At 71.6% G+C, this 56,616-nt stretch carries 50 protein-coding genes, 3 tRNA genes and 1 pseudogene (1 of these 54 only partly in view); 32 read left to right on the top strand and 22 right to left on the bottom strand.

Annotated elements, in window-relative coordinates; all coding sequences use genetic code 11:
* From ACIRL2_RS25325 to ACIRL2_RS25315, 3 genes are all read left to right on the top strand, one after another.
* Positions 1-639: the 3' portion of a sensor histidine kinase gene (locus ACIRL2_RS25325; RefSeq protein WP_395867556.1), read on the top strand. 546 nt of this gene lie to the left of the window's left edge; only the last 639 of its 1,185 coding nucleotides appear in the window; the start codon falls outside the window, past its left edge; the stop codon is at positions 637-639.
* Positions 640-644: 5 nt separating this feature from the next.
* Positions 645-1,301, top strand: coding sequence for a response regulator (locus ACIRL2_RS25320; RefSeq protein ID WP_395867553.1), 657 nt, complete (start codon positions 645-647; stop codon positions 1,299-1,301).
* 1,083 nt (positions 1,302-2,384) lie between these two features.
* A complete protein-coding gene (locus tag ACIRL2_RS25315) occupies positions 2,385-3,086 on the top strand; it encodes a transglycosylase family protein (protein WP_395867551.1) in 702 nt (233 codons plus the stop codon).
* A 305-nt stretch (positions 3,087-3,391) separates the two neighbouring features.
* On the opposite strand, the gene ACIRL2_RS25310 is transcribed toward ACIRL2_RS25315, so the two are convergent.
* Positions 3,392-3,568 (bottom strand): hypothetical protein, encoded by a 177-nt coding sequence (locus tag ACIRL2_RS25310; RefSeq protein ID WP_395867549.1) that lies wholly within the window; start codon positions 3,566-3,568, stop codon positions 3,392-3,394.
* 137 nt (positions 3,569-3,705) lie between these two features.
* Here ACIRL2_RS25310 and ACIRL2_RS25305 point away from each other — a divergent pair, with 137 nt between their 5' ends.
* Both ACIRL2_RS25305 and ACIRL2_RS25300 read left to right on the top strand, forming a co-directional pair.
* Positions 3,706-5,106, top strand: a complete 1,401-nt coding sequence (locus ACIRL2_RS25305; RefSeq protein ID WP_395867548.1) for a VWA domain-containing protein — start codon at positions 3,706-3,708, stop codon at positions 5,104-5,106.
* Between the two features lie 143 nt (positions 5,107-5,249).
* Positions 5,250-6,140: an MmgE/PrpD family protein gene (locus ACIRL2_RS25300; RefSeq protein ID WP_395867546.1), complete on the top strand. Its 891-nt coding sequence runs from the start codon at positions 5,250-5,252 to the stop codon at positions 6,138-6,140.
* A 138-nt stretch (positions 6,141-6,278) separates the two neighbouring features.
* Here ACIRL2_RS25300 and ACIRL2_RS25295 read toward each other — a convergent pair whose 3' ends face one another.
* Positions 6,279-7,277 carry a GlxA family transcriptional regulator gene (locus ACIRL2_RS25295; protein WP_402234654.1) on the bottom strand — a complete coding sequence of 333 codons (999 nt, stop codon included), beginning with the start codon at positions 7,275-7,277 and terminating at the stop codon, positions 6,279-6,281.
* A 601-nt stretch (positions 7,278-7,878) separates the two neighbouring features.
* Complete coding sequence (locus ACIRL2_RS25290) at positions 7,879-8,424, bottom strand: nuclear transport factor 2 family protein (RefSeq protein WP_395867542.1); 546 nt, start codon at positions 8,422-8,424, stop codon at positions 7,879-7,881.
* Between the two features lie 263 nt (positions 8,425-8,687).
* On the opposite strand from ACIRL2_RS25290, the gene ACIRL2_RS25285 reads away from it, so the two are divergent.
* Positions 8,688-8,843, top strand: a complete 156-nt coding sequence (locus ACIRL2_RS25285) for a hypothetical protein (protein ID WP_395867540.1) — start codon at positions 8,688-8,690, stop codon at positions 8,841-8,843.
* Between the two features lie 47 nt (positions 8,844-8,890).
* Here ACIRL2_RS25285 and ACIRL2_RS25280 read toward each other — a convergent pair whose 3' ends face one another.
* The gene (locus ACIRL2_RS25280; RefSeq protein ID WP_402234652.1) at positions 8,891-9,496 is read right to left on the bottom strand and encodes a DUF4291 domain-containing protein; all 606 of its coding nucleotides are present in this window, start codon (positions 9,494-9,496) and stop codon (positions 8,891-8,893) included.
* A 169-nt stretch (positions 9,497-9,665) separates the two neighbouring features.
* Positions 9,666-10,073 carry a peptidase inhibitor family I36 protein gene (locus ACIRL2_RS25275; protein ID WP_395867536.1) on the bottom strand — a complete coding sequence of 136 codons (408 nt, stop codon included), beginning with the start codon at positions 10,071-10,073 and terminating at the stop codon, positions 9,666-9,668.
* 294 nt (positions 10,074-10,367) lie between these two features.
* On the opposite strand from ACIRL2_RS25275, the gene ACIRL2_RS25270 reads away from it, so the two are divergent.
* The 6 genes from ACIRL2_RS25270 to ACIRL2_RS25245 all read left to right on the top strand — a co-directional run bounded on the left by ACIRL2_RS25270 (position 10,368) and on the right by ACIRL2_RS25245 (position 16,349).
* A complete protein-coding gene (locus ACIRL2_RS25270) occupies positions 10,368-11,549 on the top strand; it encodes an acyl-CoA dehydrogenase family protein (RefSeq protein WP_395867534.1) in 1,182 nt (393 codons plus the stop codon).
* Between the two features lie 8 nt (positions 11,550-11,557).
* Entirely contained in the window at positions 11,558-12,532 is a 975-nt protein-coding gene (locus tag ACIRL2_RS25265; RefSeq protein ID WP_395867532.1) for a bifunctional MaoC family dehydratase N-terminal/OB-fold nucleic acid binding domain-containing protein, read from the top strand.
* Positions 12,532-13,659: an acyl-CoA dehydrogenase family protein gene (locus ACIRL2_RS25260; RefSeq protein WP_395867530.1), complete on the top strand. Its 1,128-nt coding sequence runs from the start codon at positions 12,532-12,534 to the stop codon at positions 13,657-13,659. The genes ACIRL2_RS25265 and ACIRL2_RS25260 overlap by 1 nt, the downstream gene beginning before the upstream one ends.
* Complete coding sequence (locus ACIRL2_RS25255) at positions 13,656-14,105, top strand: MaoC family dehydratase (protein WP_395867528.1); 450 nt, start codon at positions 13,656-13,658, stop codon at positions 14,103-14,105. Before ACIRL2_RS25260 ends, ACIRL2_RS25255 begins: the two co-directional genes overlap by 4 nt.
* The gene (locus ACIRL2_RS25250; RefSeq protein ID WP_395867526.1) at positions 14,102-15,283 is read left to right on the top strand and encodes a lipid-transfer protein; all 1,182 of its coding nucleotides are present in this window, start codon (positions 14,102-14,104) and stop codon (positions 15,281-15,283) included. The genes ACIRL2_RS25255 and ACIRL2_RS25250 overlap by 4 nt, the downstream gene beginning before the upstream one ends.
* A 259-nt stretch (positions 15,284-15,542) precedes the next feature.
* On the top strand, positions 15,543-16,349 hold the full coding sequence (locus tag ACIRL2_RS25245; protein WP_402234648.1) for a DUF1906 domain-containing protein: 807 nt from the start codon (positions 15,543-15,545) through the stop codon (positions 16,347-16,349).
* A gap of 142 nt (positions 16,350-16,491) precedes the next feature.
* On the opposite strand, the gene ACIRL2_RS25240 is transcribed toward ACIRL2_RS25245, so the two are convergent.
* Positions 16,492-18,147: a long-chain fatty acid--CoA ligase gene (locus ACIRL2_RS25240; RefSeq protein ID WP_395867522.1), complete on the bottom strand. Its 1,656-nt coding sequence runs from the start codon at positions 18,145-18,147 to the stop codon at positions 16,492-16,494.
* A 337-nt stretch (positions 18,148-18,484) separates the two neighbouring features.
* On the opposite strand from ACIRL2_RS25240, the gene ACIRL2_RS25235 reads away from it, so the two are divergent.
* Positions 18,485-18,802, top strand: a complete 318-nt coding sequence (locus ACIRL2_RS25235) for a hypothetical protein (RefSeq protein ID WP_391587367.1) — start codon at positions 18,485-18,487, stop codon at positions 18,800-18,802.
* A 295-nt stretch (positions 18,803-19,097) separates the two neighbouring features.
* Here ACIRL2_RS25235 and ACIRL2_RS25230 read toward each other — a convergent pair whose 3' ends face one another.
* The gene (locus ACIRL2_RS25230) at positions 19,098-22,340 is read right to left on the bottom strand and encodes a PAS domain-containing protein (RefSeq protein WP_402234646.1); all 3,243 of its coding nucleotides are present in this window, start codon (positions 22,338-22,340) and stop codon (positions 19,098-19,100) included.
* 144 nt (positions 22,341-22,484) lie between these two features.
* On the opposite strand from ACIRL2_RS25230, the gene ACIRL2_RS25225 reads away from it, so the two are divergent.
* From ACIRL2_RS25225 to ACIRL2_RS25210, 4 genes are all read left to right on the top strand, one after another.
* Positions 22,485-22,573: transfer RNA gene (locus ACIRL2_RS25225), tRNA-Ser, on the top strand.
* Positions 22,574-23,137: 564 nt separating this feature from the next.
* A tRNA-Arg gene (locus ACIRL2_RS25220) sits at positions 23,138-23,210 on the top strand.
* Between the two features lie 374 nt (positions 23,211-23,584).
* Complete coding sequence (locus ACIRL2_RS25215; RefSeq protein ID WP_395867518.1) at positions 23,585-25,048, top strand: amino acid permease; 1,464 nt, start codon at positions 23,585-23,587, stop codon at positions 25,046-25,048.
* Complete coding sequence (locus ACIRL2_RS25210; RefSeq protein ID WP_395867516.1) at positions 25,045-25,977, top strand: universal stress protein; 933 nt, start codon at positions 25,045-25,047, stop codon at positions 25,975-25,977. Before ACIRL2_RS25215 ends, ACIRL2_RS25210 begins: the two co-directional genes overlap by 4 nt.
* 67 nt (positions 25,978-26,044) lie before the next feature.
* On the opposite strand, the gene ACIRL2_RS25205 is transcribed toward ACIRL2_RS25210, so the two are convergent.
* Positions 26,045-27,190: an MBL fold metallo-hydrolase gene (locus tag ACIRL2_RS25205; RefSeq protein ID WP_402234643.1), complete on the bottom strand. Its 1,146-nt coding sequence runs from the start codon at positions 27,188-27,190 to the stop codon at positions 26,045-26,047.
* Between the two features lie 461 nt (positions 27,191-27,651).
* On the opposite strand from ACIRL2_RS25205, the gene ACIRL2_RS25200 reads away from it, so the two are divergent.
* Positions 27,652-29,082 (top strand): PQQ-binding-like beta-propeller repeat protein, encoded by a 1,431-nt coding sequence (locus tag ACIRL2_RS25200; RefSeq protein WP_395867512.1) that lies wholly within the window; start codon positions 27,652-27,654, stop codon positions 29,080-29,082.
* A 121-nt stretch (positions 29,083-29,203) separates the two neighbouring features.
* On the opposite strand, the gene ACIRL2_RS25195 is transcribed toward ACIRL2_RS25200, so the two are convergent.
* The 3 genes from ACIRL2_RS25195 to ACIRL2_RS25185 all read right to left on the bottom strand — a co-directional run bounded on the left by ACIRL2_RS25195 (position 29,204) and on the right by ACIRL2_RS25185 (position 34,150).
* Positions 29,204-31,165, bottom strand: coding sequence for a phosphatidylglycerol lysyltransferase domain-containing protein (locus tag ACIRL2_RS25195; RefSeq protein WP_402234641.1), 1,962 nt, complete (start codon positions 31,163-31,165; stop codon positions 29,204-29,206).
* 275 nt (positions 31,166-31,440) lie between these two features.
* Positions 31,441-31,872 carry an ATP-binding protein gene (locus ACIRL2_RS25190; protein ID WP_395867508.1) on the bottom strand — a complete coding sequence of 144 codons (432 nt, stop codon included), beginning with the start codon at positions 31,870-31,872 and terminating at the stop codon, positions 31,441-31,443.
* 127 nt (positions 31,873-31,999) lie between these two features.
* The gene (locus ACIRL2_RS25185; protein ID WP_402234639.1) at positions 32,000-34,150 is read right to left on the bottom strand and encodes a bifunctional glycosyltransferase 87/phosphatase PAP2 family protein; all 2,151 of its coding nucleotides are present in this window, start codon (positions 34,148-34,150) and stop codon (positions 32,000-32,002) included.
* 198 nt (positions 34,151-34,348) lie between these two features.
* On the opposite strand from ACIRL2_RS25185, the gene ACIRL2_RS25180 reads away from it, so the two are divergent.
* The 3 genes and pseudogenes from ACIRL2_RS25180 to ACIRL2_RS25170 form a co-directional block, all read left to right on the top strand.
* Positions 34,349-34,924, top strand: coding sequence for a GNAT family N-acetyltransferase (locus ACIRL2_RS25180; RefSeq protein ID WP_402234637.1), 576 nt, complete (start codon positions 34,349-34,351; stop codon positions 34,922-34,924).
* Positions 34,925-35,181: 257 nt separating this feature from the next.
* On the top strand, positions 35,182-35,493 hold the full coding sequence (locus ACIRL2_RS25175; RefSeq protein WP_395867502.1) for a hypothetical protein: 312 nt from the start codon (positions 35,182-35,184) through the stop codon (positions 35,491-35,493).
* Positions 35,494-35,622: 129 nt separating this feature from the next.
* Positions 35,623-36,063 (top strand): annotated as a pseudogene (locus ACIRL2_RS25170) (transglycosylase family protein); the annotation flags it as partial.
* Positions 36,064-36,176: 113 nt separating this feature from the next.
* On the opposite strand, the gene ACIRL2_RS25165 reads toward ACIRL2_RS25170, so the two are convergent.
* Both ACIRL2_RS25165 and ACIRL2_RS25160 read right to left on the bottom strand, forming a co-directional pair.
* Positions 36,177-36,248: transfer RNA gene (locus ACIRL2_RS25165), tRNA-Val, on the bottom strand.
* 22 nt (positions 36,249-36,270) lie between these two features.
* Entirely contained in the window at positions 36,271-36,618 is a 348-nt protein-coding gene (locus tag ACIRL2_RS25160) for a hypothetical protein (RefSeq protein ID WP_395867499.1), read from the bottom strand.
* A gap of 216 nt (positions 36,619-36,834) precedes the next feature.
* Here ACIRL2_RS25160 and ACIRL2_RS25155 point away from each other — a divergent pair, with 216 nt between their 5' ends.
* The gene (locus ACIRL2_RS25155) at positions 36,835-38,091 is read left to right on the top strand and encodes an exonuclease SbcCD subunit D (RefSeq protein ID WP_395867497.1); all 1,257 of its coding nucleotides are present in this window, start codon (positions 36,835-36,837) and stop codon (positions 38,089-38,091) included.
* On the top strand, positions 38,088-41,591 hold the full coding sequence (locus ACIRL2_RS25150; protein WP_395867495.1) for an AAA family ATPase: 3,504 nt from the start codon (positions 38,088-38,090) through the stop codon (positions 41,589-41,591). The genes ACIRL2_RS25155 and ACIRL2_RS25150 overlap by 4 nt, the downstream gene beginning before the upstream one ends.
* Before the next feature lie 28 nt (positions 41,592-41,619).
* On the opposite strand, the gene ACIRL2_RS25145 is transcribed toward ACIRL2_RS25150, so the two are convergent.
* The gene (locus ACIRL2_RS25145) at positions 41,620-42,057 is read right to left on the bottom strand and encodes an ATP-binding protein (RefSeq protein WP_395867493.1); all 438 of its coding nucleotides are present in this window, start codon (positions 42,055-42,057) and stop codon (positions 41,620-41,622) included.
* Positions 42,058-42,242: 185 nt separating this feature from the next.
* Between ACIRL2_RS25145 and ACIRL2_RS25140 the strand changes: the two genes are divergently transcribed.
* Positions 42,243-42,530 (top strand): DUF397 domain-containing protein, encoded by a 288-nt coding sequence (locus tag ACIRL2_RS25140; RefSeq protein WP_395867491.1) that lies wholly within the window; start codon positions 42,243-42,245, stop codon positions 42,528-42,530.
* Positions 42,531-42,533: 3 nt separating this feature from the next.
* Here the strand turns inward: ACIRL2_RS25140 and ACIRL2_RS25135 are convergent, their stop codons facing one another.
* From ACIRL2_RS25135 to ACIRL2_RS25120, 4 genes are all read right to left on the bottom strand, one after another.
* A complete protein-coding gene (locus ACIRL2_RS25135; protein ID WP_402234634.1) occupies positions 42,534-43,088 on the bottom strand; it encodes a Dabb family protein in 555 nt (184 codons plus the stop codon).
* Positions 43,085-43,531, bottom strand: a complete 447-nt coding sequence (locus ACIRL2_RS25130; RefSeq protein WP_395867488.1) for an NIPSNAP family protein — start codon at positions 43,529-43,531, stop codon at positions 43,085-43,087. The genes ACIRL2_RS25135 and ACIRL2_RS25130 overlap by 4 nt, the downstream gene beginning before the upstream one ends.
* Entirely contained in the window at positions 43,528-44,436 is a 909-nt protein-coding gene (locus tag ACIRL2_RS25125) for an LLM class F420-dependent oxidoreductase (protein ID WP_402234632.1), read from the bottom strand. Before ACIRL2_RS25125 ends, ACIRL2_RS25130 begins: the two co-directional genes overlap by 4 nt.
* 215 nt (positions 44,437-44,651) lie before the next feature.
* On the bottom strand, positions 44,652-44,897 hold the full coding sequence (locus tag ACIRL2_RS25120; RefSeq protein WP_395867484.1) for a hypothetical protein: 246 nt from the start codon (positions 44,895-44,897) through the stop codon (positions 44,652-44,654).
* 169 nt (positions 44,898-45,066) lie between these two features.
* Here ACIRL2_RS25120 and ACIRL2_RS25115 point away from each other — a divergent pair, with 169 nt between their 5' ends.
* From ACIRL2_RS25115 to ACIRL2_RS25080, 8 genes are all read left to right on the top strand, one after another.
* A complete protein-coding gene (locus ACIRL2_RS25115) occupies positions 45,067-46,230 on the top strand; it encodes a glycosyltransferase (RefSeq protein WP_395867482.1) in 1,164 nt (387 codons plus the stop codon).
* Positions 46,231-46,314: 84 nt separating this feature from the next.
* Complete coding sequence (locus tag ACIRL2_RS25110) at positions 46,315-46,995, top strand: GntR family transcriptional regulator (protein WP_395867956.1); 681 nt, start codon at positions 46,315-46,317, stop codon at positions 46,993-46,995.
* Positions 46,996-47,138: 143 nt separating this feature from the next.
* Positions 47,139-48,263 (top strand): TIGR03364 family FAD-dependent oxidoreductase, encoded by a 1,125-nt coding sequence (locus ACIRL2_RS25105; RefSeq protein WP_402234629.1) that lies wholly within the window; start codon positions 47,139-47,141, stop codon positions 48,261-48,263.
* A 68-nt stretch (positions 48,264-48,331) separates the two neighbouring features.
* A complete protein-coding gene (locus ACIRL2_RS25100) occupies positions 48,332-49,009 on the top strand; it encodes a phosphonatase-like hydrolase (protein WP_395867479.1) in 678 nt (225 codons plus the stop codon).
* Positions 49,010-49,036: 27 nt separating this feature from the next.
* The gene (locus tag ACIRL2_RS25095) at positions 49,037-50,116 is read left to right on the top strand and encodes a 2-aminoethylphosphonate ABC transporter substrate-binding protein (protein WP_402234627.1); all 1,080 of its coding nucleotides are present in this window, start codon (positions 49,037-49,039) and stop codon (positions 50,114-50,116) included.
* Between the two features lie 49 nt (positions 50,117-50,165).
* Positions 50,166-51,323: an ABC transporter ATP-binding protein gene (locus ACIRL2_RS25090; RefSeq protein ID WP_402234625.1), complete on the top strand. Its 1,158-nt coding sequence runs from the start codon at positions 50,166-50,168 to the stop codon at positions 51,321-51,323.
* A complete protein-coding gene (locus ACIRL2_RS25085; protein WP_395867475.1) occupies positions 51,320-52,234 on the top strand; it encodes a 2-aminoethylphosphonate ABC transporter permease subunit in 915 nt (304 codons plus the stop codon). The genes ACIRL2_RS25090 and ACIRL2_RS25085 overlap by 4 nt, the downstream gene beginning before the upstream one ends.
* Positions 52,215-53,024 carry an ABC transporter permease gene (locus ACIRL2_RS25080; protein ID WP_395867473.1) on the top strand — a complete coding sequence of 270 codons (810 nt, stop codon included), beginning with the start codon at positions 52,215-52,217 and terminating at the stop codon, positions 53,022-53,024. Before ACIRL2_RS25085 ends, ACIRL2_RS25080 begins: the two co-directional genes overlap by 20 nt.
* 88 nt (positions 53,025-53,112) lie before the next feature.
* On the opposite strand, the gene ACIRL2_RS25075 is transcribed toward ACIRL2_RS25080, so the two are convergent.
* The 4 genes from ACIRL2_RS25075 to ACIRL2_RS25060 all read right to left on the bottom strand — a co-directional run bounded on the left by ACIRL2_RS25075 (position 53,113) and on the right by ACIRL2_RS25060 (position 56,108).
* Positions 53,113-53,982, bottom strand: coding sequence for a spermidine synthase (locus tag ACIRL2_RS25075; RefSeq protein WP_402234624.1), 870 nt, complete (start codon positions 53,980-53,982; stop codon positions 53,113-53,115).
* 96 nt (positions 53,983-54,078) lie between these two features.
* Entirely contained in the window at positions 54,079-55,128 is a 1,050-nt protein-coding gene (locus tag ACIRL2_RS25070; protein WP_395867469.1) for a 5'/3'-nucleotidase SurE, read from the bottom strand.
* A 132-nt stretch (positions 55,129-55,260) separates the two neighbouring features.
* On the bottom strand, positions 55,261-55,713 hold the full coding sequence (locus ACIRL2_RS25065; protein ID WP_395867467.1) for a hypothetical protein: 453 nt from the start codon (positions 55,711-55,713) through the stop codon (positions 55,261-55,263).
* Between the two features lie 101 nt (positions 55,714-55,814).
* Entirely contained in the window at positions 55,815-56,108 is a 294-nt protein-coding gene (locus ACIRL2_RS25060; protein ID WP_395867465.1) for a hypothetical protein, read from the bottom strand.
* Between the last annotated feature and the right edge of the window lie 508 nt (positions 56,109-56,616).

Below are 56,616 nucleotides of genomic sequence, written 5' to 3'. Positions count from 1 at the left end.
CAGCTCCGGTTGGCCGAGGCCAACCAGCGTCGGGGCGCCGCGGAGGAGCGGGAGCGGCTGGCCCGGGAGATCCACGACACCCTCGCCCAGGGCTTCGCGTCGATCATCGTGCTGGCGGAGGCGGCCCGTTCCGGCATCGCCAGCGATCCCGCGACCAGCGGCAGGCAACTGCTCTCCATCGAGCACACCGCTCGGGAGAACCTCGCCGAGGCCCGGGTACTGGTCGGCTCCGCCCCGCAGAGCGGCGTCGTCCCCGGCTCGGTCGCCGGAGCCCTGCGCCGCACACTGGACCGCTTCGTCGAGGACACCGGGATCACCGTGGACGCGGACCTGCCCGACGTCGAGTGCGACCAGCCGACCCGGATCGCGCTGCTGCGCTGCACCCAGGAGTCGCTGGCCAACGTACGCAAGCACGCGGAGGCCGCCGCGGTCGGCGTGGTGCTCGCCCGGCATCCGCACGGCATCGAGTTGGAGATCACCGACGACGGGCGGGGGTTCGTGGTCGGGGACGCCCGCGGTTTCGGGCTCGACGGCATGCGCAAACGACTGGCCGAACTCGGCGGCGAGTTCACCGTCACCAGTTCCGTCGGCGACGGCACCCGGATCCTGGCGATGATTCCCACCGACGGTCAGGAGTGAAGGACATGACACAGGACACGCTGCGGGTCATCGTGGTCGACGACCACTCGGTGATGCGGGCCGGGGTGGTCGCCCTGCTGGCCGCGGAGCCCACCATCGAGATCGTCGGCGAGGCGGGTGACGGCCTCGCCGCCGTCGAACTGGTCGAGCGGTTGGAACCCGACGTGGCGCTGATCGACCTGCGGATGCCGGTGCTGGACGGGGTGGCCGCCACCACCCGGATCGTCGGCCTTCCGGTCCGGACCCGGGTGTTGATCCTGACCACGTACGACACCGACGCCGAGATCGAGCGCGCGGTCGAGGCCGGTGCGATCGGCTACCTGCTCAAGGACACCACTCGCGAACAACTCGTCGAGGCCATCCGCTCGGCGGCTCGGGGCCAGACCGTACTGGCCCCCAGGGTCGCGGAGCGGCTGGTGGCCCGGATGCGCCGGCCCGCCCCGGTGGTGCTGACCTCGCGCGAGGTGCAGGTGCTCGACGCGGTGGCCGACGGCCTCTCCAACGCGGACATCGGCAAGCGACTCGTGATCGCCGAGGCGACCGTGAAGACACACCTGTTGCGGGTCTTCGCGAAGCTCGACGTCAGCGACCGCACGCACGCGGTGGTCATCGCCATCGAAAGCGGGTTGTTGCCCCGGTCGAAGCACGAATCGCGCGGTTGAACCGGTCGACGCACGAAGCGCGGGTGGAACCGGTCGACGCACGAAACGTGGGCCCGAACCGGTCGCACCCGCCTCGGCCCGCCCCGGGGGTGTCCGGGTGCACCTCGCACCCCCCGGCGACCCCGGGTGGGTCTCGGCCCGCGCCGGGGTGCGCATTCGTCCGTACCGGGGCGCGCTCGACCCCGGAAGAGCACTCCTATATATAGGGGTACGCCGGGCGCGACTTTCGGCGCACGGAATCCGCTTTCCCGCCGCCACGCATCGTGATATCGGCCCGCTTTCCCGAAGCTCCGGCTTCCGGAGGATCGCGTTCCGCGGTGGAGTCCCTCGAAAGGGGCGAAAATAGCGCCACGCGCGGGTGAAAGTGGCGCGGGTCACAGATCCGGATGTGGTGCGGATCGCATTCGGCATACTTTTCCGGCCGGTGGCGGAGTGCTCTCGCAGCGTGAATACATGCAGGCCGGCGCGGTCGTCCGGGGCAGTGGCCGGCCGGTTATACCCGGTGTGTCCACAGGCTACCGACGCCGGAATTGTGATGACGCTCACGCTGCACGTGTAAGCCGGACATAAAGGTATTTAAGACTCACCCGAAATGCCGCTCCCAGGGCGCCGGCCTGCGTGATCATGCGATCGCATCCGGTGATGTTTCGACAGTGTGTCACAGACCGATCGCTTAGCGTATAGAACCGTGGGTCAAAAGGGGCAAAAGGTTCCCAGGTTTGCCGGCCGGTAAACGCCGATCGGGCCCGGAAGGCGGCTCGAAGGGGTCCGACGGGCATTTCTAATACCTATCCTGACCTGCGTAAATACCCGAGCGGGTTGATAAGCGCCGGATAACCTGTTTATGGTCCTGGCGATGTGCAAATCGCACCTCCTGGGTTCTCGCCGGCACGGCATGGCGGAACTCGCGGTCTGGGAGGGCCGCGGGGTTGCGGCATCGGACATCACGTCTTGGACGTGACCGTTCGGTTCCGGGCGGGGGTGATCCGCAAGGATCGCGCCGGTCCATCCGCCCCAGGGGAATTCCGAGAGGAATGTATGTCTCTCCGCAACGCTTTCGGTCGCACCAACACGCACCGCGGCATGGGTCGTACCCAGCGCCGCCTGCGCACCGCGACCATTGTCGGCGTCGTCGCCGCCACCCCGCTCGTCGGGCTCGCGACCGCGACCTCGGCCGGCGCTGCCACCACTTCCACGTGGGACAAGGTCGCCCAGTGCGAGAGCGGCGGCAACTGGTCCATCAACACCGGCAACGGCTACTACGGCGGCCTGCAGTTCACGCAGAGCACGTGGCGCGCCAACGGCGGTACCGGCAGCCCGCAGAACGCCTCGAAGGCCGAGCAGATCCGGGTCGCCGAGAACGTGCTCAAGACCCAGGGCCCGGGTGCTTGGCCGGTGTGCTCGGTCAAGGCCGGACTGACCCGCGGTGGCGGCAGCCCGGACGCCGGCAGCACCACCCCGAAGAAGTCGACCCCGAAGAAGGAGTCGACCCCGAAGAGCACCACCCCCAAGAGCACTCCGAAGAAGGTCGTCGTCGCGCCGCAGAGCGAGACGCCGAAGAAGGCCGCTCCGGCGAGCAAGCCGGCCGCGGCTCCGGTCGCCGAGACCGCGCCGACCACCTCGACCGAGGGCGCCTACGTCGTCAAGACCGGTGACACCCTCAGCGCGATCGCCGCGGCGAACAACGTGGGCGGCGGCTGGCAGGCGCTGTACGCGAAGAACCAGGGCGTGGTCGGCAGCAACCCCGACCTGATCCTCCCGGGCCAGCAGTTGGTCCTGCGCTAGAACCTCCCGGGACCGCCTCGGTCCCGAACGTTCGGCGTACGCCGTGTGGTGCCCGCGACGCGGTGCACGGCGGTCGAGTGAGCGGTGCGAAGAACACGCTGTGCGCACGTGGTGCGCGGGGCGAGCTGTGCGAAGACGGTCGGGGGCGGCCGTATCTCCTGTGCGAACACCGGGAGATGCGGTCGCCTTCGGCCGTTCTGTCAGGTTTTCTCACTTCGGTGACGGCAGTACCACGACGTGCCGTGGAGGGGACGGGACGTCGCGCGGGGGTCCCACGGGCCCCTCGACCGGCCCGGGAGGCACCGTCAGGTGCGGCCCGGGCCGCGCTGCGTCGAGGCCGCCTCGGCGGCGCACAGCGACTCCAGGCGGCGGGCGATCGACGCCGCGCGCTCGACCAGCAGTCGGGCACGCTCGTGCTCGGCCTCGCTCCACTCGCCGGGGTCCGCGCGATTGCCGCCCGGATGATGACCGTTGTTGCCCATAACCGCTTGGTTCCCACCGGATGGGGGCGATCATTCACGATGTGACGCCTCATCACCCGTGATGCCGATCACGTCCGCCTTCCGGCCGGTGCCCACATTCCTGCGGCAGGGCCTCGATCCGGTCCACACTGACGACCATGACGACTCTGATCGCCGGGGCCAATGTCCCGGTTCCCGCGGGCCCGTTGACCCTGGTGATCCGCCGCGCGGCGGACGCGCCGATCGCGGACGCCTCGGCGCTCCTGCTCGGATCGGACGGCAAGGTGCGCTCGGACGAGGACTTCGTGTTCTACAACCAGCCGGCCGGGGCCGCCGGCGCGGTACGCCACCTCGGCCCGACCGCGGGCGGCGAGGCGGTCGCGGTGGATGTGCCCGCGCTGCCCGCCGACGTGGATCGTGTGGTGGTGGCCGCCTCCGTGCACGAGGGCACGTTCGCCGGGGTGGGCGGGCTCGCGCTGGCCGTGCTGGACGGCGCGGGCGGCACCGTCGCGACCTTCCCGGTGCAGGCCGGCGGCGGCGAGACGGTGCTGGTGCTTGGCGAGTTGTACCGGCGCCAGGGCGCGTGGAAGTTGCGGGCGATCGGCCAGGGTTACGACACCGGGCTGGCCGGACTCGCGAGCGACTACGGCGTGGACGTCGGCGAGGAGGACGAGGGGAGCGTCGGCGACGGGCTGCCCGCCGGGACGTTGCCGGCCGCGCCGGTGGGTGCGACGCCCGGGTGGGCGCCGCCGCCGTACAGCGACGAACCGACCATGCGCCTGCCCGCGCCCGCGGACGACCCGCAACTGGCCGGGCTGCCGCCGGAGGTGGGCGCGCGCATCTCGCTGCGCAAGGAGGCGGTGCGGATCACCCTGGAGAAGAAGGGCCTGCGTGACGTGCGGGCCCGGGTGGCGATCGTGCTGGACCGCTCCGGGTCGATGCGCGAGCTGTACGGAAACGGCGCGGTGGGGCGCCTGGTCGAGCGCATGGCGCCGATCGCGGCCCGGCTCGACGACGACGGCGAGTTGGACGCGTGGATCTTCGCCGACGAGTTCGCGCCGCTGGACCCGGTCCGGATCCCGGAACTGCCGCGCTGGATCGCCGACAACGTGTACATCGACGGCCGCAACAACCGGCCGCAGTCGCCCCCGCTGCCGAACGGGGCACAGCGCTCGCCCGACCACCTGTCCGGCGTGTTCGGCGGCAACAACGAACCGGCGGTGATCGAGGACATCATCGCGCGCTACCGCCGCGAGCCGGGTGCGCCGGTGCTGGTGCTGTTCTACTCGGACGGCGGGGTCAACCGCAGCAAGCAGATCCAGCGCCTGCTGACCGACGCGGCGGGGCTGCCGATCTTCTGGCAGTTCGTCGGACTGGGCCGCTCGAACTACGGGATCCTGGAGCGGATCGACACCATGCCCGGTCGGCTCGTGGACAACGCCGGCTTCTTCCAGGTGGACGACATCGACCGGATCTCCGACGTCGAGCTGTACGAGCGGATCCTGACCGAATTCCCGCAGTGGCTGACCGCCGCCCGGGCGGCCGGCATCGTGCGCTGATCCGACGCCCGCACGCTCCGACCACCACCCGTGCGCCCGAGTGATTGGGGGCTGACGCGACGTCACCGGGACGGTCACAATGGGACATTGCGCCGTCCTTTGGCACCACGCCGTCGTGCAGACGAGGTACGGGGAGGGTTCTTATGCCGGTGTCGGGTGAATTCGCCGAATGGGCCACAGAACTGACGATGCGTCATGTCCCGGTGCCGGTACGACGGGCGGCCGGTCGGCGGATCCTGACCGCGATCGCGGCCGGGGTCGGCGCGGCGCGCGTGGGCCTGGTGGACCCCGCCGTACACGTCGCCGTCGGGATCGGCGGCCCACCGGAGGCGGAACTCATCGGGCACGCCGCGGGCCGGCTCGCGGCGCCCGCCGCCGCGCTCGCGAACGGCATGCTGATCGGCGCGGCACGGCCCGAACCCGATGGCGCGGGTGGGGTGATGGCCGTGGTGCTGCCGGTGGCCATGGCGGTCGGCCAGGAGGTCAAGGCGCGCGGCGACGAGGTGTTGCTCGCGGTGATCGCCGGGCACGAGATGGCCTGCCGGTTGGCCGCGCCGGACGGTTCGCGCTCGGTCGGGGTGCTCGGCGCGGCGCTCGCGGCGGCCCGGCTGATGACGCTGGACCGGTGCCGAGTCCGGGACGCGGTGGGCATCGCGGGGGAGTTCGCGGGTGCGCCGAACGGCACCGGCGGCACCCCCGGGCTCACCACCGGGATCGCGGCCGGCAACGCGATCATCGCCGCGCGACTGGCCGCGTCCGGCGCGAACGGCCCCGTCGGCGGGATCGACGAGTTGTGTCGGGCCTGGCGGCTGCGACCGGAACGGGTGCTCGGCGGGCTGGGGGGCGAGTGGGTCGGCGAGCCGCATCCGGCGGCGAAGACCACGGACTACCAGTTCGACCTGGAGACCTGCGAACGTCTCGGCGGCAGCCGCCGCGACGCCCGAGCCCTGGTCGCCGAGATCCGCGCGCTCGCCTTCGCCCCGTCCCTCGACTCGATCCTGGCCCTGACGGTGCGGGTGGCCGCGGGCACCTGAGCCGGCCGGAACCCGCCCACCGGGTCGAGCCGCCCGGCGTCGGGGCGATGGTCGGCCGTCGGGCGACGGCGGTCGAACGAAGCGGGCGGAGCCGATCCGGTTCGTGCGTCGACCACGCGGGATCGGCCCGCTGCTCGGCTATGCGCCCGTGCCCGGTGTCCCGCGGCCCGGGGCGCCGCGGAAGGCGGCGCGGTAGTCCCTCGGGGCGACACCGACGTGCCGGGTGAAGTGTTGGCGCAGGGCCAGGGGGGAGCCGAAGCCGCAGTGCCGGGCGATGGCGGTGATCGAGAGGTCGCCGATCTCCAGGAGGCGCTGCGCGGCCAGCACCCGCTGGGTGGACAACCAGCGCAGCGGCGAGGTGCCCGTGCTGCGTGCGAAGTGGCGGGCGAAGCTGCGTTCGGACATGCCGGCCAGGGCGGACAACTCGGCGACGGTCCAGGGGTGGCGCAGGTCGTCCAGGACCCGGCCGCGCAGTCGACCGAGGCCGTCGTCCGGGGCGGCGGGCGAGGCCGGTACCGGGTTGTTGACGAACTGGGCCTGGCCGCCCGAGCGGAAGGGCGCGGTCACCATCGTGCGGGCGATCTCCATGGCGGCGGTCGCGCCGTGGTCGACGCGGACCAGGTGCAGGCACAGGTCGATGCCGGCCGCCGAGCCGGCCGAGGTCCAGATCGAACCGTCGCCGACGAACAGGACGTTGGCGTCCACGGTGACGGCCGGGTATTGGTCGGCCAGGTCGTCGGTGTCCAGCCAGTGTGCCGTCGCGCGCCGTCCGTCCAGCAGGCCGGCGGCGGCGAGCACGAAGGCACCCGAGCACAACGAGGCGATCGTGGCGCCCCGTTCGTGCGCGGACCGCAGGGCCCGCAGCACGTCGTCGGGGAAGGTGTCGCGCCTCGGCACGACCCGGTGTTCGTTGCCCGGGACGATCACGAGATCGCACTCGTCGAGGCCGTCCAGGTCGTAGTCGGGAATGCAGAAGACGCCGGCCCCCAGATTCACCCCGGCGCGTTGCGGGCCGCACACCCGAAGCTCGAAGGCCGGGACGCCCCGGTCGGTGCGATCGACTCCCCAGACCTCGAAGGCGACCGCGTATTCGAACACCCGTACCGGGTCGAACAGCAGAATCCCCACGCGCCGCATGGCGGCAACCTAACCCGCCCGGCGTGGATGCCACCACGGACCGGCCGGTGATCCGGTGGATCGGCCGGCCGGGCCGTGGTCCGCGCGAGCGCTCGGGCGACGAGCGGCTCCTCGTTCCCGATCCGTCCCGCGACGTCCGGGTCCTGTCCGTTCCCGCGGCAGGCTCCGGGCGCATCCTTGGTGCGACTCGCGCCCATCCGCCCCGTGACCGATGGGATCGAGCGGCCGGATCGGCGTACCGCACACCCCGGGAAGGTCCTCGGGGCCGAGGTGTGTGGCGGCTTCCGGCTCGCCTTCGATCCTTGTCGCTGTCGTGGGGTCGAGGTGAGTGGCAGAAATGCCAACCATGGATGGATTTCTGCCACGCCCGGCGGGCGTACCCCGAGCCGGGACCACGGTCGGGGCGGAGGTGTGCACGAGACGGGTGCTCGTATGGCGGGTGCTCGTATGACGAGTGCGCAAGCGGAGGTGGGTGTCGACGCAGGTGTGCATAAGTTGTCCACAGCCTGTGGAAACTTTTGGGGGATGTCGGAGCTTCCTGTGGACAAGACGTGTCCCATGGTGGGCCGGGCCGGCCCCGGCGCGCCCCGGTGACACGCCGTCAGACGCCCTTGCGCGCCGGCACCTCGTCCGGTTCCAGCCGGCGCATGTCGGCGAAGCCGTCACCCGTGGAGTAGCTGTCCTCGCACAGCACGAGCGCGTCGGCGTCGAAGCCCCACACGATCGCCATTTGCGTTTCGTACAGGTAGAACGCGTCGACGTCCGGCACGGACCGGCCCATTCCGGCCAGGATCCGTCCCGGATAGGCGATCCGCAGGATGCCCTCGGTCACCACGGTGTCCTGATCCACCGTCAGGCGGTCGATGTGGTGCGCGAGTCGGCCGCAGTCGTTGTCGACCACGGCACGATAGAACTCGCGGACCTCGGCGTGACTCTTGGGGGCGCGATCCACCGGGGAAGCGCCCCACTGGTGGTAGACGGCCCGCGGCGAGACGGTGGCCATCAGGGCGTCCAGGTCGCCTTCGTGCTCGGCGCGCATGTGCGCAATCAGGGTGGTCAGGATCGCCTGCCGGCGCGGATCGTTCTCCGCCGCCAGGCGTTTCTCGGCGAGTTCCCACGTGCGTCGCGCGTCGATGAGCCCGGTCATGTGTCCACCCTCCGCCGGTCGTTGTGTCTCCCGACACCTTGCATCGAAGTAGTGCAATGCAAATCGCATGCGTGGCACACCTGAATCCGCCCGAGTGGCACACCGGTGGTTCCGCCCGGTGCGGCGTGCGTGTTCCGGACGACGAGGTGGCGACAGATGAGCGACGCGGGCGAAGTGCGGGACGCCAAAGCGATGTTCGACCTGAGCGGCCGGGCGATCGCGGTGGCCACCCATTGCGGCGATCTCGATCGATTGGCGCGCTGGTGGACACGACCGTCGCGCACTTCGGCGGCATCGACATCGTGCTCGACAACGCCGCGAACGAACCGGCGCAACCGGTCGGCGAGATCACCCCCGCCGCGGGCAGCTTCATGACCGGACGGATCGCCGGCATCGACGGCGGGCCGACCGTGCAGTGAGCCGGGTACCGCCCGGGTCGGGCGCGACTCGCTCGGTCGCGCGCGGCTCAGTCGAGCGCGGTGGCGCCGATCACCGGGACGAGTGCGTCCGGAAGCGGGTACACCGGCTCGGCCGGCACGGCCGCGGCGGCCGCGGCCAGGTCACCGGCGCGGACCAGATCGTGCACCCGGTGCGCGAGCGCGGTCACGTCGGTGATCCGGCGCGTCCACTCGTCGGCGTAGGCGCGCGTCGCCCACCCGGCCAGGCCGAGCTGCAACGAACGATGCGCCAACGGCCGCAGGGTCAGGTCGCGTTCGGGGTCCCATTGGATTCGCACCGTGGTCGCGTGCAGCCGCCGACCCCACGTGTCCCGGTCCGGATAGGTGGTGTGGTCGTAGTGGCTCAGACACGCCCCGGCGAGCGCGGCCTCGAAGCCCTCGCGGCTGATCTCCAGGGCCAGCACCCGCTCCTGCTTGGGCTTGGTCGCCCATCCGCTGCGGTACATCATCCAGGTGAAGCTGGGCTTGACCCAGGTCATCCGCTCCCGACTCCAGGTGTCCGGAAACCGCTGCCCCCGGATGGCCGCGTCGGCGATCTGCGGCTTGTACGCCTGGTACACCGTGACGGTGTCGTCGGCGTACGCGGCGCGGATCTGTCGGTTCGGTATTTCCATGTCCGCAGTCTGTTCGCCCCACCCGACCCGCGACCAATCGTTTTCCCACCGGCCCACCGGCCCACCGGCCCACCGGCCCACCGGCCCACCGGCCCACCGGCCGTCGCCGCGAAGCGGCCAAGTCCGGCCCCACCCGCCCCCGCTCGGGTGGAGCCTGCTCGGGCGGGGCTCAGCCGTCCTCGCCGGGCGGTGTGCCGCAACTCGGGCCGCCGGGTCCGTCGAACTGCACCGAACCGAAGAAGTCCCGGTAGGTGGGGAAGAAGTTGCCCTTGCCGGTCGGGCCGGCGGAGGTCACGGCCGTGCAGCCGGTGAAGTTCGCGTCGGACCAGAGGTAGATGGTCGAGGGGGTCCGGTTCCAATCCGACTTGGCCCGGTCGTTCATGCCGAGCGCCGCGAGATCCGGGGTGCTCGTCCTCAGTGTGATCATGTCGCCGGTCCCGTCGAGGCCCGAGAACATGCAGTAGTAGCCGTCGGGGCACCGGTCGTATCCGTCGGCGGCGTGCGCCGCGGAGACCGGTGCGGCGGTGGCGGTCGCGGCGGCCACCGCCACGAGCAGTACGGAGAACTTCTTCCTCATCGACGCTCCTCGGCCGAGATGTCCTGAACTCCTGACACCAGGCCAAACGGTCCGATGGCCCGGAGGACACGGCCGCCGCGGTCGGGGTCGACGGAGGTGTGATCCCGCCTCCAAAAAATGCTTGATATTGACAAGCGATCGCGAGTCGGAGAGATTCGATGTTGCCGGGCGACACGCGTTCCCGGTCCGTATCGATGTGCAGCGCGGGGCAGACCCGACCGCGACCCTTCCGTGCCCGGCGGGCGTCGACCCGCGTCGCGACCACGCGATCCACGCACGTGAAGGAGCAGCGACGTGCATCTCGCCCCGACCCCAGCGCAGGACGCTCTGCGGGCAGAACTGCGGGACTATTTCACCCGCCTGATCACCCCCGACGTCCGCGCGGAACTCGACCGCGAGGGCGAGGGAGGCGGCCCCACCACCCGACGGGTGCGCCGGCAACTGGGCGCCGACGGCTGGCTCGGCATCGGTTGGCCGGCCGAGTACGGCGGCCAGGGCAAGGGCCCGGAGATGCAGTTCATCTTCTTCGACGAGGCGTACCGCGCCGGCGCGCCGGTCTCCATGGTCACCCTGAACACCGTCGGCCCGACCCTGATGAAGTTCGGCACCGAGGCGCAGAAGAGCTACTACCTGCCGAGGATCCTCGCCGGCGAGATCATCTTCGCGATCGGCTACAGCGAGCCCTCGGCCGGCACCGACCTGGCGTCGCTGCGCACCCGTGCGGTGCGCGAGGGCGACGAGTGGGTGATCAACGGGCAGAAGATCTTCACCTCGACCGCCCAGGGCGCCGACTGGATCTGGCTCGCCTGCCGCACCGACGTGGACGCCCCCAAGCACAAGGGCATCACGATGATCCTGGTGCCCACCAGCGACCCGGGCTTCTCCTGGACCCCGATCGTCACCGTCGGCGGGATGACCACGACGGCCACGTACTACGACAACATCCGGGTGCCCTACGACAACCTGGTGTTCGAGGAGAACTCGGGCTGGAAGCTGCTCACCAACCAGCTCAACCACGAGCGGGTCGCGCTCGCGGCCCTGGGCATGCAGGCCGAGGACTTCTTCGCCGAGGTGCTGGAATGGGCCCGCGAGACCGAGATCGAGCCGGGCGTCAAGGTGGTCGACCAGCCGTGGGTCCAGCTCAAGTTCGCCGAGACCTACGCCCGACTGTCCGCCGTTCGGATGTTCAGCTGGCGGCTCGTGCACGACGTCGGCAACAACACGCTCAACGCGGGTGACGCGTCGGGCGTGAAGTTCTTCGGCACCGAGGGTGCCATCGAGGTGTATCGCAACCTGATGGAGATCGTCGGCCCGGACGCGACCCTGCGACCCAAGTCGCCCGGCGCGTTCAGCGACGGCCTCCTGGAGGCGATGAACCGCCGCGCGCAGATCAACACCTTCGGCGGCGGCGTCAGCGAGGTCCAGCGCGAGATCGTCGCCATGGTTCGCCTTGGCATGACCCGAGTGAAGCGGTGAAGGACGACATGACCGACCCCAACAGCCAGGACAAGGCCGCCTTCCTCGCGGTCGTCAAGAAGTACGAGGGTGTGCACGACGTCTCCGGCGTGCTCGCGCTCGACCCGGTCAACGGGCCGATGATTCGGCACTGGGCCGAGGCCATGGGCGACACGAACCCGGTGTACACCGACCCCGAGGCCGCCGCCCGCACCCACTTCGGCGAGGTGGTCGCGCCCGCGACCATGCTCCAGGTGTGGATCATGCGCGGCCTGGAGGGCGGCGCCCCGGCGAACTCGGCGACCGGCGAGCTGTACAAACACTTCACCGACAACGGCTTCGGCTCGGTGGTGGCCACCAACTGCGAGCAGGAGTACCTGCGCCCGCTGCGCCTGGGCGAGGTGGTGCAGTACGACCAGCTGATCGAGACCGTCTCCGACGAGAAGACCACCGGCCTGGGCACCGGCCACTTCATCACCACACTGACCAACGTCTACGTCGACGGCGAGGCCGGCCGCGAACTGGTCGGCACGCACCGCTTCCGGATCCTGCGCTACACCCCGCACAAGAAGAAGGCCAAGGCCGCGCCGCCCGCCGAGCGGCCGCTGCGCCCGCGCAAGGTGGTCAACAAGGACAACCAGGCGTACTGGGACGGTGTGGACGCCGGGAAGCTGTTGTTCCAGAAGTGCGCCGCCTGCGCCACCCCGCGCTTCCCGTTCGCGCCCGGCTGCAACAACTGCGCGTCGCTCGAATGGCAGACCGTCGAGTCCACCGGCAAGGGCGTCGTGTACTCGCACGTCACGATGCACTACCCGAAGTTCCCGGCGTTCGACATGCCGTACGCGGTCGGCCTGATCGAACTCGAGGAAGGCGTCCGGATGCTGGGCAACGTGCTCGGCGTCCCGCACGACGAGGTCCGCATCGGGATGCCGGTCGAGCTGGAATTCGTCACCCACGACGCCGAGCTGACCGTGCCCGCGTTCCGAGCGGTTGGGGAGAACTGATGGACTTCAACCTCACCGAGGACCAGCGCGAGCTGTCCTCGCTGGCCGAACGCATCCTCGCCGACCAGTCCACGGACGAGCGGCTGAAGAAGCTCACGCACTCCGGCGCGGACCTGGACACCGAGTTGTGGGGCAAGATCGCCGAGGCCGGTCTGGTCGGCGCGCTCGTCGAGGAACGGCACGGCGGCGGCGACCTGGGCCTGGTCGGCCTAGCCCTGCTGTTGGAGCAACAGGGCCGGTTCACCGCGCAGATCCCGCTGCTCGACACGGTCGTGTACGGGCTGCTCCCGCTGCTGCGGTTCGGCTCGGACGAGCTGATCGAACGCGACCTGCCCGGGCTCCTGGACGGCTCGCGGATCGTGGCCGGCGCGCTCGCCGAGGTCGGCGCGGGACTGCCCGCCGTACCCAAGGTGACCGCGCGACGGGACGGAGCCGGCTATCGCCTGGACGGCGACAAGCGCGCGGTGGCCTGGCTCACCGTCGCCCACCGGATCCTGGTCACCGCGTCGCTCGACGGCGCGCTCGCGGTGTTCACCGTGGACGCGGACGCCGCCGGGGTCGAGATCGAGGCCGCGCCGACCACCGCGCCGTGGGCGTCGGGCAACCTGCGACTGACCGACGCGCCCGCCCGGCCGGTCGGCACCGTCGAGGACGGCCCCGAGGTCGCCGCGTGGATCGTCGACCGCGCGCGCGTCGCGCTGGCGGCCCAGCAACTGGGCGTGTGCGAGCGCGGCCTGGCCCGCACGGTCGAACACGTGAACGCCCGCGAGCAGTTCGGCAAGCCGCTGTCCACCAAGCAGGGCGTGATGTTGCGCGCCGCCGAGGCGTACATGGACACCGAGGCCATCCGGGTCACCACGCTGGAGGCCGCGTGGCGGATGGACCGGGGCGAGGCGGCCACCGAACAGGCACTGGTCGCCCGCTGGTTCGCCTCCGAGGCGGGCAAGCGTGTGGTGCACGCGTGTCAGCACCTGCACGGCGGCACCGGCTCCGACGTCGACCACCCCATCCACCGCCACTTCCTCTGGGGCCGTCAGATCGACGTGACCCTGGGCAGCGGCATCCAACAGCTCGCCGCGCTCGGCAAGCTGCTCGCCCACGTGCCCGCCCAGGGAGGCAGCCGATGACCACCGAGGACCTCGTGAGCCGGACCCACGCGCAGGTGTCCGTCGGCGACGAACTGCCGCCGCTGGCCATTCCGCTGACCCGCACGCTGATCGTGTCGACCGCGCTGGCCACCCGCGACTTCCAGGACGTGCACCACGATCCGCAACTCGCGGCGGACAAGGGCTCGCCGGACATCTTCATGAACATCCTGACCAGCAACGGCCTGGTCGGGCGCTACATCACCGACTGGGCGGGCCCCGAGACCGAACTGCGCAAGGTCGCGATCCGGCTCGGCGCGCCCAACTACCCCGGCGACACCATGACCCTGACCGGCACGGTGACCGCCAAGACCACCGCCGAGGACGGCACCTCGCTCGTGGAGATCGCCGTCGTCGGCGCCAACAAGCTCGGCAACCACGTCACCGGCACGGTCACGGTGAAGCTGCCGGAAGGAGCCGAAGCGTGAGCCTCAAGCACGCCGACAATCTGCGCGGCAAGACCGCCATCGCCGGGATCGGCGCGACCGAGTTCTCCAAGGAGTCCGGTCGCAGCGAGCTGCGCCTGGCCGTCGAGGCGGTCGGCGCCGCGCTCGACGACGCCGGGATCGCGCCGTCCGAGGTGGACGGCCTGGTCAGCTTCACCATGGACACCAACCCCGAGATCGCGGTCGCCGCGGCGGCCGGGATCGGCGACCTGACCTTCTTCAGCCGGATCCACTACGGCGGCGGCGCGGCCTGCGCCACCGTCGCGCAAGCCGCGATGGCGGTCTCGAGCGGGGTCGCGGACGTGGTGGTCTGCTACCGCGCGTTCAACGAGCGCTCCGGTCGCCGGTTCGGCTCCGGCGTACTCCAGCGCGACCCCACCGTCGAGGGCGTGGGCCTGGGGTGGAACATGCCGCACGGCCTGCTCACCCCGGCCTCGTGGGTGGCCATGTTCGCGCAGCGATACCTGCACGTGTACGGCGCGACCACCGAAGCGTTCGGCCACGTCGCGGTCGCCGACCGCAAGCACGCCGCGAACAACCCGAAGGCGTACTTCCACGGCAAGCCGATCACGCTCGAGGACCACCAGAACTCGCGCTGGATCGTCGAGCCGATGCGGTTGCTCGACTGCTGCCAGGAGACCGACGGCGCGCAGGCGATCGTGGTCGTCAGTGCCGAGCGTGCCAAGGACCTGCGGCAGAAGCCCGCGATCATCAACGCGGCCGCACAGGGCGCGGGTCGCCTCCAGGACCAGATGACCAGCTTCTACCGGGACGAGATGACCGGTCTCGCCGAGATGGGCGTGGTCGCCAAGCAGTTGTGGCAGACCTCGGGGCTGACCCCCGACGACATCCAGACGGCGGTGCTCTACGACCACTTCACCCCGTTCGTGCTGATGCAGTTGGAGGAGTTCGGCTTCTGCGGGCGCGGCGAGGCGCCGGCGTTCGTCGCGAACGGCGGGCTGGAACTGGGCGGCAAGCTGCCCACGAACACGCACGGCGGCCAACTGGGCGAGGCGTACCTGCACGGGATGAACGGCATCGCCGAGGGTGTCCGGCAGATCCGCGGCAGCTCGGTCAACCAGGTCGAGAACGTGCACAACGTGCTGGTGACGGCGGGTACCGGGGTGCCGACTTCGGGGCTGGTGCTGGGCGTCGAGTAGGCGGGGGCGGGCGGGGGCGGTGGGCGCGACCGAAGCGGCCGGATGCCACCGGATCGGGCGCCGCCCGTGCCGCGCGCCCGTGCCGCCCGGGTGCCGCCTTGCCGGTGCCGCCCGGTGCCGTTCGCCCGGACCGCCCGGTGCCGCTTTGCCTGGGCCGCTCGGGTGACGCGTCGGCGCGTCGCCCGAGCGGTCCGGCGGATCCGCCGGACGCGGTGCGCAGCGTGGTGGGACGTCCTTTCCCACCACGCCGGGAGGCACCGTGCGCCCTTCGCTCACCCGTCGTATCGCCTCGGCCGTGTTGCTCACCGCCGTGCTCGGCCTGTTGCCGGCCGGGCTCGCCGAGGGTGCCCGCGCACGTTCGGGACAGCCCTTCTTCGTCGACGGGCCGGGCTTCGACACGTGCGAGACACCGACCGTGGAGACCATGCAGGCCTGGCGGGACTCGCCGTACAAGGTGGTCGGGATCTATGTCGCGGGCGACAACCGCGCCTGCCGGAGCAGCCGGTTGACCCGCGACTGGGTCACCGCCGTACATCGCCAGGGCTGGGACTTCCTGCCGATCCAGGTGGGCCTCCAGGCGCCCTGCTCGCAGTCCGGCAAGCCGGGCAGGATCGACCCGGCGCGCGCCGCGGCGCAGGGCGTCGCGGAGGCCGACGACGTGGTGGACCGCAGCACCGCGCTCGGATTCAAGCGCGGCAGCGCGGTCTGGTACGACATGGAGGCGTACGACAACACCGACGCCGCCTGCCGGACCGCGGTGCTGGACTTCGTCTCCGCGTGGTCCGACCGGGTCCGCGAGCGCGGTTTCCTGGCCGGCTACTACAGCAGCCTCGACTCCGGCATCGCCGACCTGGTCGAGGCGGTCGACAAGCGCTCCGTCCCGGACGCGGTCTGGTACGCCCGCTGGGACGATCGCGCGGTCACCACCGGCGACGGCGCGCTCCCCGACGGCTATTGGCGCGACCGGCGCGTGCACCAGTACAGCGGCAACGTCACCGAGACCCACGGCGGCAAGAAGATGAACATCGACCGCAACGCGGTCGACGGACCGGTGGGCGTCTTCTGACCACCCGGTCCACGCGAGGTGACCACCACCACCGGGTCCACGCGGCGCGTGAGCGTCATTCCCGCGCGACGTGAGCACCGGTGCCGTGCGGCACGCCGGTCGGGCCGGGATCGGCCCGACCGGCGACGCCCGTGTCGACGGCTCAGCCCCGGTCGAGTTCGCTGACCTCCAGCGCCCCCTCGGCGTACTGGCTCCGGATCACCTTCTTGTCGAACTTGCCCACGCTGGTCTTGGGCACGGCGGTGATCAGGCTCCACCGCTCGGGCACCTGCCAGCGGGCCACCTTGCCCGCGAGATAGTCGCGCAGTTGCTCGATCGTGGTCTCCGCGCCCTCGCGCAGCACGACCGTGGCCAACGGGCGCTCGCCCCACTTGTCGTCGGGCACGCCCACCACGGCCGCCTCGACCACGTCGTCGTGACCCATCAGGGTGTTCTCCAGCTCGACCGACGAGATCCACTCGCCGCCCGACTTGATCACGTCCTTGGCCCGGTCGGTCAGCCGCAGGAAGCCGTCGGCGGTGATCGTGCCGACGTCGCCGGTACACAACCAGCCGTCCTTGAATCGGCCGCCGCCGCCGGCGTCCACCGATCCCTCGTCGCCGATGTAGGCACCCGCGATCCACGGACCGCGCACCAGCAGTTCGCCGACCGCCTCGCCGTCGAGCGGGACGTCGACACCGTCCGGACCGACCAGTCGGGCCTGCACCGAGGCGGGCAGCCGCCCCTGGGAGATCCGGTACGGGAACGCCTCGTCGCCGGTGAGCCCGGCCGGCGGGCGGGCCACCGAGCCCAGTGGCGAGGTCTCGGTCATCCCCCAGGCGTGGATGATCCGCACTCCGTGCCGTTCCTCGAACGCGTGCATCAGACCGGGCGGGCAGGCCGAGCCGCCCACCACGACCTCCTTCAGCGAGGACACGTCGGTCTTGTGCACGTCGAGGTGGTCGAGCAGGCCGGTCCAGATGGTCGGCACCGCGGCGGCGAACGTCGGCCGCTCGGCGGCGATCATCGTGGCCAGCGGCTCCGCCTGGAGGAACCGGTCGGGCATCAGGATCGACGCGCCGCACAACATCGCCGCGTACGGCAGGCCCCACGCGTTGACGTGGAACATCGGCACCACCGGTAGCAGCATGTCCCCGGAGCCCAGGCCGAAGCCCTCCATCGAGCACACCTGCATGCTGTGCAGGTAGGTCGAACGGTGGCTGTACACCACGCCCTTGGGGTTGCCCGTGGTGCCGGAGGTGTAACACATCGCCGCGCCCTGCCGCTCGTCGATGTCCTCGGCCCAGTCGAACTCGGTCGGCCGTCCGGCGAGCAGGTCGTCGTAGCGGTGCACCTGCTTGCCGCAATCCGCGAGCGGAGCCAGATCGGTGTCGGCGCCGGTGACCACGACGTGTTCGATGGTCCGGAGCTGGGACAGCAGGGGTGCGGCCAGTGCCGCGAGCGAGCCGTCCAGCACCAGCACCCGGTCGTCGGCGTGGTTGGCGATGTAGATCAACTGCTCGGGCGGCAGCCGCAGGTTGAGCGTGTGCAGCACCGCGCCCATCGACGGGATCGCGAGGTAGCACTCCAGGTGCTCCTGGTTGTTCCACAGGAAGGTGGCGACCCGCTCGTCGCCGGTGATGCCGAGCTCGCGCAGGCCGTGGGCGAGTTGCGCGGAGCGCCGACCGACCTCCGCGTAGGTGGCCCGCCTGGGCGCGCCGCCGGTCCAGGTCACCACCTCCGAACCGCCGTGCACCGTGGTGCCGTGTCGCATTATGCGAGCGATCGTCAAGGGCACGTCCTGCATCGTGCTCAGCACTGTGTGGCCTCCCTGCATTCGCCGGACGGGGACCGGTCGAGGTGAAGGGATTCTTTCTCGCGGATCGGGTGGTTGTCAGCCCCCGGAGCGTGCGCTTCCATATGCGCGTCGAGCGCCGGACCACGCGCCCGGCACGATCCGCCGTGCGCCCATACGGGTGAACCAGGCGTGGCGATCGGCCGATCGGACCAGTCGAACGGAAGAATGCGACGGTGTCCCGGTTGCACCGATGACACATCGTTTTCGGTGGAACGCCGCGAGCATTCGGTAATTCCCGCTTTTCCGCTCTTCCGGAGGGGGACCGGCGAGCCCTCGGCTTCCCCTTGGAGGGCGCCCCATGTACCCGCTGGAGGTGCGGTCCGAACCGCACCGACCGTACGACGTCGTGCTGCCGGACGCGCTCGGCCATCCCGTGCTCGGCTTCCGGGACGGCTATTGGTTCCGGCTCGATCGCGACGGGCCGCCGCGTCCGTTGTGCGCGCGCACCGCGATCATCGGACATCCGGAGTCCGCCGGGCCTATCGTGCAGGTCATGTGTTGGTGGATGCGGGAACACCACGACCACCCCCAGGCGATGGATCTCGCCACCGAACTGGCGTTGACCGTCGGCGAGATGAGTCGCCGGCTGCATGCCCAGGGGCCGGCGGCATGGTGAGGCGCTGCGGGTCGGTGCGGATACGGCGGGTGCCGTGCGGCCCTCGGGTGCCGGCGGTCCGGGTGCGGTCGTGTGCGATTCCGTGCTGCCGGACCGGGCCTCGGCGGCGGTGCGGCTGAGCGGGTCCTCGCCCGGACGGGTTCGAGGTTTCGCCCGGGTGGTCCGCTCGTCCGGGTGACGCGCGGGCGGGCCGGCGGTTGGCGGGTGCCGGGTCGGTCGCCGACCCGGCGCGCCCGCCTGCGCGCGCCGCCTGCCCACCCGGGTTCCCTGCCTGGCGTCTGCCTCCCCGGGCCCCCTACTTGGGGGAGGCGATCTTGCCGAGCAGGTCGACGATGCGCTGTTGTACGTCCTCGCGGGTCGACCGCTCGGCCAGGAACAGCACGGTCTCGCCGGTCTGCAGCCGGTGCAGGTCGTGCTCGACCAGGTCGAGCGTGGTGTAGACGACGATCGGCGTCGAGTGCAGGCGCGCGTTGTTGCGCAGCCAGTCCACCACGCCCATCCGGCGCCGGCGCACCAGCATCAGGTCGAGCACCACGAGGTTGGGCTCGACGCTGGACGCCTTGGACACCGCCTCGCTCTCCGAGGCCGCGTGCACCACGTCCATGCCGCGCCGCTCCAGCGACGCGGTGAACGCCGCCGCGATATCCGGATTGCCCTCCACCAGGAGCACCCGCGAGGCGTGTCCGGCACTGTCCGCCGGCGCGAGCGAACGCAGCAGTACGGCCGGGTCGGCGCCGAACGCGGCGTCCCGGGTGGCCTGCATCAGCCCGGCGGTGACCAGCACCGGGATCTGCGCGGCGGTGGCGGCGGTGCGCAGCGACTGGAGCGCGGTACGGGTGATCGGCCCGGTCAGCGGATCCACGAACAGCGCGGCGGGCTGCACCGGGACGCTCGCGTCCACCTCCTCGCGCGAACGCACCAGGAGCGGACTCCAACCGCGCGCGGTCAACGCGCCCGCCGTCGCCCCGTCCGGCTCGGGCCAGACCAGCAGTCGGCGCGGCTGCCCGTCCGGTGCGGGCGTGACCATGGTCGGCAGGTCGGCGCCGGACATCGCCTCGGCGTCCCCGGGCGGCGCGGCCGGGAAGCCGGGTCGCCGGCCCTGGACCGGAATCGGTTGATCCGGCCCGGCAGGGATCGGGGGCAACAACTCGGTCGGCATGTCGGCGGCGGCGGGCCGGCCCGGCCGATCCTGCACGCTGGTGGTTCGTCCGGCACCGTCCGAGGTACGACCCTGGGCCGGGATGGCCGCCGGCGGCGTGGACAACCGGCGCCGGGCCTGCGCGCCCTGCGGGGTGTGCGTGCCGTTGAGCCGCCCGCCGGCCGCCGGCGCGGACGCGGGCGAAGCGGTGGCGGCGGGTCGTTGCGGCAGCGCGGTCGGCTCGGGCCGCTCGACCTCGGCCCCGACCTGGCGGGCGACCCCGCGGTGCGATCCGGACGGTCCGTCGGCGGACTCGCCGGCGTCGTGCGTGTCGCGCGAGGGCCGGCCGCGCCGCGAACGCGGCGGATAGACCGCCTCGAACGCGCCGCTGTTGTTGCGCGCGGCCTCCTCGGCCTCGTCGTACCCGTCCGAGTCGGGCCGCTCGTGCCCGCCTTCGGCGGAACCCGTGCTCGCCGGCACCAGCGGCACCGGCGCGACCGTGCCCGGCGGCAACGCGAACGGTCCCTGCGGCGCGGCGGCCACCGAACCGGGCGGTGGCGGTGCGGGCACCGGCGGGGTGGACGAACCGGCCGGCTCCAGGCGGGCCCGAGGCGGCTGCGCACCGCGTCCGCGCACGGCGAGTTCGACGCCGCTGCCCGGCGCGGGCGCGGGTCGCGCGGCGGCGTTCCCGGCCCGCTCGACCTCCGCACGACCCTTCGGCTCCGCGGTGTCGGCCCCGCTCTTCGGCTCGGCGGCCTCGCCGTCGTCCGCGTCGTCCGCTTCCGGACCGGTCGACTCGGCCGCGGCGTCCTCGTCCTCGTCGGTCGGCTTCGCGGCGCCCTCGGCCTCGCTCTTCCCGTCCTTGCCCTTGTCGCCGTCGCCCTTACCCTTGCCGGCCTTGTCGGCGGCCGGGTCCGGTCGGCCCGCCTGGCGCGCCCGGCGGCCCTTGGCCGCGCGGTGCTCGCCGGAGCTCTCGACCTGTTCGGCGGCCTCCGCGTCGGCGGGCAACTCGACCACGTACGTGCTGCCTCGGCCGGGCATCGTGTGCGACTCGACGGTGCCGCCGTGCGCCTCGACGACCGCGCGCGCGAGCGGGACCCGGACGGCACTGCCCCGGCTCTCCGGACCGCGCACCTCGATCCGGGCGAGATCGCCGCGCTGGGCCGCCGCGACCACGACGGTGGAACCCTCGGGTCCGGCCGCGACGACGTCCGCGAGCAGGTGGCCCAGGGCTCGGGTCATCGCGTCCACGTCCACCCGCACCCCGACCGGGGACGCGTTCACCGCGAACTCCACGCCCGCGCCGCGCGCGAGGTAGGTCACCGTCTCCATGGCCCGATCGACGAGGTCGTCCACCGTGGTCGGCACCCGCTCGGGCTCGGCCGCCCCGTCGGTGTCCTGCGGCTCGGCCGGTTCGGTACCGGCCGCCTGGTGCGCGAGCACCTCGCCCGCGAGCTCCTCCAGGCTCTCCAACTCGCCCGCGACCTGACGCACCATCCGCCGGGCGCCGTGACCGACGTCACCGGCCGCTCCGTCGGCCACCTTCTTCAGTCGACCGCGCACCGCCGCGAGCCGCCCCAGTATCTCGCCGTCGACCAACTCGGCGAGCTGGGACCGACGTTCGCCGAGCAGCTTCTCGCGCGCGGTGTCGCTGAAGGTCATCACGGCGCCGACCACGGCACCGCCGAGCAGGATCGGCGCGGTGATCATGTCCACCGTCACGTAACCCTCGTCGCCGCGCCACAACACCTGGTCGCGCAGCCGCTGCCGGCGACCGTTGCCCAGGGTGACCAGCGGCGGGCACTCCTCGGCGGGCAGCGTGGTGCCGTCGGCGCGGGCGTGCATGAGCAGTTCGTGCACGTTCCGGCCGCCGAGGTCGCTCGCGCGATGGCGCAGGATCCGGGCGGCGGCCGGGTTGGCCAGCACGATGTTGCCCTCGGCGTCGATGCCGATGATGCCCTCGCAGGCCGCGCGCAGGATCATCTCGGTCTGCCGTTGCTGGCGCGCGAGTTCTGCCTCGACGTCGACCTTTCCGGTCAGGTCGCGCACGACGATCATCAACAACTCGTCGTCGTACCCGGCGGGCAGGTTCGCGCTGGTCACCTCGACCGGGAACACGCCGCCGTCGGTGCGGTGCGCGGACATCCGGGTCGGCTTGGTCCGGGTGTCGCGCGAGTCGTTGGCCCGGACCGAACCCGGGATGCGCCGGTGGTCGAACGAGGGCAACAGATCGAGAAGCCCGCGACCCACCACGGGAGTACCCGGCGCCTCCAGGACCTCCAGTGCCATGGCGTTCGCATTGACGACGGTGCCGTTGCGATTCACCAGCAGAAGAGCGTCCGGCAGGGCGTCGAGTATGGCGGCGAGGCGAGCAGCGCCTCGGGATGGCCTGCTGCTCACGAAGCGCGTACCTCCTCCGGTCCTCGTACTGCGCGACGGCCATCTTGCCCGTCGCCGCCGAGGCATGTCACGACCGACTATCCCATTGTTTTTGCAGTCACGTTGACGAGCCTAGTAATCTGTTCCTCGTCGGCAAACACCGATGGAGGCTTCGCCTAGTCCGGTCTATGGCGCCGCACTGCTAATGCGGTTTGGGTTCATCCCCATCCCGGGTTCAAATCCCGGAGCCTCCGCTTCACGAACAGCCCGTCCGGTCCCACCGGGCGGGCTGTTTCGCGCCCATGGCGATGATGTTTCGGTGAGCGCACGGCGACCGCGGGTCACGACTCGGGACGTGATGTCCGATATAAGGCTCTTTTCCGGAGCCGTCGCCCGACTCGCCGCCCACCCGATCCGAGCGCCTCGCCCGGCCCATCGCCTGCGGCCCGCGATCCGCCCACCCGACACGGCGAAGCGCCTTCCGATTCCCCCACCGGCCGACATGTCCGAAAAGGCGCTTTCAGCTCACAGCGAACAGAGTGAGAGCACCCCCGCGCGCGTCGCCGCGGGGACGTCACGGGGACGACATGGGATGACATCCACGCCGGCGACCGACTCCTCACCAAGCTCGCCGGCCTCCGTCGGCCACTCTCCGAAGAGCCCCGCCGACCACCCGCCCGCCCCGCCCGTCCCGTCGCCGATCACCCTCCAAATGAAGGTGCTTGATCACCAAATGCCCGACTCCGACCGACCCTCGAACAATGGATTTCACCCCCGGCCGGGGAGCATGTATTGTTGACCTCGGTCAAAGCGACCAAGCGCTCGTAGCTCAACGGATAGAGCATCTGACTACGGATCAGAAGGTTGCAGGTTCGAATCCTGCCGAGCGCACAAGATTGTGCTTCCGATACAGGCCAGACCTCGAACAGGGTCTGGCCTGTTTTGCGTTTTCGAACTCGCAGACCGGTCCGGCCGAGTCCACGTCGAGGCGACTTGTCGAAGCCGGACCGCCGGTTTGCCGGCGATCAGCCGAAGGGTGCGCCGACGCGGACGACGGCGCATTCACTCGGCCCGACACCGCTTCGGGTCCGGACGGTTGACGGGCACCCCCGGATCGATGCGCGCGCCGAGCACGCGCCGTTCATGCCCGCCCGTGCGCCGCCCGGTCGGCTGTCCCCGGCCGGGCCGAATGGCTGAAGGCTCGTTCGATACCCGGACATCGGGGCACCCGTTCCTTCTCGGACTTGTTCCCCAGGGAGGCCGGATTGCCCGCCAGCCACGCCGTACCCCGCTCGCGCAGCGGAGTGCTGCGGACGAAACCCGTGGACGCCATCCTCGAGGAGAGCGGCGGCGGCGGCGAAGGCGGGGAGGAAACCGGCCTGCGGCGCACCATGGGGCTGCTCGAACTGACCTTCTTCAGTGTCGGCGCGACCCTGGGCACCGGCATCTTCGTGATCCTGGGCGAGGCGGTGCCCAAGGCCGGCCCGGCCGTGGTGATCTCGTTCCTGCTCGCGGCGATCACCGCGCTGTTCTCGGCGCTGTCCTACGCCGAACTCGCCGGGACCATCCCGGTGTCCGGCTCGTCCTACTCCTACGCGTACGCCACCCTCGGCGAAGGAATCGCGTGGGTGTGCGGGTGGTGCCTGCTGCTGGAGTACGGCGTGTCCATCTCCGCCGTCGCGGTCGGCTGGGGGCAGTACGTCAACGAACTGCTCGACTCCGCCTTCGGGGTCAGCCTCCCCGACGCGATCAGCCAACCACCCGGTGACGGCGGTACGTTCAACGTCCCGGCCGTGATCGTCGTGCTGCTCGCGGTGATCCTGCTGATGCGCGGCGTGTCGGAGAGCGCCGTGGCCAACACGATCATGGTCTTCATCAAGCTGATCACGCTCGCGTTCTTCTGCGCGATCGCCTTCACCGCGTTCGAGGACGGCAACCTCTCCCCGTTCGCACCGCTGGGGGTGGCCGGGATCAGCGCCGGCGCGTCCCAGGTGTTCTTCTCCTATATCGGCTTCGACGCCGCCTCCACGGCCGGCGAGGAGGCCAAGAACCCGCGCCGGGACCTGCCGTTGGCGATCCTGATCTCGCTCGCGATCGTCACGATCGTCTACGTCGCGGTCGCGCTCGCGGCGCTCGGCGCGTTGCCCTGGCAGGAGTTCGAGGGCAGCGAGGCGACGCTCGCGAAGATCGTCACCGATGTCACCGGCAGCTCCTGGGCGTCCACGATCCTGTCCGCCGGCGCCATCATCTCGATCGCCAGCGTCGTGCTGACCGTGCTGTACGGGCAGACCCGAATCCTGTTCGCGATGTCCCGGGACGGCCTGATCCCGCCGATCTTCGCGAAGGTGAACCGGCGTACCCAGAGCCCGGTGGCGAACACGCTGATCACCGGCACGTGGGTGGCCGCACTCGCCGCGCTGGTCCCGCTCGGCCGACTCACCGAGGCCACCAGCATCGGCACCCTGTTCGCGTTCGCGCTGGTCAACATCGGCGTGATCGTGCTCCGCCGGACCCGGCCCGACCTGCCTCGCGGCTTCAGCACCCCGTTCTTCCCGATCACCCCGATCCTGGGCGTCGGCTTCTGCGTCTACCTGATGGCCCGGCTCTCCGGCACCACGTGGCAGGTCTTCCTGGTCTGGATGGCGGCCGGCGTGGCGATCTACTTCCTGTACGGCTACCGCCACTCGCGTTGGCGTGCCCGATCCGCCGACGCCGAGGTGGGCCCGTGAGCGGGGACGGCGCGCGGATGCGCATCGTGGTGGGCTGCCGGCCGGAGCCGCGCGGCCAGGACGCGCTGGCGCTGGGCATGCTGCTCGCCCGGCAATTGGGCGCCGGCGTCGTGCTCGCGCACATCCAACCGCCCGCGCTGCCCGGCGCGGGGGTGGGCGCCGTGGACGCGGAGTGGCGCGCGTTCCTGCGCGAGGAGACCGAGTGGCTGCTCAACGACGCGGAGAGCCGCATTCGCGACTGGGCCCCGGAACTGCCGGTGGAACGCGCGATCGGCCACAACCGCGGCAGCGGCCGAGGGCTGGCCCGGATCGCCGAGAGTCACGGCGCCGCGCTCGTGGTGCTGGGGCCGGCCCCGGGCGGCCGGACCGCGCGCGTCGCGCTCGGCAGCACCGCCGATCAACTCCTGCACGGCTCACCGGTGCCGGTCGCGCTGGCCCCACGCGGCTTCGCCGACCACCCGCCGCCTCGCATCGCCCGGTGCACGATCGCCTACCAGCGCGAGCCGCGGCTCACCGGAGTGCTCACCTGCGGCGTGGAGTTCGCCCGCCGACTCGATGCCGACGTGCGGCTGCTCACCCTGGTGCTGCGCCCGGTCCGGCTGTACTCGGGCAAGCAGCACCAGTCCGCCGAGCACCAGGTATTGCGGGCCGCGCGCGAACAGGCCCGGCAGGACCTCGCGACGGCGATGGCCGAGATCGACGTGCCGGTCGACGCGGAGACCGCCGAGGGCGACGACGTACGCGCCGCGATGGACACCGTCACCTGGGCCGACGACCTGCTGATCTGCGCGTCCAGCACGGTCGGCCCGGTCAAACGGGTCTTCGTCGGCGACGTTTCGCACAAGATCGTCCGCAATGCCCGCACTCCGGTCATGGTCCTGCCCCGCGGCGTTCGAGCCGAACTGTGGGACACGCCCGACCCAAGGTGATCTCGGCCGGGACGAACCGACCACGACCACCGCTACCCGGCCCCGCCCCCTCGGCCCCCGGTCACCCTCACGCCGCCGGCACCGCCCTGACCGACGCCGCCGGCTCCGCCTCCACGTCGCCCGCCCACCGGTTCGGCGCCGCCGCCACCTCCCGCCACCACGGCTCCACCTCGGCCCCGTCGACCAGCGCCGGCTCGAACAGCGCGCCGGGACGCGGGATCACCAGATCGGTGTCCAGCGCCCGAGCCGCCGCCACCGACCGCTCGGCGGGCTCCTCCCAAGCATGCGGCGCCAGATCGAACGTCCCCCAATGGATCGGCAACATCAACCCACCACCCAGCTCCGTGTGCGCCTGCACCGCGCCCTCCGGGTGCAGATGCACCTCGGGCCACGCCTCCGCGTACGCGCCGGCCTGAATCATCGTCAGGTCGAACGGCCCGTGCTCGCGCCCGATGTCCGCGAAGCCCGGGAAATAGCCGCTGTCCCCGCTGTGGAACACCCGGTGCCGGGGCCCGGCCACCACCCACGATGCCCACAGCACGGTGCCCAGCACCCGCGCGCCGCGATTGCAGTAGTGCCGCGCCGGCGTCGCGGTGAAAGTCAGTCCGGCGACCTCGCCCGCCTCGTGCCAGTCCAGCTCGGTGATCCGCTCCGCGCCGACGCCCCACCGCTCCAGGTGTGCCCCGATGCCCAGCGGCACCACGAACGCCGCGTCGCGCCCGGCCAGGGCCCGGATCGTGGCCATGTCGAGGTGGTCGTAGTGGTCGTGCGAGACGACCACGACGTCCACCTCGGGCAGGTCGGCGAAGCGCACCGGCACCGCGTGCAGCCGCGCCGGGCCGAACGCCGCCGACGGCGAGCACCGCGTGCTCCAGACCGGGTCGAACAGGACCCGCACACCGTCCAGCTCGACCAGCACGGTCGCGTGCCCGAGCCAACACGCGCGCAGCCCGGTCATCGGCGTCCGGGCGAAGTCCAACGCGGACGGGGTGACCAGCGGAATGGCGCCGGCCGGCCGACGCAATCCGGCCGCGGCCTTCTGCGCGCGCAACATCTTGCCGATCGCGCCGGGGCTGCCACGCCGAGTCGGCACCGGATTCCGGAACGCGCCGTCGCGGAAGTGCGGTGATCCCTGGATGCGCGCCAGGCGCTCACCGGCGGGTCTGGCGCCGAACGCAGCGGGCGCCAAAGACGTCAAGAAGTGCCCGGCCACATGGACTCCTCGGGCAAGCGGGGCCTTCGGCCGACCGTGCTGAGGCCGGACCGGCGACCGGTGATCGGGATGAGTGGAGATTAACCCGGCCTCCATGGCTGAAACGTCGTCCCGGGGGAGGGGGTGCACCCGTACCGCTCCTCCCCTCGGAGTAGAGGTCGGACGAACGCGGGAGTGCTTTGTCCGAGAACCGACCCCTCGATACCGGGTTGCGCCGTCCGAGTGAGCGAAGCGTTGCCCCACCGGCCCCACCCCTGTCGGCTCACGTGAGTAGGGTCGAGCCATCGCCACGGGGGATGACGGCGCATCAGTCCCCTTGTACGGCATGGTTCTTGCGCCCGGTCACGGTTCCCACGGCGGAGCCCCGCAACCACCGCGACCACCGTGACCAACCGCAGCCACCCCGCACGGACAGCACACCCACAGCCACCCGAACAGAGCAGCGGAGCCGAGGAGTCGTCATGCCCGAGACCCGTACCTACCTTGAGTTGTCCGAAGAAGGCGACGGCGCGCACAAGTACTACGAGGTCGTCGTCGACGGCGTCGACGTCACGGTCACGTACGGGCGGATCGGGGCCAAGGGCCAGACCGGCACGGTGACCCACGCCACCCCGGAGAAGGCCGCCGCGGACGCCAAGAAGAAGGTCGCGGCCAAGCTGCGCAAGGGCTACGAGCCCGCGGTACAGGGCGTTCGCCAGCCGCGCGCGATCACCCGCCGCGAGATCGTGTCCCGGCCGACCACGGCCCGCAACTCGGCGCCGGTGTTGTGGCGCTACCGCACCGGCTCCTCCGCGTTCGGCATCTTCGTCGACTCCGAGCGGGTGTTGGTGGGCAACCAGCGCGGCGACGTGTGGTTCCTGGACCACACCGGCGAGGTCACCGGCCGCTACCAACTGCCCAACGGCGTCAAGTGCATCGTCGCGGACGACTCGTGGATCTACGCCGGTTGCGACAACGGCAACGTGTACGACGTCGGCGGCAAGGCCCCGCGGGTGGCCTACGAGATCACCGACAACATCGACATCTACTGGCTCGACATCCACGACGGCGTGCTGGGCGTGTCCGACTCCAACGGCGGCTGCACCACCATCGACCACGAGGACGAGTCGTTGTGGGCCGCGGCCACCAACGGCACCGGCGCGTGGATGGTGCGCTGCGACGAGAACGCGATCTTCCACGGGCACAGCGCGGGCGTCCAGGCGTTCGCGGCCGGCGACGGCAAGGAGCTGTGGCGGACCAAGACCCGGGGCGGCGTGCTGTTCGGGTGGCAGGAGAAGGACGACGTCTACGCCGGCACCTCCGGCAACAAGGTGCACCGGATCGCCAAGTCGGACGGCACGATCCGCACCACCTACGACTGCGACGCGTCGGTGTTCTCCTGCGCGACCGCCGAGAACGGCAAGTACGTCTTCGCCGGCGACAGTTCCTCCACGGTCTACTGCTTCGCCGAGGACGGCAAGCGACTGTGGAAGCTGGGCACCACGTGCGGCTCGGCCTACTCGATGCAGTACCACGACGAGCGGCTGTACATCGTCACCACGGACGGCTCGCTGGCCTGCATCGACGTGAGCGAGGCGGCGATCGAGGCGGCCCAGGTCGGCACCGTTCCGCAGGTGCGCGACGTCAAGGCGGCCACGATCGAGGCGGTGGTGCCGACCACCGAGGTGGCCACCACCACCGACGCGGGCACCGGCGTCGTGGTCGAGTGTGTCGACCAGGGCGGCGGCCGGCTGCGGGTGCACGTGGTCACGGCCGGCTACGAGAGCGGCTGGAACGTGCAGTTCCCGAAGAACGTCCGGGTCGCCGGCGCGCGCTACGTGGTGGACTCGGTACACCCGGCCGACCGCGGCGGCTTCTACCGCGTGCGCGGCGAGATCCGTCGACTGGTCTGAGTCGACCGGGCCGGCTCGGACCCGCCGGGATCCGCCGAACAGGTCCGCAAGCCCCGCCGAAACGCCGAAGGGCGGCGCTCCCGAGGGGAGCGCCGCCCTTCGGCGCGATCGCACGGACCGCTCAGGGCCGCTTGTGCTCCGCAGGCTCCCGCTGCTCGGCGGTCCACCCGGCGAGCGGCGGCGTGGTCTCGTCGGCCTTGCGCTTGGCCAGGGCCGCCACCCGCTGCTCGTGCCGGGCACCGAACAACTGGGGCAGCGTGGGCGTGGTCAGGAAGCCCTCGGCCCGGGCCGCCGCGATGCCGATCCGAGGCAGCTCGCTCGCCTTGCGGAAGCAGATGTAGCGCGGCTCCCAGATCGGCCGGTACTTCTCGTTGGCCCGGTACAGCGATTCGATCTGCCACCAGCGCGAGAAGAACACCAGGACGGTGCGCCACAACCGCAGCACCGGGCCCGCGCCCAGCTTGTTGCCGCGCTCGAAGACCGAGCGGAACATCGCGAAGTTGAGCGAGATCCGCTCGATGTCGACCGGCGAGGTCGGCTCGGGAGCGGCCTCGGCGTCCGGCTCCGGCGCGCGGCCCTTCCCCTTGCCCTTGGCGGGCTTGGCGTTCGCCGCGGCGTACGCCTTCGCACCCTCTATCACGTCCAGCACCATGAACTCGATCAGACCGTTGTCCGAGTCCCGGTCGCGGCGCATCAGGTCCAGCGAGACGCCCTTGCAGCCCCACGGTACGAAGCTCAGCACCGCACGCAGCCGACCCTCGTCGTCCATGCACTCGACCATCAGGCAGCGCCCGTCGTCGGGGTCGCCCAATCGGCCCAGCGCCATCGAGAAGCCGCGCTCGGTCTGCCCGTCCCGCCAGTGGTCGGCCAGGTCGAGCAGTTCGCGCATCTCGCCCTCGGGGATGTCCTCGTGCCGGCGTACCCGAGTGGTGTAGCCGGCCCGCTTGACCCGGTTGTACGCCTGCCGGACGCCCCGCATCGCGCGGCCCTCCAGGCTGAACTCGGCCACCTCGACGATCGCTTCGTCGCCCAGCTCCAGCGCGTCCAGACCGTGCCGGGCGAAGATCGTGCCGGCCTCCTCGCTGGCACCCATCACGGCCGGCACCCACGCGCGGTCCTCGGCCTCGGCGAGCCAGCGGTCGATCGCGCCGGGCCACGCCTCGGGGTCGCCGATCGGGTCGCCGGACGCGAGCGAGACGCCGCCCACGACCCGGTAGGCGACGGCCGCCTTACCGCTGGGCGACCACATCACCGCCTTGTCCCGACGCAGCGCGAAGTAGCCGAGCGAGTCGCGCTCGCCCTGCTTGTCGAGCAGTTCGCGCAGCAGCACCTCGTCGTCGGGGGTGAGCAACTCGCGCCCCTTGGGCGCGCGGAACAGCACGAACAGGACCAGCAGGAACAACATCACGCCGGCCACGTTGATCACGATGTCGACCCAGCGCGGCACCGACACGGAGCCCAGGTCGCTGTCCGGCGCGAGGGTGAAGATGCGCAGCACCGCGTACAGGATCCGGTCGCCCATGCTGGAGGTGGGGATCCGGTCGGTCGCGTTGACCAGGGTCGAGCCGAGCACCACGCCGACCACCGCGCCGCCGGCCAGCACCAGGCCCGCCTTGAGCACGTTGCCCCGGTCACCCTTGGCGCCGAACTCGGCGAAGCTGAGCAGCAGTGCGACGCAGATCAGGAGGGTGATGATCGTCGACGACCAGTTGAACGGGTGTTGCCGCAGGTCGTCGAACCACAAGGCCCAGATGTACACGCCGGTGGACGGCACCAGCAGGATCGCCGTGAACGCCCAGGCGGCCCGCTTGCGGCGGGCGAGCATGATGGCCAGGAAAGCCGCGAGCGCGGCCGAGGTGAAGCCGGACGTGACCAGGAACGGGGTGTAGTACTCCCCCGTGTCGTGGTGTCGTACCCGGTCCCGCAACGGGACCGAGATCGCCGAGACGAGGTCGAGCGCCGCCACGATCCGCAGATACCAGATCAGCACCCCAGCCGAGATCCCGCGCACGCGCTCGGCGGCCGGGGTGCCGGTGCCGTTCTTGTTGTGGCCGTTCGCGGCGGCCCGCGTCGTGGCAGACACCGTGCTCCTCGATTGTGGGGTGGTGGAAGAGTCTCCTGTGTCTTATGTCCAGGATTGCGACTCTTCGTAACGCTCGCACAACAGCGTAGACACGCACCAAGGTATTTGGATGCGCACGACGGCCCCGTTGTACGTCATCCCACGGAGGGATACCCGATCGTTTGCTAATCCCAATGGTGGATAAGCGCGGAGCGGACGCACGGCGGGGCCGGTGCGGCATGAATGGACACGCCGCACCGGCCCCGCCGGTTTCACTGGGATTCCAACCGGATGAATCAGCCGCCCAGCGGGAGTCCGCCGAGGGAGGGCACGGCGGGCAGGGACGGTGCGGCGGGCACGCCGCCACCGGCGAGCTGACCGGCGGCCGGGGCCGCCTGTCCGACCGCGTCACCGGCGGCCGGCGCGGCCGCCGCGGCGCCCTCACCCACCGTCTTGTTCAGATTCGAAGCGGTGGTGCCGGCCGTCTGACCTGCGGTCTTCGAGGCCGCGGGGAGGGTCTTGGAGGCCGTGCCCCCCGCCGTGTTGCCCGCACCCTCGGCGGCCGCGGGCACCTTGTCGGCGACGCCGCCGACGTCCGGCTGGGTCAGCGCGCCGAGGCCGCCCGTGGGCAGGTCCGCCGCGTGGGCGGCGGACGCGCCGAGGATCGGGGCGGCGCCGGCGGCGATGAGCAGCGCGGCCTGGGCTACGCGGCGCGAGATGTGCGTCATGGTGCTCCTCGAGGTGTCACTGGGAGGCCGGGCCCCTCCGGCACCGGCCACAGTGACTACCGCTCGAAACACGATCGGGTTGCGGGCGTCGTTGGCAAAGTGTTGGCAATGCCAAGGTGTGTCGTCACTATTTGTGACTGACCGGCTGTTTGTCGGAATCGTCGCGTGGATCGGAATCATCCTGTTTTGACTCCGTCGAACGGGTGATCACCACCGAGTCGCCGGCCCGGGTCGACATCGCTGTGTTATCCACGACGGCGGATCCGTCTTTGGTGCCGACCGACACCGTCGCCGGCACGGGCGCGGGCACGGCGGGCGGCTCGACCGAGAAGGCCGAGCGTCCCGTGAGCAGGTACTGGACCGCGAAGCCCAGGCCGACCACGGCGGCACCGCCGACCGCGTCCATGATCCAGTGGTTCGCGGTACCCATCACCACCAGCGTGGTCGCCAGCGGATAGGTCAGGCCCAGCCAGCGCCAACCCTTGGGCGCGATGGCCAGGATCATCAGGCCGCACCACAACGACCAGCCCACGTGCAGCGAGGGCATCGCCGCGTACTGGTTGGAGATCTTGGTCAGCGCGCCGAAGTTCGGGTTGTTCAGATCCTGTACGCCGTGCACGGTGTCGATGTAGTCGTAGCCGGGCATCAGGCGCGGCGGCGCGAGCGGGTAGAGCCAGAAGCCGACCAGGCCGGTGACCGTGGCCACGCTCAGCACGGTGCGGGCCGAGCGATACGCGGCGGGTTTGCGGATGTACAGGATCGCCAGGATGGTCAGCGGCACGATGAAGTGGAACGTCTCGTAGAAGAAGTTCATGCCGTTCTCCAGCCAGCCGATCCTCGCCACGAAGTGGTTCAGACTCCGCTCGACGTCGACGTGCAGGAACTTCTCCAGGTCGATGATCTGCTGTCCGTGCGCCTCGGCGACCCGGCGCTGGTCGGGCACCGAGGCGCGGATGAACGAGTAGACCTGGTAGCCGACCCTGATCATCAGCAGTTCGAGCAGCAGGTTCGGCCGGGACAGCGGACGCCAGCCGAACGGCAGCGCGGGGATCCAGGAGAACCGGCCCTGTGCGGCGGCCCCCTGCGGCATCGCCTGCGGGGTCCACTTGGCCGACGCCTTGGTGATGAACGGCACCGCGCACGCCGACGCGATCGCGAGCAGCAGCGGACCGTTGTCGGCGACCACCCGGACGGCGGAGAGCTTGCCCCAGATCAGCGTCTTGCTGTCGAACGTCATGATCATGAAGACCGCGACCGGCCACACCATGCGGTCGGTCTGCCGGGCGCCCAGCCGGCCGGCGGCGGCGAGCAGGATCCACAACTGCTGGTGCTGCCAGGACACCGGGGCCACCGCGACCATCACGCAGCCCGCGAGCGCGACACCGAGCAGCGCCTGGCCGTCCTTGGCGTAGGCCACCGCGCGCGGCATGCCGAACCACAGCACCGCCGCGGACAGCAGCACCACGAGCATGATCTCCAGCGGCCCGGAGAGCCCGATCCGCAACATCAGGCCGTGCAGCGACTGATTGGACAGCGCGTCGGCGTCCCCGCCCAGGCCCGCGCCCGCGACGTGGTGCACCCAGTAGGTGAAGGAGTCGCGCGGCATGGTGAGCCAGGCGAGCGCGGTGCACCCCAGGAACGTCGCGGTCGCGTTCGCGGCGGTGCGCTGCTTGCCGGTCATCCACAGGTAGACGGCGAACAGCAACATCGCCGGGTGCAGCGCGGCGGCGACGCCCACGGCGATCGAGGCGGGCTTGCCCGGCGCCGGTCTGAGCATCGCGGGCAACGCGAGCAGCACCGGGAGCAGGCTCATCTGGCCGAGCGAGAGGTTGCCCCGGACCGGCAGCGACAGCACCAGAAGGCTGATGATCAGCGGCGCCGCGAGCAGTTGCGCGCGGCGGGTGCGCAACGCCGGGAGGGCGTACGCGACCAGCACCCCGATCGCGGCCACGATCAGCAGGGTCACGATCGTCCACGCGACGCCCAGCGCGTTCTCCGCCGCCTTGGTGAGCGGGCGCAGCACCCAGCCCGCGAACGGCGTCTCGCTGAAGGTGGTGCCGCGCGAGTCGGTGTCGTAGAGCGAACCGGGCAGGTGCAGCACGCCTTCCGGACCCAGCCAGGCGTCCAACTCGGGCAGTCTGCGGTCCTGTGGTCGGTCGAGAACCTCGTTGGCCTGTCGAATGGCGACGCATGCGGCGAGCAGCCACAGACCCACCAGGGCCAGAGAGATCCTGGTCCTTCGTATGTCCAGTAGCCGGCGAACGCCTGCCCTCACCATGTGCGACTTCTCCCGTTTTTCCGTGTCCTGTCGCCCGATGGCCCTCGATCCGTGGCGAGGCCATTCGGTTGCCACGCTTCGGACACCTTGTCACCGCCCGAGCGCGACGGAAAGCGGAGGCCCCTCGCGAGACCCACGCCGTACGCTCGGGGGCGGCATGGAACACATCGCCGAATCGACGAGGGGCGAGAAACAACAATGGTGCCGCAGGACGCGTCGACGCGGACGCACGAGGCCCCCGAGGGGCTCATACCGATCTCCTTCCGCCAGGCCGATGCATCCCACATCCCTGCCCTGGTCGAGCTGGTCGAGTCCGCCTATCGCGGAGACGAGAGTCGACGGGGCTGGACCACGGAGGCGAGCCTGTTGGAGGGGCAGCGCACCGACGCGGACGCGGTCGCGGCGGTTGTGGACGGGGCCGACAGTGTGATGTGGATCGCCGAGCGGGACGGCGTACTGCTCGGTTGTTGCCAGCTCGAGCGCCGCGCGGACTCGGTCGCCTACTTCGGGATGTTCGCGATCCGCCCGGGACGACAGGGCGGCGGCCTGGGTCGATCGCTGCTCGCCGAGGCCGAGCGGGTCGCGGTGCGGCTGTGGGGCGCCGAGCGCATGCAGATGACCGTGATCCGGCAGCGCGAGGAACTGATCGCCTGGTACGAGCGGCGCGGATTCGCGCGTACCGGCGTGTTGTCCCCGTTCCCGTACGGCAACGAGCGGTTCGGCCAACCGTTGCGGGACGACCTGGAGTTCGAACTGCTGACCAAGGACCTGTGAGTCCGGGGGAGCGAGCGAGACCTCCGGTGCTGGGAGCGGGAATCGGCCGGACCCCGGGCATGGCTTCGATCCCCCGCCGCGCACCACGACGGGGGATCGAACCCGCGCCCCGGCCCGGGCGGTTCGGGATTCCCCTCGATCAGGTGATCATTTCGCCTGGACTTCGGTGGATCGGCTCCTGCGCGTCCCGATCGTGACAGCATGGGTGTTCGGGGATAGTTCGGCCCCGGCACCGGTCGCTTGGGGGAGTCGAAGCCGTGTCGCACCACGAACCGCCACCGCGGTATCCGCAACAGCCCGGGCAGCCGCCTCCGCAGGGCGGCGGCCGGCGCGGCAACCCGTTGATCACGCTGGTGATCGCACTGGTGGTGGTGGCGGCCGTGGTGACCGCGATCATCCTGATCACCCGTGGGGACGACGACGGGGACGCTCCGAAGAAGACGCCCTCCACCCAGGGGCCCAACCAACCGGGTCTGCCCACCGGCCTGTTGCCCTCCGGTCTGTTGCCGTCCGGGCTGCTTCCCTCGGGTCTGGACATCCCGTCGGGCCTGTTGCCCGACATCGGATAGGGCCGGCTCGATCCGACCCGCTCGTTTCCGGGCGCACCGCCGCCCGCGTTGGGGCACTCGGGTGATTCCCCGGCCTGCCCCCGGTCCGGTCACCGGAATCGGGGCGCCGGCTGCCTACTGTCGGCTGACATGGCCAAACAGTTGATCAGATCATCCGTCTTAATCCTGCTGGTCGGTGTCGTAGGCGCCGGACTGGCCGTGGCCCCGGCCACCGTTGCCGAGGCCGTCGAGGACCGGACCTGGGACGCCCTCGCGGACTGCGAGAGCAGCGGTCGATGGAACCTGAACACCGGGAACGGCTACTACGGCGGGCTCCAGATCCTGCCGAGCACGTGGGACGAGGCAGGCGGACAGGAGTACGCCACCCGCCCGGATCGGGCCACCCGCGAGGAGCAGATCGCCGTCGCCGAGGTGATCCTGCGCATGCAGGGCTGGGAAGCGTGGCCGCAATGCGCCCGACAGATCGGCATTCTCGGGTCGACCTACACGGTCAAGGTCGGCGACACGCTGTCGTCGATCGCGCGCGACCTCGGCGTGATCGGCGGCTGGCAGGCGCTGTACGACGCGAACCGCGACACGATCGGCGAGGACCCGGATCACCTGCTGCCGGGCACGGTCCTGAACGTGCCGAAGGCCGCTCTTCGGAGCGGCCCTCGGTTGGCGCGTGATCATGATCTGATCGGTGCTCACGACTGGGATCGAACCAGTGACTTCCTCGGTGTGAACGAGGCGCTCTCCCGCTGAGCTACGCGAGCCTGCGTAGGTTTCGTGCACATCCTAACCAGTAACACGCGAGTGGGTCGCCCCCTCCCCGTGACGGGGCGGCCCGCTCGTGCTCACCGCCCTTCGGCGGAGTCTCCACAATGCCGCCGGGCGCCGGGTCGGTTCAACCGGTTTTCCCCGGCTCGGCCGGGCGCGCAGCGCCACCAACAGACCGGACAGCCCGAACACCAGCGTGATGGTGGGCGCGGGTCGCCGCAGCAGTCCGCGCACGTCCAGGTCGGCGGAGAATCCGTAGCGGTGCGCGGCCGCCAGGCACAGGATCGCGCCCGCCACCGCACAGACCGCGCAGGCGGCGAGCGGACCCGGGATCGGCCGGCTCCGGTCGGTGTGTCGAGCTGTCACGGCGAACTCCAGGACGGATGTGCAGCGTTTCCTCCAGCCTGGCCGGGCGGCCCCCCGCGAACCAGGTAGGTGCCTGGCGGATCGGGGGTGGGGCCAGCCCCACCTTTGCCGGGGTCCGGCCGGCCCGCCACACATCGACGAAGAGGGCCCGCCCTGTCGGTGCCGTGTGCCTATCCTGGGCTGCCCTGTGAACGCCGACCGGAGGCGCCCCGCTTCATGAAGCTGCTGCACGCCGCCGACCTGCACATCGACAGCCCGCTGCGCGGACTTTCCGGCTACGAGGGGGCACCCGCGGCGGAGATCCGCGGTGCGGCGCGGCGGGCCGTGGTCAACCTGGTGGACCTGGCGCTGGCCGAGGCGGTCGACGCGGTGCTGCTCGCGGGCGACATCTACGACGGCGACTGGAAGGACTACCACACGGGGTTGTTCTTCACGGTGCAGATGCGCCGCCTCGCCGAGGCGGACATCCCGGTCCTGCTGGTCGCGGGCAACCACGACGCGGACAGCCGGATCACCCGCGAACTGCGCCTGCCCGCCAACGTGCACCGGTTCTCCACCGCGCGCCCGGAGACCGTCGCGTACGAGGACCTGGGGCTGGCCGTGCACGGTCAGGGCTTCGCGGTGCGGGACGTGACCGAGAACCTCGCGGTGAGCTATCCGGCGCCGCGCGGCGGGATGTTCAACGTCGGGCTGCTGCACACCGCGCTGACCGGCGCCGAGGGGCACGCGAACTACGCGCCGTGCAGCGTCGGCGACCTGCTCTCGCGCGGCTACGACTACTGGGCACTGGGCCACGTGCACGCGCGCGAGGTGGTGCACGCCGCCGAGCCGTGGATCGTCTTCCCGGGCAACGTGCAGGGCCGGCACGCCCGCGAGACCGGGCCCAAGGGCGCGACGCTGATCACGGTCGACGGCGACCGGGGCCGGGCCGAGATCGAGCACCGCGACCTGGACGTGGTGCGCTGGGCGCGCCTGGACGTGGACGCGACCGAGGCGACCGGCATCGAGGACGTGCTCGACCTGGTGCGCCGGCGGATGGCCGAGGAGCGGGCCGCGGCCGGCGATCGACTGCTGGCGGCCCGGGTCCGGGTCGTCGGCGCGTCCGACGCGCACGAGGCGCTGTGGCGCGACGAACGCCGGTTCGTGTTCGAGGCCCGGGCACTGGCCGCCGAGTTCTCCGGGGTGTGGCTGGAAAAGGTCCGCCTGGAGACCCGGCACGCCGAACTGGGCGATACGGGGGTCGAGTTGCCCGCACTGGTGGAGGACCTGGCCCGCACCGCCAAGGCCCTGCGCGCGGATCCCGACGCCCTCGAACAGTTGATCCGATCGGTGCCCGGGCTGCGCACGCTCGACCCCAAGGTGGCCGAGGAGGGCATCACGCCCGCGGACCGGGCCTGGCGCGCGGACATCTTCGATCAGGCGGTCGACCTGCTCACGGCGCTGGTCACCGGGACCGACGGGGAGTCCGGATGAGGATCGATCGGCTCGACCTGATCGCGTTCGGCTGCTTCACCGACCGGCACATCGAGCTCGGTGCCCCGGGCGTGCACGTGATCAGCGGCCCGAACGAGGCCGGCAAGTCCACCGTGCGGCACGCCCTGGACCAGCTCCTGTACGGCATGGACCGGCAGACCTCGTACGACTTCGTGCACGCGATGCGCGACCTCAAGCTCGGCGCGCTGGTGCGGGACGAGCGCGGGAGCGTGCTCGACGTGGTGCGGCACAAGCGGGACAAGAACCCGCTCACCCGCGCGGACGGCACGGTGCTCGCCGAGGCCGAGCTGACCCGACTGCTCGCGGGCGTGGGCCGCGACGACTTCCGGCACGTCTTCGCGCTCGACCACGCCGGGCTGCGCGAGGGCGGCGCGGAACTGCTCCGGGGCGAGGGCGACGTGGGGCGGGCGCTGTTCGAGTCGCGCTCCTCGGCCCGACTCGGCGAGGTGCTGACCCGCCTGGAGGAGCGCGCCGACGAGCTGTACAAGACGCGCGGGAAGAACCAGCGGATCAACGCGGGACTGACCGAGCTGGGCCGGTTGCGCAAGCGGGTCCAGGACGACGCGCTGGCACCCTCGGTGTTCGGCGACGCGGTCAAGGAGGCCCGGCGGGCCGAGGAGGAGCGCGACCGGCTCGGCGGCTACCGCAGCGAGGCGCGCGCGCAGGCGAGCCGGCTGGATCGGGTCCGCCAGGCGCTGCCGGTGCTGGCCCGACGCACCGCGCTCGACGCCGAGCGGGCCGCACTGCTCGCCGAGGGCGCACCGGCCCCCGCCGAGCTCGCGGCCGAGTTGGCCGCGCTCGACGAGCGGATGCGGGAGGCGACGGCGGAGACCGAACGGGCCGCGCGAGAGGCGGCCGAGGCCCGCCGAGAGGCGGCCGAACTGGTGGTGGACCGCGCGTTGTCGGCGCAGGTGGCCGAGGTGGACGCGCTGCACGCGGACGTCGCGGCGATCCGCGACGCGGTCGAGCTGGCCGCCGACGCCGACGCCGAGGCGTCGCAGACCCGGGCGGGCGCCGCCGAACTGCTGTCCCGGGTGCGCCCGGACCGTGCCCTGGACGACCCCACGGCGTACGACGTGCCGCCCGGCGTCGGCGACCGGGTCACCGCGCTGCGGGACCACCTCAAGGTGTGCGAGGCCCGGCTCGCGGGCGCCGGCGAGCAGGTCGCGCATCGCCGCGGCCGGCTGGACGCGGCGCGCGCGACCTGCGCGCTGACCCCGGAGCCGGCCGACCCGGCCGCGCTGCGCGCGCTGCTTCGGGCGGTGCCGGGCAACCTGGTGGAGGACATCGCGCGCGACGAACGGCGGGTGGCCGAGCTCGAACGCGAGGCGCACGACCTGCGGGCCCGGCACAACCTGGCGGACCTGGCGCCGCTCGCCGAGGACCGGCCGGCGCGGCTGCGACTGCCCGGCCGGGAACGGGTCGCCGACCACCTGGACCGGGTGGGCCGGGTCCGCGAGGAACTGCACGCGAGTACGCGGGCCGAGGACGAGGCGGTGGCCGATCACGACGCGCGGCGGCGCGAGCTGGCCGTGCTCGCGCTCGCCGATCCGCCGCCCGCGCCCGCCGACTGGGCCGCCGCCCGGGCCGAGCGCGATCGGCTGTGGACGCTGGTGTGCGCGAGCCCGCCGCTGACCGACGACCGGATCGACGCCTACGAACGCGCGGTTCGGGTGGCGGACGAGATCGCCGAGCGGATCGCCCGCCGGGCCGAGGACGCGGTCCGGCTCGGCCGGCTCCGGGTGGATGTCGAGCACGACGAGCGCACGCTGGCCCGACTGGCCGAGCGGCGGCTGGAATTGACCGCGCGCCGGGCCGAGCTTGCGGCGGAGTGGGCGGCGGCCTGGGCGCCCAGCGGGTTGCCCGCGCCGGACCCCCACGACGCCGGCGCTTTCCTGGACGCGTTGGCCGAGCTGGCCCGGATCGAGGTCGAGGCGCGCGCGGCGCGGGATCGACTGGCCGCGGGCAGGGCGCGCGCCGCCGAACTGGCGGGGGCGTTTCGCGTCGCGCTGGCCGAGTCCGGCGCGCCGGCCGGCACGAGCGACCTGGCCGCGCTGATCGAACTGGCCGACGCCCGTCGCGACGCGCTCGCGGACGCGATGCGGGTGCGCGAGAGCGGGCTCGCGGCCGTGCGCGAGGCCGAGGCCGAACTCGCCGAAGCCGACGCGGAGGCGGACCGGGCCCGGGACGAGCGCGCGGCGTGGGAGCGGAGCTGGCACGAACTGGTGCACGGCCTGGACCTGCCCGAGGGCGACCCCGACGCGGTCGCAGCGGCGGTGCACACGCTGGCCGAGGTGGCGGCGGCGGTGGGGCACGCGGCCGAGGCACAGCGGCGCCGAATCCGCGCGGACGAGCGGGTGGCCGCGTTCGGCGCGCGGGTGGCCGAGGTGTTCGCCGCGTGCGGACGGCCGGAGCCGATCGAGGCGGACGGGCGTCCGGCGTTCGCCGCGGTGCTCGCGCTGCACGAGGAGTCCACCCGGGCCCGGCGGGCCGACGAGGCCCGCGGCAGGCTCGCCGAGCGGATCGCCCGGCTGGAGGACGCGGTGGCCGCCGGGCGGGGCGCGGTCGAGCGTGCCGAGGGCGAACTCGCCGCGCTGGTCGAGGCCGCCGGTGCCGCCGACGCCGACGAACTGCGCGCCTCGGTAGGCCGATCCGCGCGGTTGCGCGCGATCGAGGACGCGCTGGTCGAGCACGGTGCGCTGCTGTCCCCCGAACTCGAACAGGAGGCCGCGCGGCACGACCCCGAGGAACTCGACGTGGCGATCGAGGACGCCGCGCGCCGGGTCGAGGAGGCCGAGGCGGCGTACGCCGCGGCGGGCGAGGAACTCGGTCGGTGCCGGCAGATCGTGCGGGACCTGGAGCGCGAGTCGGTGGCCGCCGCCCGGGCCCAGGAGGAGGTGGCCGGCACGGTCGCCACGATCGCCGAGGACACCGAGGAGTTCGTCCGGCTGCGGCTGGCCCGCGAGGTGCTGCTGCGCTGCATGGAGGACTACCGCAAGCAGAACCAGGCTCCGGTGCTGGCCCGGGCGGAGGAGGTGTTCACCGCGCTCACCGCGGGACGCTTCGACCGGCTGCTCGTGGAGACCGACGGCCGCAAGGGCGCCCCGGTGCTGCGCGCGCGGCGGGCCGGCTCCTCCCCGGTCGCCGCGGCCGGTTCCGTCGGCGTGGACGAGATGAGCGAGGGCACCCGCGATCAGCTCTACCTGGCGCTGCGCCTGGCCTCGCTGGACGCGTACGCCGAAGCGGGTCGGGCGATGCCGATCGTGCTCGACGACATCGCGATGACGTTCGACGACGGGCGCACGCGCGCGATGCTCTCGGTGCTGGACGCGATGGCCGACCGGTTCCAGGTGGTGTTGTTCACCCACCACCCGCACCTGGGTCGGCTCGCCGTGGACACGCTCGCGCCCGGCCGTGCCCACGTGCACGAACTGCCGGTCTACGTCGCCCGGTCGGCCGCGGCGCAACCGGTGGAGTGAGCCCGCGGCGGGCGCCGTACGGGCGGGTTCAGGCGGTCATCGCGAGCCGGAAGCGCACGCACTTCCCGCCGGGTTCGGGGATCGACTCCCAGCCGTCGGACAACGATTCGACCAGGAGCAGGCCGCGCCCGGTGGTGTCGTCGTCGGTCGCCTCGACCACCTGGGGCACCCGGGTGTCCGTGTCGTGCACCTCGATCCACACACAGGCGGCGCCGTCGGGGGCGCGGTCTCGGCGGACCACGACGCTGAAAGGGCGTCCCAGACCCGCGTGGCGTACGGCATTGGTCGCCAGTTCGGAGGCGAGAAGTACGGCGATGTCGGACAAGGATTCGAGGTCCCAAACCGTCAGCGCCACGCGGACATGCTCCCGCACGGCGGACACGCACGCGGGCATCGCCGGCAGCGTGATGGTCGGGCTGACCTCGTCCTCTGCGTCCGCCACTTCCGGATCGGCCAGGGTGGTCATGCAGCTACCTCCTGTTGCGTGGGCTGCGTTTGCCCCCGCAAGCGGCCCCGCCCCGTCCCGTCGCTTTAAGTGATCTTGTAAGCGCGTAAAGTGAGGGTGCTCGGTAGGATGCTCCACGAAACCCGGTGGTGCAACTCTCGCCGCCACTTCGGTGTCCGCGTGTACACGGTTCACCCGATCGGGCGATGTCCCTGGCCCTCACATGGAGGAAGCGGGTTCGACTCGCCCCGTCGGCGTGGCCTCGACGAGTCAGGGGGGACGGGCCGATGGCGACCTCGTTGCGGGAAACCCACGCACCGACGTGGCGACGGAGCTCCTACAGCAGCGTGCAGGGGAACTGTGTGGAAGTGGTGAATCGTCACCCCTGCGAGGTGGTGGTGCGCGATTCGAAGCAACGTGCGTGTGCGGTCCTGAGGTTCACCGACCGCGAATGGACCCACCTGTTGGTTGCCCTTGTCGGGCGCGGAAAGTGACGATCAGTCAGGAACGGTTTCGGTGAGCACCGGGACATCGCTCCAGCGGAAGACGTGGGCCAGCGTCGGCTCCACGATCGACCCGGGCACCTCGCCGTCGAACCAGCGGTCCACATGCGCCCAGTGGTAGGGGTTCAGCAGGTACTCGCCGGTCAGCCCCTCGACCGCGGCGTACTCCTGCTCCCACGCGTGCGTCCACCGCGACCGCCCGGTCCGCTCCACCACCCGGGAGAGCGCCCACGAGCGGATCGTCGGGATGTGCTGCGGCATGGCGATCAGATCCGCCTCGAACTCGGCCAGTACGTCGGCGGGTGTGCCCGCGCGTACGGTCAACAGCAGCGTGCGCTTGACCCGGGGACCGGTCAGCGGCGCGAACCCGGCGCGCACGGGGCGCAGCGCGACCTCGTCGGCCCGCGCCGGGAGTTCGGGCCGCGCGTCGGACCGAAGATCCCACGAGTAGCCGTGCCCGCCGACGCAGCCGGGCAGGTCCGGCCCGGCCGAGAGCGATCGGTGCCCCGGGCCGGGCATGGTCGTGGCCAGCACCACTCGACGAGTCATGCGTGTGCTCCCGTGCGATGTGCGGTGTGGTCCGCCGGGATGTGATCCGCTGCGGTGGCGGCCGCGTCGCCGGCGCCCACCCGGGCCGGATCCGGCTCGGCGGCGGACGCGGACATCGCCGGTTGCAGCGCCCGGCGTTGCCGATCCAGCGCATAGCCGTCGGTGGCGGCCCAGAACGCCGCGACGTCCGGATCGGCCGCCGCGGCCCCGCGCATCGCGTAGAACGCGCGGATCGTCGGCAGCACCCACAGGATGTGCACGGTGGTCGCGTCCCGGCCCGCGGGCGAACGCCAGACGCGTTCCAGCCGCATTCCGCGCCGCTGCGCGCCGGGCAGATAGCGATCATGGAACTGGCCCAGCCACAACGCCACCTGATCGTTCGTCAGGGTGACGTGGTCGAGGATGTTCACCGGGTCGGGAACGGGTTCGGCGGCGGTGCTCACAGCTTGTCCAGCACGGTCTCGCGGTAGCGCGCGATCCGCTCGCGCAACGTGTCCAGCCCACCGGGACCGGCCAGTTCGGCCGGGTTCGGCGCGAACACCAGCCGGGTCGCGCCCGCGTCGGTGAACCGGCGCACCCAGTTCGGGTCGTGCTGGAGCTCGCGGTCGCACGAGCCCGGCCATGCGGTGATCTCGACCGCGTCCGCCGTGCGGCCGGCCGCACGCGCGCACGTGCGCAGCAGTTCGGCGCGCGTCTCGAACTCGTCGGGCGCGATCGTGTACGGGAACCAGCCGTCGCCGAGCCGCCCGGCCCGGCGCACGGCGGGCTCGCTGTTGCCGCCCAGGACCACCGGCACCGCACCACGTTCGGGGCGCGGCAGGCAGTGCACGCGCTCGAAGGAGGTGAACCTGCCGCGGAAGGTGGCGGGGGCGTCGGCCCACAGCGCGCGCATCGCGCCGACGCACTCCTCCAGGCGGGCGCCGCGCTCGGTGAAGGACGCGCCGACCGCGGCGTACTCCTCCTTCTGCCACCCGATGCCCAGGCCCAGCATCAACCGGCCGCCCGAGTGCCGGTCGATGGTGGCGACCCGTTTGGCCAGCACCACCGGGCTGTGCAGCGGCGCGACCACCATCGCCGTACCGAAGCGCAGCGTGCGCGAGGCGCCGGCGAGGAAGGCGATGGTCTCCAGCGGGTCGGGCATCGGCACCACGCCGGCGGCGCTGGGGGTGCGACCGGAATCCGAGTACGGGTACAGGGGCTCGTAGTCCTCGGCGACCACGACGTGTTCGACGGTCCACACGGATTCGACGCCGCACTCCTCCAGCGTCCCGGCGAAGTCGCGCAGGAAGCCGCCGGAGGTGATCAGACCGTCCGCGAAGGGCGCCATCACGCCCAGCTTGATCGTCATTCTGACGCCCTTTCAGATCCCGTGTCCGCACCCTGCCCCGGCGGGCGTGCGAGCGCAAGACCCGACCGACGGTGTCGTTGGACACGCGACCGAGGGCGGACGACCCGGGGTCTTCGGCCCGGGGAATGCCGCGTGCGCCCGCCATCGGGGCGCGGGCGCACGCGGTCTGTGCGGGCAGGCCGACCGGGCCGGACGGCGGATCGGGAGGGAAGGGGCTAGGCGAGCTCGACGAGCTCGTCGTGCCGGTACAGCGGGCGAAGGCCGTCGGCGAAACGCACCGAGTACCACTGGTACGGGGACAGCGGCGGCCGATGCGCGTCGGCGAACACCTCGCACACCTCACCGATGTGGCCGGTGCTCAGGCCCACCTGCACGCGTACGCGGGTGCCGACCTCGAATCCCTGCCAGCGGGTGGCCCCGCCGCGAACATGCTCCTGGGTCCTCGTCGTCGCGTCGCCCATGACGGGCACCGCCCTTCTGCCGATGGGTAGTTCACCCAGCTGTCGAGAACGCTCCCCTACCCGCTATCGGGCGCGGCGCTCGCGCTCTTGAGACGAGGACTCCGTTCGCGCGCGGACTTCACCCGGAAGGAGCGCCCGAGTGGCGCGGTGGAGCCGGCAGGCTTCCGATGTGGACGTCTTGTTGTGGATCACCGCCGTGTCCGGCCTCGCCTGGCTCTACCTGACGCTGTGCCACGGCTGGTTCTGGCGCACCGACGTGCGCCTTGGCGGGGCCGTGGCGCCGGTGGCCGAGACCGCGTCGGTGGCGGTGATCGTGCCCGCGCGCGACGAGGCGGCGGTGCTCGGCGACAGCCTGCCCACGCTGCTCGCGCAGGACTTTCCCGGCCGGGTCGAGGTGCTCCTGGTCGACGACGGCAGCACGGACGGGACCGGCGAGCTGGCCCGGCGACTGGGCGCGGCGGCCCGGGTGCCACTCACCGTGACCTCGCCCGGCGAGCCGCCGGCGGGCTGGACCGGCAAGGTGTGGGCGCTGCGGCACGGCGTCGAGTCGGTCGGCGACGTGGACTGGATCCTGTTCACCGACGCGGACATCGCGCACGCGCCCGGTTCGCTCGCCCGCCTGGTCGGCGAGGCCGAACACGAGCGCCTGGACCTGCTCTCGGTGATGGCCCGGCTGCGCACGCACACCCGGTGGGAGAAGCTGATCGTGCCCGCCTTCGTGTACTTCTTCGGCAAGCTCTTCCCGTTCCGCCGGGTGAACCGGCCCGGCTCGCGGGTCGCGGCGGCCGCGGGCGGCTGCGTGTTGGTCCGGCGTACCGCGCTGGAGCGGGCCGGCGGCGTGGCGGCGATCCGGGACGCGGTGATCGACGACGTGTCGCTGGGCACCGCGGTCAAGCGCTCGGGCGGGCGGATCCGGCTGGTGCTGGCCGACCCGGTGCGCCACGTGGACAGCGTGCGGCCCTACCCGGCGTTGGCGGACCTGTGGAACATGGTCGCGCGCAGCGCCTTCGCGCAGTTGCGGCACTCCTGGCTGCTGCTCGCGGGCACCGTGGTGGGGCTGGCGCTGATCTACCTGGCCGCGCCGGTCGCGCTGTTCGCCGCGATCGTCGGCGGCGACGCCGCGCTCGCGCTGCTCGCGCTCGCGGTGTGGGCCCTGATGACCGGGACCTACGTGCCGATGGTGCGCTACTACGGGCGGCCCGCCGCGGAGGCGGTGTTGTTGCCCTTCGCGGCCACGCTGTACCTGGGCATGACCGTGCACTCGGCGGTTCGGCACGCGCGCGGGCGGGGTGCGGCGTGGAAGGGTCGCACGTACCCGGCGCCGGCCGAATAGGCTCCGTTCGTGCCCAGCCCAGACTCCACCGCCCGTCCCTATCGCGACGGCGTCCCCGAACACGGCCGCGTCCCCAAGTCGTACATGGTGAAGATGAGCCTGCTCCAACTCATGGACGAGTTGGGCGAAGACGCGCTGCTGCCCTCCGAACGCGAACTCGCCGCGACCTACGGGGTCGCCCGCAGCACCCTGCGATCGGCGATCGGCGAGTTGGTGATGGAGGGCCGACTGCGCTCCGCCCGAGGACGGGGCACCTACGTCGCGCCGCCCAAGCTCATGCAGCCGGTCAGCCTCGGCAGCTACACCGAGGCGGTGCGCTCGATGGGGCTGACCCCCAGCCGCCGGGTGGTCACCCTCGAACACCACGTCGCGCAGCCCGATCTGGCCGAGCGGTTGCGGATCCGCACCGGTGACCTGACCGTGCACCTGGAGCGGGTGCTGCTCGCCGACGACGAGCCGATCGGCCTGGAGAGCACGTACCTGCCGCTGGACCGCTTTCCCACCATCCTGGACGTGCTGCGCCCGGAGGGGTCGCTGTACCTGTGCCTGCAGAAGGACCTGGGAGTGGTCTTCGCGGAGATAGACGAGACCGTGGAGACCGTCTTGGCCGCGCCGCGCGAGGCGCTGCTCCTGGAGACCAACCCGGCGCTGCCGATGCTGCTGGTCATGCGCACGTCCTACGACCCGGACGGCGTGCCCATCGAGCGGGTCCGGGCGCTGTTCCGGGGGGACCGGATGGGCTTCGCCACGCGTCTGCGAGCGTAGGCCCCGGCAGGGTTGGATCACGAAAAGATAACAGGTTCGGACCTTAACGGACTGTTCACCCGGACGACATACCGCCTCCGCATGCTCGGCATCGACCGCTCCCAAGCTGGTCGCAATCGCCCCCGAGAACGTGGAGGAAGCCGGTGCGAGTCATCGTCGTCGGAGGTGGCGTGCTGGGCACCATGCATGCCTGGCAGGCCATCGATCGAGGTCACGAGGTCGTGCACATCGAGCGCGAGCGCGAGGCGCGCGGTGCTTCGGTGCGCAACTTCGGCCTGGTGTGGATCGGTGGCCGGGCCGTCGGCGACGAACTGGCCACCGCGCTGCGGGCCCGCGAACTGTGGGAGCGGATCGGCGCCGACGTGCCCGGTACCGGCTTTCGCCCCAACGGCTCGCTCACCGTGTGCCGAAGCGCCGAGGAGGTCGCGGTGGCCGAGGCGGCCCTCGCGCTGCCCGACGCCACCGAGCGCGGCCTGAAGCTGCTCACCCCGGGCGAGGCCCGCGAGCACAACCCGGCGCTGCGCGGCGGCTTCGACGCCGCCCTGTGGTGCGAGCGCGACGGCGCGGTCGAGTCCCGGGTCGCACTGCCCGCGCTGCGCGCCCACCTGGCGGCCGGCGGCCGGTACACCTGGCTGCCCGGACGCGAGGTGCGCGACCTGCTGCCGAGCGGCACCGGCGTACGCGACGACCACGGCCACACCCACGAAGGCGACCTGGTGGTGCTGTGCACCGGCGCCTGGCTGACCGGCCTGGTCCGCGAGCTCGCCCCCGAGCTGCCGGTGCGCCGGGTGCGCCTACAGATGATGCAGACCGACCCGCTCGACGAGCCGCTGACCACCTCGGTCGCCGACGGCGACAGCTTCCGCTACTACCCCGCCTACGCCGGCACCGCGCTCGACGCGCTCCGCGCGGCCCACCCCCAGGCGCCGGTGCCCGCCGAGCACCGCATGCAACTGCTGATGGTCCAGCGCCTCGACGGCGGCCTGACCATCGGCGACACGCACGAGTACGACGAGCCGTTCACGTTCGACGTGGACTCCGCGCCCTACGAGCACCTGGTCGAGGTCGCCGAGAGCCTGCTCGGCCGGCCGTTGCCGGCCGTGCGCCGCCGCTGGGCCGGGGTGTACGCGCAGACCACCGACACAACCCGGGTCGTGCACCGCGAGCAGGTCGCCCCCGCGACCTGGTTGGTGACCGGCCCCGGCGGGCGCGGGATGACCTGCTCGCCCGCCATCGCCGAACGCACCGCGAACCTGGCCGGCCTCTAGGCCCGGCTGCGCCCCGCCCACCCCCGAAACTCCCGCCCGTTGCCGAAAGCCCAACCGGAGCACCACTCATGACGCACTATCAGCTCGCCGTCCTGGACATGGCCGGCACCACCGTCGCCGACGACGGCCTCGTCGTCGAGGCGTTCACCCGGGCGATCGGCGCGGCCGGCGTCGAGGTCGGCTCCGCCGACTTCGAGCACAAGCTCGGCTACGTCCACGCCACCATGGGCGAAAGCAAGATCACCGTCTTCCGGGCCCTGCTCGACGGCGACGAGGAGCGTGCGCAAGCCGCCAACCTCGCCTTCGAGGCGGCCTACGCCGACCTGGTCGCGGCGGGCCGGTGCGCGCCGATCGAGGGCGCCGAGGCGGCCGTCCGCGCGCTGCGCGCCGACGGGGTCAAGGTCGCACTCACCACCGGCTTCGGCCGACCCACCCAGGACGCGATCCTGGCCTCGCTCGGCTGGACCGACCTGGCCGACCTGACCCTGTGCCCGGCCGACGCCGGGCGCGGACGGCCCTACCCCGACCTGGTGCTCACCGCCGTACTGCGCCTGGGCGTCGAGGACCTGCGGGAGGTCGCCGTGGTCGGCGACACCGCGTTCGACGTGCTCACCGGGCTGCGCTCCGGTGCCTCCATCGCCGCCGGTGTGCTCACCGGCGCGCACGACCGCGCCGCCCTCGAAGCGGCCGGCGCCACCCACGTACTCGGCTCCATCCGCGACCTCCCCGCCCTGCTCCAGGGCTGATTCGTCTTTTCGAAAGGGCGATTTCCCATGCGACGCATCCTCGGCCTCACCGCCGCCGCCACCGTGGTCGTGCTCAGCGCGAGCGCCTGCGGCGGGACCGGCTCGGACGACACCAAGCCCGCCGCGAACGCCGCCTCCGGCGGCGCGCCCGCCAAGGGCTCCGGCAGCGTGACGGTCTACTCCGTGGACGGGCTCGCCGACTGGTACACCAAGCGCTTCGCGGACTTCGAGAAGAAGACCGGGATCAAGGTCAACCTGGTGGAGTCCGGCTCCGGCGAGGTGGTCACCCGCATGGAGAAGGAGAAGGGCAACCCGCAGGCCGACGTGGCGATCACGCTGCCGCCGTTCATCCAGCGCGCGGCCCAGGCGAACCTGCTCACCGCGTACGCGCCCGCCGGCGCCGACAAGGTGCCGGCCGGCTCCAAGGACGCGCAGGGCCGCTATGTGGCCGTGGTCAACAACTACGCGTCCTGGATCTACAACCCCGACCAGGCCAAGCCCGCGCCGACCAAGTTCCAGGAGCTGACCGAGGGCCGGTTCAAGTCCAAGCTCCAGTACTCGACGCCGGGCCAGGCCGGTGACGGCACCGCCGTGCTGATCCAGCTCCAGCACCTGTACGGCAAGCAGGGCGCGCTCGACTACCTCAAGCGGCTCGAGTCGAACAACGTCGGCCCGTCCTCCTCCACCGGCAAGCTCCAGCCCAAGGTCGGCAAGGGCGAGCTCAGCGTGGCCAACGGCGACCTCCAGATGAACCTGGCGTCGATCCACAACGACAAGTCCAACTTCAAGGTCTGGTTCCCGGCGGACGACGCGGGCAAGGCCTCGACCTTCGCGTTGCCGTACTTCATGGGCCTGTCCTCCGGCGCCCCGCACGCCGACGCCGGCCGCAAGCTGATGGACTACCTGCTCTCCCCGGAGGCGCAGACCTCGGTCTCCGCCGACGCGCTGGGCCTGCCCGCGCGCGAGGACGTCAAGCCGACCGACGCCAACGCCGCCGAGATCGCCAAGGCCTTGGAGGGCGTGGAGATCTGGACGCCGGAATGGGACACGGTGCTCAAGGAACTGGACGCGGACCTGGCCGCGTACAACAAGGCCGTCGGTCGCTGACCCGAGCCACCGACACCCCGAGAGAACCGCGGAGAGGGAGGGAACCCGCATGACCGCACCAGCCGTCGAGCGCACCGAGGCGACCACCGTGAGCGCAGCGCCGACCCGACCGGCGATCGGCATCCAGGACCTGACGGTCCGATACGGATCCGTCGTGGCCCTGGAGGGACTGAGCCTGGAGGTCGCCCCGGGCGAGACGGTCGCCCTGCTCGGGCCGTCCGGCTCGGGCAAGTCCACGGCGCTCAAGGCGGTCGCGGGTTTCCTCCGACCCGCCTCCGGGCGGATCACCCTGGCCGGCCGCGACGTCACGTACGAACCGCCGAACAAGCGCGGGATCGGCGTCGTCGTGCAGAACTACGCGCTGTTCCCGCACATGCGGGTCGCGGACAACGTCGCGTTCGGGCTCAAGGCCCGCCGGGTGTCGCGTGCCGAGGTGGCCCGCCGGGTCACCGAGGCGTTGGACATGGTGGGCATGGCGAGCTACGCCCGGCGCTACCCCCGCGAGTTGTCCGGCGGGCAGCAGCAACGGGTGGCGATCGCGCGGGCATTGGCGATTCGCCCGCCCGTACTGCTGCTCGACGAACCGCTGTCCGCGCTGGACGCGACGCTGCGCGCCGACCTGCTCGGCGAGTTGCAGCGGCTGCGCGCCGACCTGCCGGACGTGGCGATCATGTATGTCACCCACGACCAGACCGAGGCGCTCGCCCTCGCGGACCGGATCGCGGTGATGCGGGACGCGCGGCTGGTCGACCTGGACGCCACGGACCGGCTGTACCGGCGCCCGCCCAGCGAGTTCACCGCGTCCTTCCTGGGCGCGGCCAACCTGCTCGGCGCACGGGTGCTCGCGGCGTGCGCGGCCGGGGAAGACGCGGTCGAGGTCGCGGTGGGCGGGCTGACCGTCACCGCCGACCCGACCCGCGCGTTCGCCGAGGGCGAGCGGGCGATGCTGGTGGCGCGCCCGCACACCCTCGGGGTGACCGCGGTCGACCAGCCGCACACGCTGCCCGCGCGGCTCACCGCGACCCAGTGGCGCGGCGCCGACTACCGGTTGACCTGCGTGCTCGACGGCGACGGCGACGGCACGACGGGTCGGGAGATCCGGATCGACGTCACCGACCTGGCCGAGGTCCCGGCCCTCGGCGAGCGTTTGGGCGTGGCGCTGCCCGCCGCACCGTGCGTCCTGGTCCCGGTGGGAGCGGCCGGATGACCGCGACCGTGACCGAACCGCCGATCGCGGCCGAGCCCACCCCGGCTCCGATGCGCACGAGCAAGGCCCGCGGCGGCGCGTCCCGCGCGCTGTGGGTACTCCCACCGCTCGTGCTCGCCGCCGGATTCTTCCTCTATCCGCTCGCGCTCGTGGTCAAGCAGTCCTTCGTCGACAAGGACGAGCGGGTCGGCCTGGACGTGTGGCGCCAGGTACTGAACTCGCCCTCGTTCGGCGACGCGTTGTGGAACACCGTCAAGATCGCCGTACTGTCCACGCTCGGCTGTCTGGTGGTCGGCTTCTTCCTGGCCCTGGTGTTGTCGTTCGTGCCCTTCCCCGGCGCCCGCGCGGTCGGACGGATCGTGGACACGGTGCTCGCCTTCCCGTCCTTCCTGATCGCGCTCGCCTTCACCTTCCTGTACGGCACGGCGGGCGTGGTGAACGCGGCGGCGGACAAGCTCGGCCTGGGCGAACCGCTGGTCGGCTTCCTGTACTCGCCGTGGTGCGTGGTGCTGGCCGAGATCACCTTCTACACCCCGTTCGTGATGCGCCCGCTGCTCGCCGCCTTCGCGCTGGTGCCCCGGGACCGGCTCGACGTCGCGGCCTCGCTCGGCGCGGGACCGCTGCGGGTGATTCGCCAGGTGCTGCTGCCCGAGGCATGGCCCGCGCTCGCGGCCGGCGGCAGCCTGACCCTGCTGCTCACCCTCAACGAGTTCGGGATCGTGCTGTTCATCGGCGCCAAGGACGTCACCACGCTGCCGATGCTCGTGCACGCCAAGGGCGCGGTCACCTTCGACTACCCGGGCGCGTGCGTGGTCGCGGTGGTCGAGGTCGCGCTGTCGCTCACGCTCTACGCGGTCTACCGATTCGTCTTCTCCCGGACAGGAGCCGGCCGTGCTGGTCTGGTCGCGTAGCGGACGAGCCCTCGTCTGGGCCCTCTTCGCGCTCGTCTTCGCCCCTCTCGTGCTCGCCCCGCTGGCGATCCTGGGCATCGCCGCGTTCGCCGGCGACTGGAACAGCGTGCTGCCCGCGTCCTGGACGAGCGAGAACATCCGCGAGGCCACCGCGGGCACCAACTACGACAGCCTCGTGGTCAGCATCGAGACCGCGCTGGGCGCGTCGCTGATCGCGATCGTGGTCGGCACGTGGGCGGCGATCGCCGCCCGGACCGCGCCGCGCTGGATCCGCCGGCTCACCGACGCGGTGTTCCACCTACCGGTCGCGGTGCCGTCGGTGGTGGTCGGTCTGGGCATGCTGGTGGCCTTCAGCGACGGCCCGATCCTGCTCAACGGCACCAAGTGGATCGTCATCGCCGCGCACGCGGTGCTGGTGGTGACGTTCGCGTACTCCACGGTGTCGGCCGGGCTCGACCGTACCGACGCGGCCTTCGCGGACGTGGCCGCCTCGCTCGGCGCGAGCGCGGCCCGAGTGCTGCTGCGGGTGCGGCTGCCGATGTTGCTGCCGTCGATCACGGCGGCGGCGAGCCTGGCGATCGCGCTGTCGATGGGCGAGGTCGGCGCGACGATCATGGTCTACCCGGCCGAATGGCGGACCCTGCCGGTCTCGGTGTTTACCCTGACCGACCGGGGCAAGGTGCTGCTCGGGTCCGCGGTCACGGTGGTCCTGCTGGTCGCGACCCTGGTGGTGCTGCTGCTCGTCGGCCTGCTCAAGGGCCGGGTGGAGGAGCGCAAGCGACGGCGATAGCGGTTCGCCCGAGTTCCTTGCCGCCGGGTCGGTGCGCGCGGGGTCGCCTTGCGTCCGTTCGGTGCGCGCCGGTTCGGTGCGCGCCGGTTCAGTTCCGGCCGAAGGTACGCGCGGGCGGGGCCGGCGACGCGACCGCCGTGGCGTCGTGCACCACCGCGGCCCCACCGGGGAAGTCGGCCAGCGCCGAGCCGTGCTCGATCCGCGCCGGGAACGGGTCGGCGGCGGTCCGCCGGGCCAACTCGGCGATCGGCAGCTCGCCGTGCGAGGCCACCAGCACGACGTTGCCGAACCGCCGACCCCGCAATACCGCGGGGTCGGCGATCAGCAGCTGGTTCGGGAACACCGAGCGCACCGTCGCAACCTGGGATCGCACGAAGTCGAGTCGCCCGCCGTCGGCCAAATTCACCGCGTACACCCCGCCGGGGGCCAGTGTCCGGGCCACCTCGCCGACGAACTCGGCCGAGGTCAGATGCGCGGGCACCCGGGAATCGGCGAACACGTCGACCACGGCCAGGTCGAACGCGGCGTCGGGTGCCTTGCCCGCCACCTCGCGGGCATCACCGGTACGCACCCGGATCTGCCAGTTCTTCTCCCACGGCAGCTCGCGGCGGACGAACTCGACCAAATCCCCGTCCAGTTCCGCCACCTGCTGGCGCGACCGCGGCCGGGTGGCCGCGACGTAGCGGGCCAGCGTGAGCCCGCCGCCGCCGAGGTGGAAAGCCCGCAGCGGCTTGCCGGTGTCCGCCATCAGGTCGACCACATGGCCGAGCCGACGCACGTACTCGAACTCCAGCCAGGTCGGATCACCCAGATCCACGTGCGACTGCGGTGATCCGTGCAGGCGCAGCGTCCAGGCCCGGGCCCGATCCGGATCGGGCTCCAGTTCGGCGCTGCCGGAACCCACCTCGGCACGGACCGGCTCGGGAGCACGACCGCGTCGGCGCTGCTTGTCTGCCATCCGACCAGTATCGAGGCGGTGGCCGACCCAGGCGGCCCGCCCCGATCCCGGACTCGGATCGGGGCGGGCCGCCTCGGTCGCGATTCGCCGGTCGGCTCAGCGGCCGGTCCTGACGAACCGCTCGAGGCGGTCGTCCGCGCCGCCCCGGAGGGTGCGGTCACCGGTTGCGGCGGAGACGGTGATGTTCCCCTTGTTCAACTCGGTCCAGTCGGCGTGCCGCTTGGTCTCCGGGCGGCAGAAGGTACCGGGCACCGCGCAGTCGCCCTGGCCGATCGCGAAGGTGTCGCCGTCGGCCTTGGCCGTGTACTGGATCGCCACCACGGTCTCGGTACCGATCTCGGTCCACACCGGCCGGCCCGGCTTCCGGCCGGGCACCGCGTTCGGGTAGTTGATGCTGACGACGTACTCGTCCGACAGCGCCTTGCGGTCCTTGAGCTGCGCCACGTACGAGGGCAGGAAGTCGGCGAAGGCGCGGTAGGTCTCCGGGGTCACCTTGAAGGAGGCCATGTCGAAGCCGCCGCTGAGCGCGATGGCCGGCTTGCCGTTGTCGATCGCGGCGATGGCGGCGCCCAGCGTGCCCGAGTCGTTGGTGACCGAGGCGACGTTCGGCCCGGAGTTGATGCCGGTGAGCACCAGGTCGGGGCCGGTGCGCCAGCCGACCTTGGCGGCGAGCCCGCCACGCAGGGCGAGCCGTACGGTGTCCACGGGGGTGGCGCTGGGGGTGGTCGGGCCGCACGGGGCGTCGCCCTTGCACACGCCGAAGACGACTCCCTTGCTCGGCGCCCCGGCGCAGTCGCCCTCGAAACCGGCCGGCAGCGTGGTGCGCCGGGACACGGTGAGCGCACCGCCGCCGGTGGCCGCGGTGCCGTAGCCGCTCATGAACTGCCACGGAGCCATCACCACGACGTCCGCCCCGGCGGCGCACAGCGCCCGGCGCACCTCGTAGACGCCTCGGCCGTCGGCGCCGTCGGGCTTGGCGTTCTGCATCGAGTCGTCGTTGCTCAGGAGGATCCGCATCCCGGCCACCGACGAATGATTGTCACCGTGTCCGGGGGCCGCGTCGGCACTCCCGGTCAGGGCCAGGAGCAGGGCCCCGGCGCCGATGGCCGCGGGCAGGGCGGCGAAACGCTTCCGCTGAAGCTTCATGGGTTCCTCGACTCGACTTCGTATCGAATGCGGAGAAATCGACAGTCGAGCGTTCACGACTCGAACACTCGCCACCGATCCGGGTTGCGAGTGAACGTAGAAGCTAAACCTAGTAAGTGAAAGGTTTGAGACCTAAGCGTTACCAATGAGCCTGAGTCGGGGACTCTCCGCGGGCGGCAGGGCACGCCACGAGCAACTCTCGGCGGCGAAGAAGCACTGGGACCGACCGACGACGTCGCCGGCGTCGACCGGCTCGTACGCGCCGGGGCCGTCCACCGGATCGAAGTCCAGATAGAAGAGGTCCCCGTACGTCTCATCGGTGAATCGGGACAGCACCGGGTCGAAATAGAGCATTCCGGAAAAGCCCTTGCCGTGTTCGACCCGGTAGTCGCGAAGTCCCGTAAGGGTGAATTCGACGGGAATCCACGGCCAGCCGTGCTCCCGATCACGGGCATCCACCAGAACACGTGCCGTGGCCCCACCCGGACTGAACGGGTCGTCGATGTGGACCCGGGTGACACACCCGTTCCCGAAATCGAACAAGCCCAGGAGATCGCCCAGGCTGTCCGGGGTGAGCAGGGACATGGGGCCCTCCGGTCGGCGGCGCTGCGGTTCGGTCCTCGTACCAATCATCGCGACTGGTGCGCCGCCACCGTACGGAAGTATCGAGCGGACCGCGTTCGCGGTCAGACCCGGCTGACCAAACGCGAGATCAGCGCGCCGGCGGCGAGGTAGACCACCGCGGCCAGTCCGTAGTTCACCGCGACCCGGGCCTTGACGTTGTCGGGCGTGAAGAGGTCCTTGGCCCAGCGGGCCAGCCAGTCGGCCCAGTCGGCGATGGTCTCCACCGCGCCGTTGGTGGGGTTGGCTTCGAAGACGAACAGAATGATGTGCAGAACGAGGATGACGGCGATCACCGCGGCCACGACACTGACGACAGTCGCGATCGGGTTCACTCGCCGTGCAGTAGAGGTCACCATGCGGGGAGTCTGCTCGGGTTCGAACACCTGAAACGGAGGCCACGCGCGCCGGTTTGCAGTCGGCTCCGACCCCCGGTAGGGTCCTCCAAGTTGCCCGACAGGGAGACCTGAGACAGACGCGAGCCTAGGCGCTCGTGCTGGCTGGTCCCGGGGTGGCCATCCCGATCATTCGAACCAGGTGTGGTGCGCGTGCGCGTCACACCGTCGTTCTGTGCTCGGGTGTCCCGAAGAACGCCGGAACGTAAATTGCTGCCGATTCGACGGTGCGAAATGCGATCCGCTAATGTTCGGGACGTCGCGGAAAGCAGCGGAGAGAACAAATTTCCGAAGCCGAAGCGATGGGCGAAGCAGGCCGGAAGGGCTGCTAAGCTCGAAGAGCCGGAAGCCGGGGAAACGAAAGTTTCGAAGGCCGAAAGCAACGGACGAAAAGCGGGTCGGAAGATCTGCTAGAGTCCGGGAGGCGGAAAACGCGGAAACGCGGTGGAAGCCGAAAGCGAGGAAAGCGAAG

This window comes from Embleya sp. NPDC127516, from assembly GCF_044765325.1.
In the GTDB taxonomy this organism is placed as follows: Bacteria; Actinomycetota; Actinomycetes; order Streptomycetales; family Streptomycetaceae; genus Embleya.
Note: the sequence above shows the minus strand (reverse complement) of the source record. Positions and strands in the feature narration are given on the sequence as shown.

What these genes read in the sequence shown, in the direction of transcription:
- ACIRL2_RS25320 (WP_395867553.1), top strand. Translation starts at nt 645, where the DNA reads ATGACACAGGACACGCTGCGGGTCATCGTGGTCGACGACCACTCGGTG.
- ACIRL2_RS25315 (WP_395867551.1), top strand. Translation starts at nt 2,385, where the DNA reads ATGGGTCGTACCCAGCGCCGCCTGCGCACCGCGACCATTGTCGGCGTC.
- ACIRL2_RS25310 (WP_395867549.1), bottom strand. Translation starts at nt 3,568, where the DNA reads ATGGGCAACAACGGTCATCATCCGGGCGGCAATCGCGCGGACCCCGGC.
- ACIRL2_RS25305 (WP_395867548.1), top strand. Translation starts at nt 3,706, where the DNA reads ATGACGACTCTGATCGCCGGGGCCAATGTCCCGGTTCCCGCGGGCCCG.
- ACIRL2_RS25300 (WP_395867546.1), top strand. Translation starts at nt 5,250, where the DNA reads ATGCCGGTGTCGGGTGAATTCGCCGAATGGGCCACAGAACTGACGATG.
- ACIRL2_RS25295 (WP_402234654.1), bottom strand. Translation starts at nt 7,277, where the DNA reads ATGCGGCGCGTGGGGATTCTGCTGTTCGACCCGGTACGGGTGTTCGAA.
- ACIRL2_RS25290 (WP_395867542.1), bottom strand. Translation starts at nt 8,424, where the DNA reads ATGACCGGGCTCATCGACGCGCGACGCACGTGGGAACTCGCCGAGAAA.
- ACIRL2_RS25280 (WP_402234652.1), bottom strand. Translation starts at nt 9,496, where the DNA reads ATGGAAATACCGAACCGACAGATCCGCGCCGCGTACGCCGACGACACC.
- ACIRL2_RS25275 (WP_395867536.1), bottom strand. Translation starts at nt 10,073, where the DNA reads ATGAGGAAGAAGTTCTCCGTACTGCTCGTGGCGGTGGCCGCCGCGACC.
- ACIRL2_RS25265 (WP_395867532.1), top strand. Translation starts at nt 11,558, where the DNA reads ATGACCGACCCCAACAGCCAGGACAAGGCCGCCTTCCTCGCGGTCGTC.
- ACIRL2_RS25260 (WP_395867530.1), top strand. Translation starts at nt 12,532, where the DNA reads ATGGACTTCAACCTCACCGAGGACCAGCGCGAGCTGTCCTCGCTGGCC.
- ACIRL2_RS25255 (WP_395867528.1), top strand. Translation starts at nt 13,656, where the DNA reads ATGACCACCGAGGACCTCGTGAGCCGGACCCACGCGCAGGTGTCCGTC.
- ACIRL2_RS25235 (WP_391587367.1), top strand. Translation starts at nt 18,485, where the DNA reads ATGTACCCGCTGGAGGTGCGGTCCGAACCGCACCGACCGTACGACGTC.
- ACIRL2_RS25200 (WP_395867512.1), top strand. Translation starts at nt 27,652, where the DNA reads ATGCCCGAGACCCGTACCTACCTTGAGTTGTCCGAAGAAGGCGACGGC.
- ACIRL2_RS25190 (WP_395867508.1), bottom strand. Translation starts at nt 31,872, where the DNA reads ATGACGCACATCTCGCGCCGCGTAGCCCAGGCCGCGCTGCTCATCGCC.
- ACIRL2_RS25185 (WP_402234639.1), bottom strand. Translation starts at nt 34,150, where the DNA reads ATGGTGAGGGCAGGCGTTCGCCGGCTACTGGACATACGAAGGACCAGG.
- ACIRL2_RS25180 (WP_402234637.1), top strand. Translation starts at nt 34,349, where the DNA reads ATGGTGCCGCAGGACGCGTCGACGCGGACGCACGAGGCCCCCGAGGGG.
- ACIRL2_RS25155 (WP_395867497.1), top strand. Translation starts at nt 36,835, where the DNA reads ATGAAGCTGCTGCACGCCGCCGACCTGCACATCGACAGCCCGCTGCGC.
- ACIRL2_RS25150 (WP_395867495.1), top strand. Translation starts at nt 38,088, where the DNA reads ATGAGGATCGATCGGCTCGACCTGATCGCGTTCGGCTGCTTCACCGAC.
- ACIRL2_RS25145 (WP_395867493.1), bottom strand. Translation starts at nt 42,057, where the DNA reads ATGACCACCCTGGCCGATCCGGAAGTGGCGGACGCAGAGGACGAGGTC.
- ACIRL2_RS25140 (WP_395867491.1), top strand. Translation starts at nt 42,243, where the DNA reads ATGTCCCTGGCCCTCACATGGAGGAAGCGGGTTCGACTCGCCCCGTCG.
- ACIRL2_RS25135 (WP_402234634.1), bottom strand. Translation starts at nt 43,088, where the DNA reads ATGACTCGTCGAGTGGTGCTGGCCACGACCATGCCCGGCCCGGGGCAC.
- ACIRL2_RS25125 (WP_402234632.1), bottom strand. Translation starts at nt 44,436, where the DNA reads ATGACGATCAAGCTGGGCGTGATGGCGCCCTTCGCGGACGGTCTGATC.
- ACIRL2_RS25120 (WP_395867484.1), bottom strand. Translation starts at nt 44,897, where the DNA reads ATGGGCGACGCGACGACGAGGACCCAGGAGCATGTTCGCGGCGGGGCC.
- ACIRL2_RS25110 (WP_395867956.1), top strand. Translation starts at nt 46,315, where the DNA reads ATGGTGAAGATGAGCCTGCTCCAACTCATGGACGAGTTGGGCGAAGAC.
- ACIRL2_RS25100 (WP_395867479.1), top strand. Translation starts at nt 48,332, where the DNA reads ATGACGCACTATCAGCTCGCCGTCCTGGACATGGCCGGCACCACCGTC.
- ACIRL2_RS25095 (WP_402234627.1), top strand. Translation starts at nt 49,037, where the DNA reads ATGCGACGCATCCTCGGCCTCACCGCCGCCGCCACCGTGGTCGTGCTC.
- ACIRL2_RS25090 (WP_402234625.1), top strand. Translation starts at nt 50,166, where the DNA reads ATGACCGCACCAGCCGTCGAGCGCACCGAGGCGACCACCGTGAGCGCA.
- ACIRL2_RS25085 (WP_395867475.1), top strand. Translation starts at nt 51,320, where the DNA reads ATGACCGCGACCGTGACCGAACCGCCGATCGCGGCCGAGCCCACCCCG.
- ACIRL2_RS25075 (WP_402234624.1), bottom strand. Translation starts at nt 53,982, where the DNA reads ATGGCAGACAAGCAGCGCCGACGCGGTCGTGCTCCCGAGCCGGTCCGT.
- ACIRL2_RS25070 (WP_395867469.1), bottom strand. Translation starts at nt 55,128, where the DNA reads ATGAAGCTTCAGCGGAAGCGTTTCGCCGCCCTGCCCGCGGCCATCGGC.
- ACIRL2_RS25065 (WP_395867467.1), bottom strand. Translation starts at nt 55,713, where the DNA reads ATGTCCCTGCTCACCCCGGACAGCCTGGGCGATCTCCTGGGCTTGTTC.
- ACIRL2_RS25060 (WP_395867465.1), bottom strand. Translation starts at nt 56,108, where the DNA reads ATGGTGACCTCTACTGCACGGCGAGTGAACCCGATCGCGACTGTCGTC.